Raw genomic sequence first — 55,879 nt, forward strand, 5'->3', positions numbered from 1 at the left:
CCTAGATGACGGTTCTTCGTGGGCGATACTGGGATCGAACCAGTGACCTCTTCCGTGTCAGGGAAGCGCGCTACCGCTGCGCCAATCGCCCATGCTGCTGCATGTTTTACTACGAGGTGGGGACGGGATTCGAACCCGCGTAAACGGCTTTGCAGGCCGTTGCCTCGCCTCTCGGCCACCCCACCATAACCAAGTTGAATAAACCTCTTGGAATGATCGGCAAGCCGATCCGGTGAATCTAATGCGAGTGGACAACGAGGTTCGAACTCGCGACCTCGACCTTGGCAAGGTCGCGCTCTACCAGCTGAGCTATGTCCACATGTAAGAAGTGCAATCCGCCTGGAATGTTTCCGTTCCGTTTAGCTGCGTTCCAACGAGTAAAAACTCTATACGAACATTCACCAAAGTTCCAAATCGGCGGATTCTGGGAGTCGTTTTTGACAAATATCCGTGTGATCACGGGGTTTCCGGATTGCAGAGTAAAACCCGGAAACCACAAAACGTCGCCGGAACATGGAAAAATCGTTCTCATGACTTCTCCAGCGCTGGCCCAGCAGACAGATTTTGGGCGCATGTATGCCAGAAAAATAGGCGAACTTCCGGAGGTTCCGTCGATCACCACGGTGATCGGGCAAGAAAAGATGGACTTGGACGGTTGGATAGGTCACATGGCCGCCACAGCTGTCGTGCAGGATCCTCGGCTGGGGGAGGCAGTTGGGAACCCCGCCAAGCTCAAGGCCCTGGCTCGGCAAGCCTCCAGTGCTGCCGTCCAATACCGCGACAGCGCAGCTGCTCGAGGGGATCGCGTCCACCAATACTGCGAAGAAATTGCCCTTCGGGCGATGGGCAAACCGCACCAGGCGGCACAGGCCCGGGAGGCACTGGCAGCCAACGGCGAGGAAGCCTTCGCCGGCCACTTCGATGACTGGTGGGACACCTACCAGGTGCAGCCGCTCGCCGCCGAGGTCACGGTATGGAACGCCAGTGTTGGATACGCGGGAACCCTTGACCTGGTGGCGACCCTCGGTGGGCGCCTCTGCCTGATCGACTATAAGACCCGCGGAACCGGGCGTGACGGGCGGGTCAAGTCGCTGGATCCAAAGGTGATCATGCAGCTGGCGGCCGGTGCCAAAGCCGAGGAAATGGTCCTCGATGCCGCGGCCGGGACTTGGGAACCGTGGAAATACTCACAAGACCCCATGCTTCTGGGGGTGGCCATCGGTGAAACCGAAGTACAAACCGTGATGGCCAATCCGGACGTCCTGCCCGCGTACTGGTCGAAGTTTTGGTCGCTGCGCCAGCTCTGGGGAGCCACGCAGCGCGTCAATGGGGCTGGCCCGGCGCTGCGCGAGGTAGGCCCCCCGCCGCCCGCGACCGCCCAATCCGGTCGGTAGACTGTTCACTGGGACACTGCAGATAGGCGTCAGGTCGGAATTCACGGTGCTGCACCGGCGTCCCCGTCCATCCACAGCACATTGCCGGAAGCACTCCGGCCGAAGGGAGATGCGGACCGCATGGCCGTATTAGGCATTCGCATTGTTGGCGACCCGATCCTGCGAACACGCGCGGACGAAGTCACCGAGTTCGGGCCCGAACTACGCAAGCTCGTCTCCGACATGGACGAAACCATGGAGAACGTTGAGGGTGCTGGTCTGGCCGCACCTCAGGTCGGGGTGTCGCTTCGAGTCTTCACCTACCAGATCGCCGGCAAACGCGGACACCTGATCAATCCCGTGCTCGAGCTCGGCGACGAAGAACAGGACGACGTGACCGAAGGCTGCCTGTCCATCCCCGGTTTGGGATACCCGGTGCGCCGCCGCCAATGGACCCGCGCCTCGGGCATGGACGTGGATGGAAACCCTGTGGTCGTGGAGGGCGAAGGATTCCTGGCCCGCTGCCTGCAACACGAGACCGACCACCTCGATGGCATTCTCTACATCGACAGGCTCGAGGGCGAGATGAAAAAGGATGCCTTCCGCAAACTCCGTGATGCCAACTACAACCGCGTCGCTGCCAGCACCGTGACCCAGCGCAGCTCGGCCCTGGGTTCCAGTTTCGGTGCCGGCGCGAGCTTCGGGCACCAAGGATGAGGGTCCTGTTCGCTGGCACCCCGCAGGTCGCCGTGGCATCTCTTGACCAACTCGTCAACGATGGATTCGACGTCGTGGCAGTGCTCACCCGCGAAGACGCGCCGATCGGACGCAAACGGGTCATGACCCCCTCCCCGGTGGCGGCCCGCGCCGCGGAGCTGGGCATCGAGATCATCCATGCCAACCGCATTGACGAGGTCACCCAAGAACGAATCGCCGCGCTGTCGGCAGATATCGCTGCGATTGTCGCCTACGGCGGTCTGGTCCCCGAAAAAGCGCTGGGCATCCCGCGGCTCGGTTGGGTCAATTTACACTTCTCGCTGCTTCCGGCCTGGCGTGGTGCCGCGCCGGTACAGCACTCGATCATGTCCGGGGACGATGTCACCGGGGCAGTGACTTTCCAACTGGAAAAGGGTCTGGACACCGGTCCGGTCTTCGGTACCTTGACCGAGGCCATCGACCCTGCCGACACCGCAGGGGAGCTGTTAGGCCGGCTGGCCGTCTCCGGTTCGGTGCTGTTGTCCCAGACACTTTCGGGTCTGGACACCGGCGCCCTGAGGGGCATCCCGCAGCAGGGGGAGGGCAGCTACGCGCACAAGCTGACGCTGGTCGACGGCAAGATCGATTGGAACGCTCCGGCGCTGGCCATCCGTCGGAAAATCAATGGAACCACCCCTGACCCAGGGGCCTGGACCGAACTTGAGGGGCAACGGTTCAAGATTGGTCCGCTGCTCCCCGCCACAGATGTCGATGGTTTGGCCCCCGGCCAGGTGGAAATCACCGCGGGCAAGCAGCCACGCGTCGTCGTGGGCACCGGCTCGCACGGTGTGGAACTTGTCCAGGTGCAGCCACCGGGCAAAAAAATGATGAACGCAGCAGATTGGGCGCGAGGGATTCTCGCCTCCGGAACCGTGGAAAAGGTGAAATTCGCATGAGCGAATTCGGACAGGGACGCTCAGATCGTCCGCGACGCAGCGAACCGAACCGCGGCGGAGGCCAGGAGCGACGCGACGACGCAGGGCGCACCCGCAACCGTGGGGGAGCCGGTCCACGCCAATTCAGCTCCTCGGCGCCTTCGGCCCGAAACCGTCGTGCCGACCAGGCGCGGTTGACGGCCTTCGAGGTGCTGCGCGCCGTCGCCGAAAACGACGCCTACGCCAACCTGGTGCTTCCTGCTCGGATCCGCGAACATCACTTGGACCGCCGCGACGCGGGCTTCGCCACCGAGCTCACCTATGGTGCGCTGCGTGGACAGGGGCTCTACGACGCGATCCTAGCCCGCTGTGTGGACCGCCCGCTGGATCAGTTGGACCCGGCCGTGCTGGACGCCTTGCGTCTGGGCGCCCACCAGCTGTTGGCCATGCGCGTACCCAACCACGCGGCATTGGACGAGATGGTGTCGCTGGCCCGCATGGTCATCGGCGCCGGGGCCTCGGGCCTGATCAACGCGGTGCTGCGCAAGGTCTCGCTGAAAGATCTTGAGACCTGGAGCGAGGAACTTGTCGCTGGGATCACCGATGAGAACGCCGCTGCGGCGCTGGTCCATTCGCACCCCGAGTGGATTGTCCGTGCGCTGCGTCAGGCGCTGGTGGCCCACGGCCGCGACGCCTCCGAAATCACTGAGCTGCTCATCGCCGACAACGTTGCCCCCGTGGTGAACCTCGTGGCGCTGCCCGGCATCGGGTCACTGGATGAGGCCCTTGATCAAGGAGCCGAGCCAGGTACCTTGGTCGCCGACTCGGCTTACTACCAGGGCGGGGACATCGCCCGGTTGGCCTCGGTGCGCGAAGGCAGCACCCGAGTCCAAGACGCAGGTTCCCAGCTGGTGGCTCGGGCATTGGCACAGGTGCCGCTGCCTGACGGCGGAGAAGACACCTACTGGTTGGATCTGTGCGCAGGCCCCGGCGGTAAGGCAGCACTGCTCGCAGCCCTTGCTGATCAGCACGGCGCCAAGCTCACTGCCAATGAACCGACCCAGCACCGGGCCGAACTTGTGTCCAAAGCCCTGATGGCGGTTGACCCGGAAACGTGGATGATTTCGGTGCGTGACGGACGCGAGTACGGAGAATCCGAGTACTCCGGTGGCTACGACCGTGTCATGGTCGATGCCCCCTGCTCGGGCTTGGGCGCGCTGCGTCGTCGCCCGGAATCTCGCTGGCGCAAGACACCACGCGATGTAGCGGAGCTGACCATCCTGCAGGGTGAATTGCTTGACGCGGCACTTTCCGCGGTGCGCGTGGGCGGCGTGGTCGCCTACATGACCTGCTCGCCGCACCCTGCCGAAACCGTGGCGGTAGTCGATGACCTGTTGGCCAGAAACAAAAATGTCCGCTTGATGGACACCGGGGCCGCCCTTGAGGCTGCAGCGTTGCCGGGCCTGGCCTCCGCTGCCCGTCCCTTGGGTGAGGGCAGCACCATCCAGCTGTGGCCGCACATCCACAGCACCGATGCCATGTTCATGGCGTTGTTCACCCGTACCGCATAAGACCGCCGTTCCCCAGCCAGGAGCCAGAAAAACACCATGCGCACTTGCCAGATCAACCCGTCGATCCTTTCTGCGGATTTCACCAACCTCGAGCGTGAACTCAGCCGCATCCACACGGCCGATGCGGTCCACGTCGATGTCATGGACAATCACTTCGTGCCCAACCTGACCCTCGGGTTGCCGGTGGTGAAACGGCTCGGCGAGGTCAGTGCGCTGCCGCTGGATGTACACCTAATGATCAGTGACGTCGACCGCTGGGGTCCCGGGTATGCCGAGGCGGGAGCCGCATCGGTGAGTTTCCATGCGGAGGCCTCGGCCGCTCCGATCAAGTTGGCGCGGGACCTGCGGGCTGCAGGAGCCCGGGCCTCCATGGCCTTGCGCCCGGCTACGCCTATTGAGCCGTACCTGGACATGCTCCCGGAGCTGGACATGGTGCTGTTAATGACGGTGGAGCCGGGATTTGGGGGACAAGCATTCCTCGATGTGGTTCTGCCCAAGATCCGTCGGGCTCGGGCGGCCATCGATGGTTCGGGGCTGCCGATCGCGCTGCAGGTCGATGGCGGGGTCACCCGCGAGACGATCCTGCGTGCGGCTGAGGCCGGGGCCGATGTCTTTGTGGCGGGCTCCTCGGTGTACGGAACCGAAGATCCAGCTGAGGCCGTGGTCACATTAAGAAATCTTGCCGCCGCCACCCCGGTTTCCATGTAATACTGTTAGCTACAACTACACAACGTGCTCCGGGGTCGGTGTAAGTCCGAACCGGCGGTTATAGTCCGCGACCCAAGCGTCAGGGAATTCCTTGGAATTTCCGAAACTTGGTTGAACTGGTGAAATTCCGGTACCGACAGTTAAAGTCTGGATGGGAGAAGCACGTACACGCAACACCAGCGCTCTCGCTAGTGTGCATGGATAGGATTACGAAGAATCCGTAAGGATCTCCTTCGAAAACCGTAAATCCTGCCACACCTGCAGGCCCATACGGTGGAACCGTCGTATCGAACCCCCGGAGTCATCGCGGCTTGACAGGAGGACGATGGATTTTCTGCGGTGGCTCATTGAAGCTTTCAATTCTTACATTACGGTGGGCAGCAGCGCGCTGCTTGTTCGCGAAGTGGTGGGCAACGTCTTTGGACTTGCCTCTGCCCTAGGCGGCATTCGCCGCAAGGTCTGGGCCTGGCCCGTCGGCATCGTGGGGAACATTCTGCTGCTGACGGTATTCCTGGGCAGCATTTTCGGCCACGACCAGACGGCAAACCTGCTGGGCCAGGCCGGGCGCCAAATCATGTTCATTGCCGTGTCCTTCTGGGGTTGGCAACGCTGGAAGGCCAGCCGAGAATCCGGCGGAAGCGCGGTCACCCCGCGCTGGGCCACCGGCACCGAACGCCTTTCATTGGCCGTGGTTATGGTCGTCGGCACCGTTGTCCTGACCCCCATTTTTGGGGCTTTGGGCTCCTACGAACCGGTGTGGGCCGATGCCTGGACGTTCGTCGGGTCGTTGTTGGCCACCTACGGCATGGCCAAGGGCCTGGTCGAATTCTGGTTGATCTGGGTTCTTGTCGACGTGGTCGGGGTGCCGCTGCTCTTCAGTGCCGGCTACTACGCCAGCGCCTTCATGTATCTCTTCTACGGCTGCTTCACTCTGGCCGGGTTCTTCATCTGGTGGAAAGCCAAGAACGACTCCAAGCCCAGCGTTGAAACCGAGATGCCCGATCCCACGGTGAAGGCGAGGACCTGATGGACACCTCACGCACCACCGCCGCCATGCGCCTTGCCCTTGAACTGGCGCGCCGTGGAACCCGCGGCGTCAACCCCCTGGTCGGCGCGGTCATCATGGACGCCGAAGGCACGATTCTTGCCACCGGTTACCATCGCGGCGCAGGAACCCCGCATGCCGAGGCCGATGCTCTGAGCCGTCTCGGCACCCTCGACCCTGCCGCTGCCCAAGCAGCCACCATGGTCGTCTCGCTGGAGCCGTGCAACCACAGCGGCCGGACCGGCCCGTGCTCACGCGCCATCATCGATGCTGGCATCGGAAACGTTGTCTTCGCGGTCTCGGACGGAGGAAAAACCTCGGGTGGGGGAGGCGAAGCCTTGCGGTCGGCAGGCCTCAACGTTGACCACGGCTTGCTCGAGGCAGAAGCTCGAGACCTGAACCACCGGTGGTTCACCGCCCGAGCCCATCACCGCCCATTCACCACCTTGCACCTGGCCCAAACCCTTGACGGCCGTATTGCCGCCAAGGATGGCACCAGCCAATGGATTACCTCCCCGAGATCGTTGCTGCATGCCCATCAGGTGCGCGCATCGGTCGGGGCGATCGTGGTGGGCACCGGTACCGTGTTCGCCGATGACCCGCGGCTGAACGCCCGCAACGAACACGGGGAACCCTTCTCCACCCAACCGCGCCGCATCGTCATGGGTCTGCGCGACATCCCAGCCGACGCGGCGCTGAAAGCCGACAGTAACTGGGAGCAGGTTCGCACCCGCGACCCGTACGAGGTGCTGGCGCTTATTTCCGCACGGGACATCGGACACGTGCTGATTGAGGGCGGGGCCTCCATTGCCACCGCATTCCTCGCCGCGGACCTGGTCGATGAGATCTTCCTCTACCAGGCACCCCTACTGCTGGGTGCCGGCCGCAACAGCGTGGGCGACCTCGGCGTGGAGACCCTTGCTGCGGCCCGCCGTTTCCGGCTCGATCCCATCGACGGCGAAGCGGTGCGACTGCTGGGCCCCGACATCCTCACTCATCTTGAACCTCTGCCGGCCGAGACCGGCACACCCTAAGGACACAACACATGTTCACCGGAATCATTAGCGGCATGGGCCGCATCGAGGCCATCGACGCCACCCCGGAGACCGACTCGGTCATCCTGCGCATCCTGGCCCCGAACCATACCGAGAATCTTGACCTGGGCGGGTCCATCGCCATCAACGGCGTCTGCCTGACCGCCACCTCCATCGCCGGGGACACCCTGTCCCTGGACGTCATGGGCGAAACCTTGCGCCACACCACCATCGGTGCGCTGGAAGTGGGCGAAGCCATCAACCTTGAACGCTGTGTGAAGGCCGGCGGCCGACTCGACGGACATGTGGTCCAGGGGCACGTCGACGGCGTCGGAGAGCTCATCGAGCACGAATCATTAGGCGCCTGGGACCGCTTCCGCTTTGCGATCCCCTTCGAACTGGCCAAATATGTGGCCAAGAAGGGGTCCATAGCCATCGATGGGATCTCCCTGACCGTCACCGAGGTCTCACCGGCCAGCACAAAAGACCAATGGTTCGAGGTCGGGATCATCCCCACCACGCTGCGCGAAACGACCCTAGGCCAGCGCGTACTAGGATCCGCGGTCAACCTCGAAGTCGACGTCATGGCCAAGTACGCCGAACGTCTGGTCTCCTTCACCTCCACCGAAAGCAGCGCATCATGAGCCACGATCCCATTCGCCTTGATTCCATCGAGGCTGCGATCAGTGCCATCGCCGCCGGGCAGGCCGTCGTGGTGGTTGACGACGCCGACCGCGAGAACGAGGGCGACATCATCTTCGCCGCAGAATTCGCCACCCCGGAACTGATGGGCTGGACCATCCGGCACTCCTCGGGCGTGGTCTGCACCCCGATGACTGGTGAGCGTGCCGACGCGATGGGCTTGCCACCGATGGTGGAGAACAACCAAGACGCCAAGGGCACCGCTTACACGGTCTCCTGCGACGCGGCCCACGGCACCTCCACCGGCATCAGCGCCGCGGACCGCGCCCTGACCTCACGTATCCTGGCAGACCCTGCCTCCGGCCCCGAGCTGATCAACCGCCCCGGGCACATCTTCCCGCTGCGTGCCGTCGACGGCGGGGTGCTGGTGCGCCGCGGCCACACCGAGGCCAGCGTCGATTTGTGCCAGGCCGCAGGGCTGGAACCCGTGGGCGTCATCGCCGAGCTGGTGCATGACGACGGATCGATGATGCGCCTTCCGGCACTGCGCGAGTTCGCCGATCTGTGGAACATCCCGTTGGTGAGCATCGAGGACCTGGCCGCCTGGCGCGCCACCTCCGATGCCGAGCCTGCTGTAGGCACCAGCGCCGCCGCGGTGCAGGGTGGTCCGGAGGTCAAGGTCCCCACCCCGCACGGGGAATTCATGGTCCGCGCCTGGCGCGAACGCGGCAATGGCACCGAGCACCTCTCCCTCAGCGCCGCTGGCCCCGACGGCACGATGCCCCGTGAGCCGCTGGTGCGCGTGCACTCCGAGTGCCTCACCGGCGACGTCTTCGGGTCCTACCGCTGCGACTGCGGCGAGCAGCTCGAAGCTGGACTGGCTGCCATCAACGAATACGGCGGGGTGCTGGTCTACCTACGCGGCCACGAGGGCCGCGGCATCGGGCTGGCCAACAAGATCCGCGCCTACGCGCTACAGGACGGCGGAGCCAACACCGTCGCGGCCAACGAACAGCTGGGACTTCCTGTGGACGCCCGGAACTACGACGCGGCGGCAGCGATCCTCAACGCCATGGAGATTCGCCGGATCCGGTTGATCACCAACAACCCGTTGAAGGAAGAATGGCTGGAGAACGCAGGGATCGCGGTCTCCGAGCGCGTCCCCACCCTGGTCGCAGCCCGTCCCGAGAACCTTGAATACCTACGCACCAAGCAAGAGCTGCTGCATCACACGCTGCAATTGCCATCCACCGAAAACACCAACCCAGGAGCAAAATCATGAGCGGACACGGAGCCCCCCTCGTCGGGGCCAACGAACTTGCGGCAGCCGGCGAGGCAGGTGTCAGGGCTGTCATCGTCGCGGCCAGCTGGCACACCCAGATCATGGACGGGCTGGTGGACGGCGCGCTGAGGGCCGCAGCAGACGCAGGGATCAAGACCCCCGAAGTCATCCGGGTGCCTGGGACCTTCGAGCTCCCGGTTGCCGCGTCGCGTCTGGCGCACTCCTTCGACACCGTCATCGCTCTGGGCGTGGTCATCCGTGGCGGCACCCCGCACTTCGACTTCGTCTGCCAGGGTGCCACCATGGGCCTGACCGACGTTTCCGTGCGCACCGGGGTCCCGGTCGGGTTCGGGGTGCTGACCTGCGACACCGAGGAGCAGGCCATCGCCCGCGCGGGCCTCGAAGGCTCCGTCGAGGACAAAGGCTATGAGGCCATGAGTGCCGGGCTGCAGACCGCCTTGGTGTTGGCCCGCCGCTAAAACAGATTGTTTGGCGCCGCCGCCTGCTCCACCGGTACCCGCACGACGGGATCACTATCGCCGGGGGAGCGGGCGGCGGCGTGTCGGGGGTCGGTGGCATCCCGGAAAGGTTCAGTCTTCGCCGAGCCAGCGGCGCAGGCGCGATACCCCATAGTCAGTCTTCTCGTTCGCGATTGTTTCGCTTGCCGCATCGTAGCTGCCGTGGGGACGGACCCCGGCGGCAAAGGTGATATTCAGACGGGCCGCACGATGCGGGCCGAAGGCTACGTAGCAAACTCCGACGCCGTCGTAGCTCAGCGTGCCGGCGGAGCCATGGATGCGTGCGGCAATCGCATCCACCACCACGGCGCCTTGCCCCTCGGCGAAGATCCCGGCCTTGGGGGTTCCGACACTGGTGACATCCCCGATGGCAAAGACATCCGGGTAGGACGTTTCTAAGGTCAGCGGGTCCACGGGGATCCAGCCTTCGAGTGTCATTCCCGATGCGGCAACCACCTTCGGCACCACATGCTGAGGCACCCCGAGGAATAGGTCAAAGGGCATGGTCGTTCCGTCGTCCATCACTAGCTCCTTGCTCGCCGGTTCTAGACGTTGGATCACCTTCTGCGGATGCCAGTCGATGCCATGCTCGGCAAAAGCAGCAAGTATCGCCTCGGAGGCCGCCGGCACCGGCGGCACTGGAGTGCGTAGCGGCATAACCAAGGAAATTTCCGAACGCTCCCGAAGTCCCCGGGAGACCAGAAGGTCATGCACCAGCAGTGCCGCCTCGCTGGGCGCTGGCGGGCACTTGAACGGCGTCGAGGCGACGCCGATGACCACCCGGCCGCCATCGAATTCGTTTAGCGCCTCGCGCGCTGCCAAGGCGCCCGGGATGCTGTAAAACTCATGGCCGCATTCCACTAGCCCGGGCGTCGCCGACGGGTCGAGGTCCGCGCCTAGGGCCACCACCAAATAATCCGCGGCGAAGGAACCTGCATCCGTCTCCACGCGCTTGGCCACCGGGTCGATCGATAAAATAGTGGCGCGCACATGGTTCACCCCGGGTTTGTCGAGCTGGCTGTAGGGGTGACTGGCTTCGGCCTCCGTGAGCCTGCCGAACAGGACGTCAAGCTTCGAGAAACCGAACATGAAATGCTCGTTGCGGTCGATGAGAGTGACGTCGATGTCGGTACCTAGGCGTTCCGAAAGTCCCGCCGCAACCTCAAGTCCGCCGAAGCCAGCACCCAGAACCAAGACCTGCGTAGACATGCGACCAACTCCATTTGTGTGGTGACGAGCTATGTCTGACGGTATGGCGGGCTGATGCCGTGGTCAAGGAGTCGAACTACGCGGAGGTGTCTTTCTGACGCATCGTATCGACCTTCCCGAAGGTATTGACCTGACGCGACAGGGGAGCGTCGGGTAGCGAGCCGAGGGAAGACCTGCACCGGCGCTCAGACAGCTGGGCAGCAGGACTGCGGAGTCGCGCGTGCTGAAATTTGTGGTGTGTGATTCTGCTATAGAGCGGGAAACGACAATTCAAGTTGTCATGAGGGATCCCAAATGTCCTCAACAACGTTCACTTCACCGTACGGACATCCAGCCGTTCGTCGATCAGGGGTGGATGTCGGTGCGGCGCGATCTACCGGTGTTCGACAGCAGGCCGTTGGAAAACGAGCAAGGCGTCGGCGATCAGATCGTGGGGGTACTTATCCCAGAGGATCTCGGTTTCCCCCACGAGGGTGAGGTGACGTCCAAGCGCGCGCTTGCAATCGCGAATCAAGTAAGTGGTGAGGTCCATGTGGTGGATGTCTGCAAGATTCCACACCACGAAGCCATCTGGCGCAATGACCCGCGCGCATTGGGCCGCGATGAGACTGAGCTCTGAGAGGTAGCGGTCGTAGTCTCCGTCATTCTTCTCGTAGGCCGTCAGCGGGTCGGGTTCATGGTTTTCCGCCGTCATGAAGGGCGGAGAGGCGACGATGAGTTTAATAGCTGCGTCGGGCAGGGGAGCCTCGGGGCCGCGGACCAGCTTCAGCAGTTCTCTTGAGTCACCCTCGATAATGTGGGCGTTGGGCACCCGTTCATGGAGGTAGTCCACTCGCTCAGGTAATAGCTCGATGCCGAGGGCTTCCCGCCCCAGCGCGATCGCACGTATGAGGGTGGTGCCGAAACCCGCAAACGGGTCGAAGACCAGGTCGCCTGGTTTGCTGCACCGTTCAATGATGTGGTCCACGATCGATACGACCATGTGCACATCTTCATCCGCTCCCGATGGCCGCTCGGCCACAAACGTGTCGTGCGTTGCGGACAGCTGCGAATCCAGCGGGGATACCTGGGGCATGCTCTCGATCAATTCTTTTCCGAATCCTTCATGATGCGAAGTTTACCCGCCAGGGAGAGGGCTTCATGTACATCTCATGATTCGGGTTGTACACTAATTTCATGACGAGTGTAAGTGTTGCAGATGCGCGTAACAACTTTTCAGACGTGATCGCTCGTTCCCAGACCGAGGCGGTGTTCATCGAGCGTCGCGGTCAACGTGCCGCGGTAGTTATCAGTCCCTCGTACTACGAGCGGATGCTCGAAGCGCTGGAAGACGCTGAAGATGTGGCCGCGTTCGATGATGCGATGTCAGAGGAAGGCCCCAACGTTCCCTGGGCTCAAGTGAAGGCCGATCTGGGCTGGACGTGACCTACCTAATCGAGCTGCGTCCTGCCGCAGCTCGTGCGTTGAAGCGAATCGACCATCAGGATCGCGACCGCATTCGTGGTGCGATCGCACTCCTGGGTGAGGAGCCGCGGCCGCCTAGTGCCAAAGCACTCCAAGGGCGGCCCGGTCTCCGTGTTCGCATTGGAGACTATCGCATCATTTACACGGTCGATGACAACTTTCTCGTTGTCGCGGTGATCACGCTCGGTCACCGCCGTAATGTCTACGAACGTTAGGTTCCCGCAGGTTGGTCCGCGTTTCAAGCACTTCTGTTGGCCCGGTGTGGGTTTCCCCCCGCGCGGACGAATACTTTCAGTACAAGCGCCTTGGAAGAAAGTGATGAGGCTGCCTGCCGCCGTTGTGGCCCGTCACCGAAAGGCTCAGGAGGTTCGGCGCGGCCGCGTCCACCAGAACTCCAGCTGGATGTTATCAGGGTCGCGGAATACCAAGGCCGCGCCATTGGCAGAATCCTGAACGGGTGAGTGGACCACGCCCAGCGCGGTGAGCTGTTCTTCCCACGCATCCAGATCGGTCCGTTCGGCCACGCTGAACCCGATGTGGTCCAGCCCGACGTTTCGGTCGTCGAACCTGGCAACGGGCACCGTGGTGTGCTGGTTCAGCCCGACCACCAGCCCGGTTGCCCGGTGCACCAGCACGATCATGATGCGGTTTTCGAAGTCCGCGCGGCGCACGCGCCGCAGTCCAAGCACCTCGCAATACCATCGGGCACTGGGCTCGGCATCGGATACCGACAAGTCGATGTGCGATGGCGCGCCAAAATCGGGCATGGCCTCCTCCTCTTTCTAGTTCGAGCATAGCCCCACAATATTGCTCAGGGGAGGGGTAATCTCAGCCTCTGTCGGATAGTGATGCCTCGTACGCTTGGCATCCATTGTGTGCGGTCGTCGACGGGCGCATGCTGGAGTTATGGGACTGTTCAAGGCGTCACCGAACCTGCCAAAGCCAATGGCCTACGCCCTTCTGGCCGGCATGTGGTGCGGGCTGCTGGGAGGTGTAGTCGGGTTGCTCATCGGACTCAGTGTCTATCCACCCACGGCTTGGGCTGCGGTGCTTGAGGTGGGCATCCCGGCGGCACTGTTGGGATTTGTCGGCGGGTTGCTCGCAGGCGCCGCGAGGCTCTTCATGGACAGTGGGCGCGGCGCCAAGCCACGTCACTGAACTGGATCGCTGACGTAGTATCTCGCCGGGGTGTTTACCCGCCGGGTCGCAACAACCTCGCGGTGGCGGCCAGCTCGTCCGCGGTGGGCCCGGTTTTGGCTGCCTCGACGAATCCGAACCCGTCGTTCTCCACGCGAGGTACGACATGCAGGTGTGCGTGGAACACCGACTGCGCGGCGATCTTTCCATTGGACATCAACAGGTTGATGCCGTCGCACGGCAGCGGGGATTCGCGCAGGGAATTAGCCACGCGGCGGGCGAGATCGAACATCGCTGCGGAGGTCACTTCATCTAGACCGTGGATGTCACGCACATGCTCCCGGGGGACCACCAGGGTATGACCGGCATTGATGGGCGCCGCGTCAAGGAAGGCCACGCAATGAGCATTCGAGGCCACCACATGCCCTGCAGCGCCGCCTGAAACAATCTCGCAAAAAACACATTGGTCATCCATGAACGAGAGCATAACCCGTGCTCAGGGGCCGGTTGGAGGATCGAATTCATATCCCAGGTCACGGCCGCGTCATGTTGGGCCGACCAGGAGAGTCCTTCGTCACATAAGGGGTGCGGTTGTGAATGCTTTCAACAGGCCAAGATATCCTGACGATGTGAAAACTTTTGACACCCTCTTCGCCGAACTCTCTGAGAAGGCCAAGACCCGCCCCGAAGGTTCGCGAACCATCGCCGAACTGGATTCCGGCGTGCATGGCATCGGAAAGAAAATCGTGGAGGAAGCCGCCGAAGTGTGGATGGCTGCCGAATACGAGTCCGACGAGGCCACCGCCGAAGAGATCTCCCAGCTGTTTTATCACCTGCAGGTGATGATGATCGCCAAGGGCCTGACTCTGCAGGACGTTTACAAGCATCTCTAGCCGCCGCTTTCGGGATAGCTTCTTTTCCCGTGCCGCGGCGGCCAACAAACGCCCATTTGTTGTCCTCATGCCGTAATACCCCCAGAGCCTGAAACGAGAAACGCATCATGTTGCGAGTAGCACTTCCCAACAAGGGAGCCCTTTCCGAAATCGCCTCGACCATGTTGTTGGAGGCCGGATACGTCCAGCGCCGCGACAACCGCGAATTGGTCATGGTCGACCCGGACAATGACGTGGAATTCTTCTATCTCCGTCCCCGTGACATCGCCGTGTACGTCGGCGGCGGGATCCTTGACGTCGGAATCACCGGACGCGACCTGTACCTCGACGCCGAGGTCGACGATCATGTAGACGAGGTGCTGCCGCTGGGCATCGGCAACGCATCCTTCCGCTTCGCCGGCCCCGCCGGTTCCTTCACCCACCAGAACGAGCTCAACGGCAAGCGCATTGCCACCAGCTACGACGCCCTGCTGCGTGCATACCTGAAGACCAACAACATCGTGGCCGACGTGGTCCGCCTCGATGGTGCCGTGGAGTCCTCGGTCCGCCTGGGTGTGGCCGACGCCATCGCCGACGTCGTGGAAACAGGGAACACGCTCAAGGCCGCCGGCATGGAAATCTTCGGGGACCCCATTCTGAAGTCCGAGGCCGTGCTCATCGGCCGCGCTGGCACCAACCCGGCCGGGCTCGAGGTCCTCAAGCGCCGGCTGATGGGCGTGCTAGTGGCCCGCCGCTACGTCATGCTCGACTACGACGTGCGTCGCGACCTGGTCGACGAGGCCACCCGACTCACCCCGGGGCTGGAATCACCCACGGTTTCCCCGTTGCAGGACTCGGACTGGGTTGCGGTGCGTTCCATGGTCAAGAAAAACCAGACCAACAACATCATGGATGAGCTGTACAACATCGGTGCCCGCGCCATTCTTGTCACCAACATCCACGCCTGCCGTATCTAGCCCGGCCGCAGTACCCCTCGAAGAACCGCTTCTTTACTAACTTTCCAGGAGTTGATCGTTCATGACTGTTGCGATCCGTGTGATCCCATGCCTCGACGTGGACAACGGCCGAGTCGTTAAGGGAGTGAACTTTGAGGGGCTGCGCGATGCCGGGGACCCGGTGGAACTGGCCAAGCGCTACAACGCCGCAGGTGCCGACGAAATCACCTTCCTCGACGTCACCGCGTCCTCGGGTAACCGGGAGACCACCTATGACGTGGTTGCCAAGACCGCCGAGGAAATCTTCATCCCGCTGACCGTTGGTGGTGGCGTGCGCGCCGTCGAGGACGTAGACCGCCTGCTGCGGGCCGGGGCCGACAAGGCCTCGATCAACACCGCAGCCGTCGACCGTCCCGAGGTCATCAACGAAATTACCCAGCGCTTTGGTTCCCAGGTGCTAGTGCTTTCCCTGGATGCCCGCCGCACTGACAACCCCGAGGTCGCCTCGGGCTTCGAGGTGACTACCCACGGTGGTCGCACCGGCACCGGCCGGTGCGCCGTGGCTTGGGCCAAGGAAGCTGCACAGCGTGGCGTGGGGGAGATCCTGTTGAACTCGATCGACGCCGATGGCACCAAGGACGGGTTCGACCTGGAAATGATCCGTGCTGTGCGTGCGGAGGTCACCGTTCCGCTGATCGCTTCCGGCGGTGCCGGCGGACCGGAGCACTTCCCGCCGGCCATTGCTGCAGGCGCCGACGCGGTCCTAGCGGCTTCGATCTTCCACTTCGGACCGGACGACATGATCAAGCAGGTCAAGGACGCCATCCGTGAAGCCGGTTTCCCGGTCCGCTGACCCATTGTCCCTGGACGAAACCATGTCCAGGGGCTGGCAGGCACTCGAAGAAAAACTTGTCGACGGCTGGACCGCCCGGTTTTCCGGTGGCGTGACCAAGCGTGCGAACTCGGTGCTGCCGCTGGAAGAACCGCGCGAGGTTGCAACGGCAATCTCCGCGATCGAGGAGCGTTATGCAGGGCGCGGGCTGCCGGCGGTGTTCCAGATCAGCCCAGGCTCCTTGCCCACGGATCTGGATGCACTGTTGGCCGAGCGCGGCTACCTGCTGGATTCGCCCACTCTGGTCCAATATCTAGCACTTGGTGACGGCGAAAAGAGAGCAATCGCAGCTCACGATCCGAGAATCATGATGTCGGATGAGCCAAGCTACGGGTGGCTTGAAACCTTCTGGGACGTCGAAGGCCCGCATACACCGGAGCAGCAAGCCCTCAGCCAAAGGATCCTGACCCGCACACCATCCATCTATGCTTCCTTGGTGGTCGACGGAAAAAACGAAGCCGTTGCCCGACTTTCGCTGGTTGGGAAATTGGGTGGGATCTACGCGGTCGCCACCCGGGAGAACTCCCGTTCGCGCGGACATGGCCGTGCAGTTCTCCGGGCCCTGCTTGCCGAATCCGTGCAAAGGGGCCTCGAGGGGCTTTGGCTTCAGGTCGTCGAATCGAACGAGATGGCCCGAAGGCTCTACGAATCCCTGGGCTTCGAAACAGTCTCCCGCTACCACTACCGTGTGCAGCCGAAGACAGCGTCCTGACCCGGTGTTTCTTCGGCCGACAAGAGATAGGAAAACGGTGCGTTCTTATCCCATGGCAACGGCCTGGTGGGGCACTTCGGGATTCCCTCCATCACCGTGCCCAGGGGCACCAGGGAAGATCTAGACCGACAGCAGGGCGACGGCCTTGGGTTCGCCCTCAAAGGTCACCAGGGCCTCGGCCCGACGGCCCGAGGCGTGGAGCATCAGCTCTCCGGGCCGCCCGGTGATGGCCACCGAGATGGCGGCATTGCGCACCACATGACGCTGCCCGTCGGGACGGACCAAAATGATGCCCACATCCACGCCCCGGTAATAGAGCCCGGCTCGACGCACCAAGTCCTTCCAGAGCAGCTCCTCGTACTTTGCGTCCAAGGCTCGCGGGACCCAACGGTCGGTCGCTCGGCGGACATCCTCGGTATGGATGAAAAATTCCGAGAGGTTCGCCGAATGGTCCATGCGCGGCAGTGATAACGGCGAAATTCTGGGTGCGCCACGGCGGAACTCGTTGATGAGGGCTCTGAACGCGGTGCGGTTACTGGCGGCTTCGGCACGGCGATTCAATTCGGTTTCCATACGCTGTGCCAGGGGCTTGAACAACAAACCTGCCGCCAGCAGTGATTGCTCGCGCAACACTAGGTGCGCGGCCAAATGCCGCGCCTCCCATCCTGCGCACAACGTGGGGGCCGTTGGCCCTGCCGCCAGCAGGACTTCGGCCATTACTTCACGCGAGGCTGGTACGAAATGCATCACTTCGAAACTAACACGTTCGGGGGCGCTTAGCGCCCCTATGTCGCGACGCCGCCACGGGGTATGTGACCAAAACGTCACCGGGACTCCCACACAGGTGTTTTAGGCCCTGATCTGCCCACCGGGGCACTAGACTGGTGGGGATGTCACAGAACCCTGCCTTCGCCGCTCCCGCCACCGTCGGGGGCAAGCTTTCCCCGCAGATTGCCGCCGCCCTGAAAAAGGACGACGCCGGACTGGTGGCCGCCATCATCCAGCAGCACGGATCCGGAGAGGTCCTGATGCTTGGTTGGATGGATGATGAAGCGCTGCGCCGCACCCTCACCACCGGGCGGGTCACCTTCTGGTCCCGCTCGCGCAACGAATACTGGCGCAAGGGTGACACCTCCGGGCACTCCCAGCTGGTCCGTTCCGTGGCCTTGGACTGCGACGGCGACGCACTGCTGGTGATCGTCGACCAGATCGGTGCGGCCTGCCACACCGGGGCACACACCTGCTTTGACGGACGCGAACTGCCGGCAACCGTCGGCCGCCGCGTTTCCTAACGCAGACCACTTTTCTTTATCCGCAACACGCAAGGATCCTTTCCCCCATGCAACCTCTCGGCGCACTTTCGCCCACCCGCGAGCAGTTCCGCGCCTTGGCCGCCGAACGCCGCGTCATCCCCGTCACCATGAGGGTGCTGGCCGATGAGCTGACACCCATCTCGGTCTACCGCAGGCTAGCCAACGGGCGGCCCGGAACATTTCTGCTGGAATCGGCTGCGGCCGGGGGAGTCTGGTCACGCTACTCCTTTATCGGCGTGAACTCGCCTGCGACGCTGACCACCCTCGACGGCAAGGCCCACTGGCTGGGCACCCCACCGGACGGGATGCCCTGCGATGGCAACCCTGTCGAGGTGCTGCGCGACACGGTCCGTGCGCTGCGTACCGAACCGTTGGAAGGACTGCCGCCGCTGACCAGCGGCATGGTCGGCTTCATCGGCTGGGAAGCGGTGAGGCACTGGGAGAAGCTGCCCAACCCGCCGGTGGACGATCTGCACCTGCCGGAGCTCGCCATGAACCTGGTCGGCGATATGGCCGTGCATGACAACACCGATGGCACCCTGACGCTGATCGCTAACGCCATCAACTTCAACGGCACCACCGAGGGCGTCGACGGGGCCTACGACCACGCGGTCTCCCGCCTCAAAACCATGCTTGACACGCTCGGCGAAGCTGCCGAAAACCCCGTCTCGGTGCTCTCGGGCACCAACGTCCCGGCCGACGAACTGATGAACGCCGTCACCCACTCCTGGGACGAAGACTCCTACCGCCAAGCAGTACTGCGCGGCAAGGAAGCCATCGTGGAGGGCGAAGTCTTCCAGGTGGTCGTCTCGCGCCGCTTCGAACTGGAAACCCATGCCGACCCGCTGGATGTCTACCGAATCCTGCGCGGCACCAACCCCAGCCCGTACATGTACCTGTACAGCCTGCAAGACGCGCACGGCAAGGACTACTCGATCGTCGGGTCCTCACCCGAGGCCCTGGTCACCGTCAACGACGACCACGTAGTCACCCACCCGATCGCCGGCTCACGCCCGCGCGGGGTCACCTACGAGGACGACGTGCAGCACGAGAAGAACCTGCTGAACGATGAAAAGGAACGCGCCGAGCACCTGATGCTGGTCGATCTCTCGCGCAACGACCTCTCCAAGGTCTGCGTCCCGGGCTCGGTCGAGGTCACCCAGTTCATGGAGGTCGAACGCTTCAGCCACATCATGCACCTGGTCTCCAACGTGGTCGGCAAGCTGGCGCCCGGACATGACGGCTACGACGTGCTGGCAGCAACCTTCCCGGCCGGAACCCTCTCCGGGGCACCCAAGCCGCGCGCGCTGCAACTGCTGGACGAATACGAGCCCTACCGCCGCGGCATCTATGGCGGGGTGGTCGGTTACCTGGACTTCACCGGGGACATGGACATGGCCATCGCGATCCGCTCGGCACTGATCAAGAACAACCGCGCCTACGTGCAGGCCGGTGGAGGCATCGTCGCCGACTCGGACCTGGACGCCGAGGCGTTAGAAACCATCAACAAGTCGGCTGCACCGCTGCGCGCCGTCTGGGCCGCCGGGACCATGGCCGGGGCACGAGTGGAGCAAGACCAATCATGAGCACAGTGAAGAAGCCGCGCAGTAACTACAAGCGCCGGGTGATGCTGCTGGGCCTGCTCGGAGCGCTCGTAGCGCTGGGCATCAGCACCCGCACCTGGATCACCGTCCAGCCCGCGGTGGGCACCGTGAAGATCCCGCTGATCGAAGTCGCCGGATCGGATGCGGCAACGGCGGTGGCGGCCTTGGCCGTGGTCGCGCTGGCCGGATCGTTGGCCGCCATGATCGCCGGGAAGATCGCACGCTGGATCATTGCGGTGATCTTGTTGCTGGCCGGCGGCGGCATCGCCGGGTCCGGCATCGTGGTGCTGTCCGACCCGGTGGCCGCGGCCGCCACGAAGGTCGGCGAGGCCACCGGGTTGAATGCTTCAGATGGCGTCTACCACGTGGGCATCTGGCCCTGGTTCTCGATCTTGGCCGGGTTGCTGCTCGTGGCCGCGGCACTGCTGCTGGCCATCACCGGTCGGCATTGGAAGAGTTCGCGCAAGTACACCAGGGACGCCGCAGCCGGTGCCCCGGCGTCCGGCGGCCAGGCCTCCGAGGGGCGAATCGATGAAATCACCGGTTGGGACTCGCTCTCCCGGGGAGATGATCCCACCGGCTGAACCGCACACACAACGCAACATGGCATGCCATCGTCTTAAAGAATGGCAGAATAGAAGCGAGAATCTTCTCGGGAGGAATCCCGATTCGCACGAGGTGAGAAGGAGTATCCCACCATGGCTAACGCCAACCCCCAGATCGATCCCATGCACTCCGAAGAAATCGGACACGGCAATTCGCGTGCCGCATGGTCCATGTACGGCATCATGATGGTCGGTTTCGTCATTGGCGGCATCGCCTTCGCCGCGCACAACCACGTTGTGGTCTACGCGTCGGTCGGGATCGTCATCCTCGGCCTGATCGTCGGCTGGATCATGAAGAAGGCCGGTTTCGGCGTCGGTGGCCCCAAGTCTGGTTTCACACACTAGTCGTGAGCGTACTAACTGAAATCATCGCGGGCGTTCGGATTGATCTGGACGCCCGTCGGTCCATCCTCGGCCAAGCGGAAATCGAGGCTGCTGCCGCTGCCGCGGTCCCGGCACTCGATGCCTATGCCGCTCTGGGCGGTCACACCGACCCCGCCCAGCGGGATCACACGCTTCATGTGATCTCCGAAGTGAAACGCAAGTCTCCGTCCAAGGGTGCGTTGGCCGAGATCGGCCGACCCGAGGATCTTGCCGTGGCCTACGAGGCCGGTGGTGCCTCGGTGATCTCCGTGCTGACCGAGGAACGCCGCTTCGGCGGTTCCTTGGCCGATTTCGATGCGGTCCGCGCCGCGGTGAAAATCCCGCTGCTGCGCAAGGACTTCACCGTCGAGGAGTACCAGATCTATGAGGCCCGCGCCCACGGTGCGGACCTGGTGCTGTTGATTGTCGCAGCACTCGACGATGCGCAGCTGCGCGGGTTCCTGGACCTCACACACGCACTGGGCATGAACGCCTTGGTCGAGACGCATACCGCCGAAGAGATCGCCCGCGCGGTCGCCGTGGGTGCCAAGATCATCGGCGTGAACGTACGCAACCTCAAGACCCTTGACGTGGACCGCGGCAACTTCGCCCGGCTTGCGTCGGGGATCCCCTCGGATGTGGTGATCATCGCCGAATCCGGCGTCCGTGGCGTCGCCGATGTCGAGCACTATGCACAGCACGGTGCCGACGCTATCTTGGTCGGCGAGGCCTTGGTCAAAGACAACGACCCGCGCACCGCCGTCAAAAACTTTGGTGCCGCCGGAACCGCGGCCAAACCGCAACGCGCCGGCTAAGCCACCACCTGCAACACCCCTCGAAGAATTCCTGAGCTAGAAAAGGATGCGCCAGATGACCCCGAAGACCGGTGACCCAGATATGGGCGGAAACCAGCCAACCCCCGCTGAAGCCTCTTCGCTGCGGCACGCCGCGGGCCCCTACTTCGGGGACTACGGCGGACGCTGGATGCCTGAGTCGCTCATCGCGGCCATGGACGAGCTCACCGAGACCTTCGAGGCGGCCAAGGCCGACCCGTCGTTCATCGCCGAGGTCAAGGAACTGAACAAGAACTACTCGGGCCGTCCCTCGCTGCTCACCGAGGCCAAGCGCTTTGGTGCGGCGGCAGGTGGGGTGCGCGTCTTCCTCAAGCGCGAGGACCTCAACCACACGGGCAGCCACAAGATCAACAACGTGCTGGGCCAGGCACTGCTGGCCAAGCGCATGGGCAAGACCCGGATCATCGCCGAAACCGGGGCCGGCCAGCACGGGGTCGCCTCGGCCACCGCAGCGGCACTGATGGGCCTGGAATGCGTGGTCTACATGGGCGCCGAAGACACTCGGCGGCAGTCGCTGAACGTGGCACGCATGCAGCTGCTTGGTGCCACCGTGATCCCGGTGACCGCCGGATCACAGACACTCAAGGACGCCATCAACGAGGCCCTGCGAGACTGGGTAGCCAACGTGGGCAACACCCACTACCTGCTGGGCACTGCCGCCGGCGGACACCCGTTCCCGGCCATGGTGCGCTACTTCCACGAAGTCATCGGCGAGGAAGCCCGCGAACAGATCATCGCCCAGACCGGAAGGCTGCCCGACGCCGTGGCAGCCTGCATCGGCGGCGGCTCCAACGCCATCGGCATCTTCCACGGCTTCCTCGACGACGCCGAGGTCGAGCTCTATGGCTTCGAGGCCGGGGGAGACGGCGTGGGCACCGACCGCCACGCCGCCACCATCACCCTGGGCAAACCCGGAGTACTGCATGGGGCCAAGAGCTACCTGATGCAGGACGACGACGGGCAGACCATCGAGTCGCACTCGATCTCCGCCGGCCTGGACTACCCGGGCGTCGGACCCGAGCACGCCTACCTGGCCGACATCGGCCGGGTGAACTACGAGCCGATCACCGACACCGAGGCCATGGACGCCTTCTCGCTGCTCTGCCGCACCGAAGGCATCATTCCGGCCATCGAATCCTCGCACGCGCTGGCCGGTGTCCTGAAGATCGCCGAACGCAAGATCGCCGCCGGAGTCGTTCCGGAAGAGACCATCATTGTCGCGAACCTCTCGGGCCGCGGCGACAAGGACGTCGGCACCGCCGCCGAGTGGTTCAACCTCATCGACAACGCACAGAAGGACGCCAAGTGAGCCCCGTATCGAAAAGCGGCGCAGCAATTGCCGCAGCCCGTGCCGAAGGCCGCCCGGCGCTGATCTGTTACCTGCCCGCCGGATTCCCCGACGTGCAGGGCACCATCGATGCAGCCGTGGCGATGGCAGAGAACGGCGCAGACATCATCGAAGTCGGCATCCCGTACTCGGACCCGGTCATGGACGGATCGGTCATCCAGGCCGCCACCGTGCAGTCGCTGGTCCAGGGCTTCAAGGTCGCCCAGGTCTTCGACATCGTCAAGGGCATCACGGAGCGCTGCAGCGCCACGGTGATGATCATGACCTACTGGAACCCGGTATTGCGCATGGGCGTGGACGAGTTCGCCCGCCGCCTGGCCGAGGCCGGCGGCGCCGGACTGATCACCCCGGACCTGGTCCCCGATGAAGCCGCCGAATGGTTTGAGGCCTCCGACAAGTACGGGCTCGACCGCGTCTTCCTGGTCGCACCCTCCTCCACCGAGGCCCGCATGAAGGCCACCGTGGCCGCCAGCCGCGGCTTCGTGTACTGCGTCTCGATCATGGGCGTCACCGGCGCCCGAGACACCGTCTCCGACGCCGCCGCCGCAGTGGTTGCCGCGGCACACGCCGCCGGCGCCGAGAACGCCTGCGTCGGATTGGGTGTCTCGGCGCGCAAGCACGTAGAAGAAATCGGCGCCTACTCCGACGGCGTGATCGTGGGCACCGCACTGGTGGCCGCATTGCGCGACGGGGGAGTCGAAGCCGTTGGTCGGCTGACGGCCGAACTCAGCGGGCGGGCAGCGAAAGTATGATGCAGCTGGCCGTTGCCGGAACCCACGTCCTGGCCTCGATTCCGAGCCCACCACCAGAATTCTCGAAGTTCTCCATCGGCCCGCTGACCATCCACGCCTACGCCATCTGCATCATGATCGGCATCGTCTCCGCGATGTGGATGACCGCGCGCCGCTGGCGTGCCAAGGGCGGCCCCGAGGACGTGGTCTGGGACATCTGCATCTGGGCGATCCCCTTCGGCATCATCGGTGGGCGCCTCTACCATGTGCTGGTCACCGACCCCGAGTACTACTTCGGGCTCGGCGGTCAGTCGGCCCATTGGGCCGAGATCCCCCAGATCTGGGCCGGCGGACTGGGCATCATGGGCGCCATTTCGCTCGGCTCCCTGGGTGCCTGGATAGCCTGTCGTCGCGCCGGAGTGCGCCTCTCGGCCTTCCTTGATGCAGCGGTCCCGGGCGTACTACTGGCCCAGGCCTTCGGCCGCTGGGGCAACTGGTTCAACCAGGAACTCTTCGGGGCGCCCACCACCTTGCCGTGGGGCCTGGAAATCGATGCGAACAGCTACAACTTCCCTCCGGGGCTTCCGGCCGGAACCCTGTTCCAGCCCACCTTCCTCTACGAATCACTGTGGAACGTCGCCGGGGTGTTCTTGCTGCTGGCCCTGGACCGCAAGTTCAAACTGCGCCGCGGTGCGATGTTCTGGGCCTACATCACCTGGTACGGCATCGGGCGGACCATCATGGAAACCATGCGCATCGATGCGGCCGACACCATCACCATCTTGGGCATCGGGTTGCGCGTGCACATGTGGCTGGCCATTGCCATGATCATCATGGGCATCATTGGCATGGTCTTTGTGCTCACCCGCTTGCGACCGCTTCCGGACCCCGGGGTGTACCTCAAGGGCCGCGAACCCCAGCCCGAGGTCGCCGCAGCAACCACTGCGGGCGATGCCGGCGCAGCCGAGACCAAGCTCGAGAACAAACCGGAGGACGCTAAGCCGGAAAACGGCACACCGACCGACGGCAAGGCCCCGCCGGCCAGCTGATCTGAGCCCACCTGCAGCCATTACGACCCCCGTCATGACCCCTCCGTTGAGGGGAATCATGACGGGGGTCGTGTCGTTATGCGACGAAACTTTCAGGAAACTCAAAAGTACCTAGTCAGCAACGCATCTGAGATAGTCGCGAAAACTGTTGGAAACATGGGGGCGTATAAAACCGAAACATCTCGGTGCTAATCTTTTTTCACCACGGCAGCACCACGGAAAACGCGTCGAAACCCGCCATGCGTACCGCCAGCTGCCGGCAACCACAATGACGTGGAAGCACGGCTTCTTGCGCACCGCACACGCCGCGGACCCGCACGGCGGCCACGCACGGATCGATGCCGCCGCACTCGCACCACCCCCACGACAGGCCTCTTTGATACACCAGGGAGGCCGTTTCGTGAAGCCCAAAATCTCTCGGCCAACGTCGCCCGAAGAACAACCACCACCCGATAACACACCGAGAAGGGACAACTCATGAGCATGACCGGAGTTCAGTTCAATGCCTCACCGCATTGTGGCGAGGACGTTTCCTCGCCCTTCACCAAGTTTGCCGAGATCCCCACCGCCCAGGGGCTCTACGACCCGGCCAACGAAAAAGACGCATGCGGCCTGGCGCTCATCGCCACGCTGAAACAAGTTGCCACCCACGAGATCGTGGAACAAGCCCTCGAGGCGCTGCGCCGCCTCGAACACCGTGGCGCGGTCGGTGCAGACGCCGGCACCGGTGACGGGGCAGGGATCCTCACCCAGATCCCCGACGCATTCTTCCGCGCCGTCACCGGCTTCACCCTTCCGGCCCCCGGTCGCTACGTGGCCGGCACCGCCTTCCTCCCACAGGATGCGGCCGAACGCGCCGCCGTCGTCACCGCCCTGGCGGAACTGGCAGCCGAGGAATCCTTGATCGTGCTCGGCTGGCGCGACGTCCCGGTAAACACCGAAGTCATCGGCGCCACCGCCCTAGGCTGCATGCCGCACTTCTCCCAACTCTTCCTGGGCGCCGGCACCGACGACGAGACAGCGATGGACGCCCGCGCCTTCCGCATCCGTAAGCGCGCGCAGAACAAATTCGGGGTCTACTTCCCCTCATTCTCGACCACCACCATGGTCTATAAGGGCATGCTCTCCACCGAGCAACTCACCGGGTTCTACCCGGATTTGAGCGACGAACGCTTCGCCTCGCGCTTCGGCATCGTGCACTCGCGCTTCTCCACCAACACTTTCCCCTCCTGGCCGCTGGCCCAGCCCTTCCGCACCATCGCCCACAACGGTGAGATCAACACGGTGAAGGGCAACCGAAACTGGATGCGAGCCCGGCAATCACAGCTGGCCTCCGCGCTGCTCGGCGAGGTACCCGAGGAACTCTTTCCGATCTGCAGCCCCGGCGCCTCCGATTCGGCATCGTTCGACGAGGTCGCCGAACTGCTGATGCTCTCCGGGCGCCCCATCTCCCAAGCGATCATGATGATGATCCCCGAGGCCTGGGAAAACCACGCCACCATGGACGCGGACCGCCGGGCCTTCTACGAATACAACTCCATGCTCATGGAACCCTGGGACGGGCCCGCGGCGGTCTCCTTCACCGACGGCACCCAGGTCGGTGCCGTGTTGGACCGCAACGGGCTGCGCCCGGCCCGCTACTGGATCACCACCGAGGGACTGGTCGTGCTGGCCTCCGAGGTCGGGGTCATCGACCTGCCCGCCGAGCAGATCGCTTCCAAGGGCCGGGTGGCCCCGGGCAAGATGTTTCTGGTGGACACCGCCGCCGGACGGATCATCAGCGACGATGAAGTCAAGGCGCAGGTTGCTGCCTCGGCCCCCTGGGCGGACTGGGTCGCCGCCAACAAGATCCGCCTGACCGAGCTGCCGGACCTGGAACACGTTAAGCACAATTCCGCCTCCGTGCAGATCCGCCAGCGCACCTTCGGCTACACCACCGAGGAGCTGCGCATCCTGCTGGCCCCGATGGCCGCCCACGGTGCTGAGCCACTCGGGGCTATGGGCTCCGACACCCCGGTCGCGGTGCTCTCCGAGCGCCCCCGGCTGCTCTTCGACTACTTCACCCAGTCCTTCGCCCAGGTGACTAACCCGCCGCTGGATTCCATCCGCGAGGAACTGGTCACCTCCCTGGGGATCAGCATTGGCCCGGACGGGAACCTTTTGGCCACCGGCAAGGTCGACGTGGCGCAGGTGTCCCTCGACTACCCGGTGATCACCAACGACGACACTGCCAAGATCGCCAACCTGCGTGATGACAACGGCGCCAAGGTCACCTTGAAGGTCCGCGGACTCTACCGCCCGGAGGGCGGAGAAACGGAGCTGCGCGCCCGACTCCAAGAGATCTGCGAAAAGGTCTCCGCCGCGGTGAACCGCGGCGTGAAGTTCATTGTGCTCTCGGACCGGGATTCCAATGCCCAGTGGGCGCCGATCCCGTCGCTGCTGCTCACCAGTGCGGTGCACCACCACCTGCTCAAGAGCGCCAACCGCACCAAGACCTCCCTAGTCATCGAGGCCGGGGACGTGCGCGAAGTGCATCATGTGGCGGTGCTCGTGGGATACGGCGCCTCGGCCATCAACCCCTACCTGGCCCTGGAATCTGTCGAAGAAATGGCCGTGCAGGGCGAACTGGGCGCGGTCACCCCCGCCCAAGCCCAGACCAACCTGATCAAGGCGCTGGGCAAGGGACTGCTGAAGATCATGTCCAAGATGGGCATCTCCACCGTGGCCTCCTATTGCGGGGCGCAGACCTTCGAGGCCCTGGGCCTGTCCCAGCGCGTGGTCGACCAGTACTTCACCGGCACCTCTTCCCAGCTCGGCGGGGTGGGCCTGGACATTGTCGCGAGTGAAACCGCGATGCGTCATGCCGGCGCCTACCCCTCGGACCTGAACCCCGACGCGCACCGCGTGCTGGAAACTGGTGGCGAATACCAGTGGCGCCGCGAGGGTCCACCGCACCTGTTCAACCCGGAAACGGTCTTCAGGCTGCAACATGCCACCCGTGAACGTCGTTATGACATCTTCAAGAAATACACTCAGGGCGTGGATGACCAGGCCAAGGGCCTGATGACGTTGCGTGGCCTGCTGGACTTCAAGTTCGCGGAGCGCACACCCATTGATATCGAGCGTGTCGAACCGGTCTCGGAAATCGTGAAGCGATTCGCCACCGGCGCCATGAGCTACGGCTCGATCTCCGCCGAGGCCCACGAGACCCTGGCCAGGGCCATGAATCGGCTGGGCGGCAAATCCAACACCGGCGAGGGCGGCGAGGACGTGGAGCGCCTGCTGGATCCCGAGCGCCGCTCCGCGGTCAAGCAGATCGCCTCGGGCCGTTTCGGGGTCACCAGCATGTACCTCACCCACGCCGACGACATCCAGATCAAGATGGCCCAGGGTGCCAAGCCCGGCGAGGGCGGCCAGCTGATGGCCAACAAGGTCTACCCGTGGGTGGCCCGCACCCGGCACTCGACCCCAGGGGTCGGGCTGATCTCCCCGCCGCCGCACCACGACATCTACTCGATTGAAGACCTGGCCCAGCTGATCCACGACGCCAAATGCTCCAACCCTTCCGCCCGCGTCCACGTGAAGCTGGTCTCCGAGGTCGGCATCGGCACCGTCGCGGCAGGAGTCACCAAGGCCAAGGCCGACGTGGTGCTGGTATCCGGGCACGACGGCGGCACCGGAGCCTCCCCACTGAACTCGCTCAAGCACGCAGGGGTGCCCTGGGAGCTCGGCCTGGCCGAGACCCAGCAGACGCTGATGCTCAACGGGCTGCGCGATCGCGTCACCGTGCAGGTCGACGGGCAGTTGAAGACCGGCCGCGACGTGCTCATCGCCGCGCTGCTCGGTGCCGAGGAATTCGGCTTCGCCACCGCACCGTTGGTGGTCGCCGGCTGCATCATGATGCGCGTCTGCCACCTGGATACCTGCCCGGTGGGTGTGGCCACGCAGAACCCGGAATTGCGCGCCCGCTTCACCGGCCAGGTGGACCACGTGGTGAACTTCTTCGAGTTCCTGGCCCAAGAGGTCCGCGAACTGCTGGCCCAACTCGGTTTCGCCACCCTGGAGGAAGCCATCGGCCAGGCCGAACTGCTGGACATCCGCGCGGCAGTAGGCCACTGGAAAACCCAAGGCCTGCACCTGGAAAGGATTTTCAACACCGCAGGATCCACACCCGGCGCGGCGCGCTCGCGCACCCGGGCCCAGGACCACGGGCTGGGCACCCACTTCGATATGGCGCTGATCACCGCCGCGGCACCCGCCCTGGAACGCCGCGAAAAGGTCGTGCTTGACCTCCCCATCAAGAACACCGACCGCTCGGTGGGCACCATGCTCGGCCACCACGTCACCCGCACCTTCGGGGTGCAGGAACTGGAGACCGGGACCATCTCCATCACGTTGCGCGGCCATGCCGGCCAATCCCTGGGCGCCTTCCTGCCCGCCGGCATCACCCTGGACCTCATCGGGGACGCCAACGACTACATCGGCAAGGGGCTGTCCGGCGGACGGATCAGTGTGCGGGCCGATCCGCGCAGCGGATTCGACCCGGCCGCCGAGGTCATCGCCGGAAATGTCATCGGCTACGGCGCCACCGGCGGGGAACTATTCATCGCCGGATTAGTCGGCGAACGCTTCGCGGTGCGCAACTCCGGGGCAAGTGCGGTGGTCGAGGGCATCGGCGATCACGGCTGCGAGTACATGACCGGGGGAACGGTCCTGGTCTTGGGCGCCACCGGACGCAACTTTGCCGCCGGCATGTCCGGGGGCACCGCCTACGTCCTGGACCTTGACGCAGCGGTCCTGAACCCGCTGGCCGTGGCCAACGAGGACCTGTTACTCACCGGCCCGGACGCGGCAGATTGCACGCTCATCTTGGAGCTGCTGACCCGGCACCTGGAACACACCGGCTCGGCGCTTGCCGCCAGCCTGCTCGCCGATTGGCCGGTTGCAGCGGCACGCATCACCAAGGTGTTGCCGCGCGACTTCGCAGCAGTATCCCAGGCACGCAACAGTGCCACCCAAGAAGGATTCGACCCCGATTCAGCAACTGTCTGGAACCGGATTTTGGAGGTGACCCGTGGCTGATCCACGTGGATTCCTGGAGGTGCGCGAACGCGTCACCGTCCCCAAGCGCCCCGTCTCGGTGCGCATCATGGACTACAAGGAGGTCGCCCAGAGGCAAGACGCCGGCGTGCTGAAAAAGCAGGCCGGACGCTGTATGGACTGTGGCGTACCTTTCTGCCACAACGGCTGCCCGCTGGGCAACCTCATCCCGGAATGGAACTCGCTGGTCCACCAGGGGAGGATGGAGGAGGCCGCCGAACGCCTGCATGCAACGAACAACTTCCCGGAATTCACCGGGCGGCTCTGCCCGGCGCCCTGCGAGTCCTCCTGCGTGCTGGGCATCAACCAGCCGGCCGTCACAATCAAACAGGTCGAGGTGGAAATCGCCGACACCCTGATTGCCTCCGGCGGGCTCGAACCGGTGTTGGCGGTGCGCCACACCGACAAGCGCATCGCGGTGATCGGCTCGGGCCCCGCGGGACTGGCAGCCGCCCAGCAGCTGACCCGTGCCGGGCACACCGTTGCGGTTTACGAACGCGACGCGAAACCCGGTGGGCTGCTGCGCTACGGCATCCCGGACTTCAAAATGGGCAAGGACGTGTTGGACACCCGGCTGGCGCAGATGGAGGCCGAGGGCACGGTGTTCCGCACCGGTGTATCGGTGGGCACCGACATCGAGTTCGCGGCGTTGAACCGGCTCTATGATGCGGTGATCGTGGCCACTGGAGCCACCGTGCCGCGCGATTTGCCGGTCCCCGGCCGCGACCTTTCCGGGGTGCATTTCGCCATGGAGTACCTGGTGGAATCCAACCAGGTCATCGCCGGTGAACGCGAGGCGCTGCGCATCGATGCGGCAGGAAAGCACGTGGTGATCCTCGGTGGCGGCGATACCGGTGCCGATTGCCTGGGCACCGCGATCCGTCAGGGCGCGGCCAGTGTCACCACCTTGGCCATCGGTGCCCAGCCGCCCACCGAGCGTCCGGGGCACCAACCCTGGCCCATGTCGCCCACCCTTTTTGAGGTGCAATCCGCACATGAGGAGGGCGGGGAGCGCACCTATTTGGCCGCCACGGTCAACTTCACAGGTACGCACGAAAGGGTGATGGGTGTTACGGTTGCAGAGACCGAATTCACAAACGGTCAGCGCCTTCCGAAGCCGGGCACCGAACGGGTCATTCCCGCGGACCTCGTCTTCCTGGCCCTGGGGTTCACTGGACCCGAGCGGGCCGGTCTCATGGAACAGGCCAACACCGAGTTTGATGACCGGGGCAGCGTCGCCCGCGATGGTTACTACAAAACCAACACCCCTGGGGTGTACGCTGCCGGCGATGCCGGACGCGGACAATCCCTGATCGTGTGGGCCATTGCCGAGGGACGATCCTGTGCCGCGGCGGTGGACAAATACCTGATGGGCGAAACCCGCCTTCCGGCCCCCGTTGCACCGACGGATAGGGCCATCAGCATGTTGTGAGACGGATGCACCTTTACGGTGTTTCCCGACCTGAGAAATGGAAAGGCAGATAAGCTGACCGTTATGAGACGCGCAAAAATCGTGGCCACCTGGGGCCCTGCGATCGGAACCTACGACAAGACGCTGGCAGTGATCAAGGCGGGCGTCGACGTCGCCCGGCTGAACATGAGCCACGGCGACCACTCGACGCATGCCGAGAACCTCGGCAACGTGCGGGCTGCCGCACTAGAACTGGGTCGCCCGGTCGGCATCTTCGCCGACCTGCAGGGACCCAAGATCCGTTTGGGTCGCTTCACTGACGACGCCAAGCACATGTTGAAGGTGGGGGATACCTTCACCATCGTGATCGCCGATGTGCTGGGCGATGCCACCTTCTGCTCGACCACTTTCAAGGGTCTTCCACAGGACGTCAACCCGGGAGATGTGCTACTGATCAACGACGGTAAGGTCGCCCTGCGCGCCACCGCGGTGGACGATGAAAAGGTCGTCACCGAGGTCATCGTGGGCGGGGAGGTGTCCAACAACAAGGGCATCAACCTTCCCGGTGTGGCAGTCAACGTCCCGGCACTGAGCATCAAGGACGAGGAAGACCTGCGTTGGGCCATCCGCGCCGGCGTCGACATGGTCGCCCTGTCCTTCGTGCGTAACGCCGCCGACATCGGTCGTGTGCACGAGATCATGGACGAGGAAGGTCGCCGCCTGCCGGTGATCGCGAAGGTCGAGAAGCCGCAGGCTGTCGACGCCCTCGAGGAAATCATCGACGCGTTCGACTCCATCATGGTCGCCCGTGGCGATCTGGGTGTTGAATTGCCGCTCGAAGAGGTCCCGTTGGTGCAGAAGCGCGCCATCGAATTGGCCCGTCGCTGGGCGAAGCCGGTCATCGTCGCCACCCAAGTGCTCGAATCCATGATCGAATCCCCGACGCCGACCCGCGCCGAGGCCTCGGACTGCGCCAACGCCGTCCTAGACGGTGCCGATGCAGTCATGCTTTCCGGCGAAACCTCGGTGGGCGCATACCCCATCGAGACCGTCGAGACCATGGCACGGATCATTTCCTCCACGGAAAAGCACGGACTGGATCGTATCCCGCGTTTGGGCTCCAAGCCCAAGACCCGTGGTGGGGCGATCACCCGCGCGGCGGTGGAGATCGCGGATCAGCTGGATGCCAAGTACATTGTGGCCTTCACCCAGTCCGGCGATTCGGCCCGACGCCTGTCGCGTCTGCGCCCGAAGCGCCCGGTGCTGGCATTCACCCCGTTGCCGCAGACCTACAACATCATGACCCTGATGTGGGGCATCCAGCCCCGCCTGGTCGAGTACGCGGACCACACGGACAAGATGACCGCCCAGGTCGACCGCGCATTGCTTCAGGAGGGACTGGCCGAGCTCAACGACATCGTCTGCATCGCCGCCGGTTCACCTCCAGGCCAGGCCGGTTCCACCAACTCGCTGCGCATTCACAAGGTCGGCGACCTTGCGGATGCCGGCCAGCTCACGGACGGCAAGCCGATGCCTGCCCGCGAAAAGGTTGGCCCGTGGGATTCGGACAAGGTTGCGGGCGAAGGCACGCACACCATCTAGGACGCACCACGCACGCTGAAGACCGGTTTTCCTCACCTCATCCCCTTTCGGGAATGTGGGAGGAAGACCGGTCTTGGTGTTTGTCTGACGCTTAGTCCAGCACTGCGGCGACCGCCTCGATCTCCACGAGCTGGCCGGCGTAACCAAGCACGCTCACGCCGAGCAGGGTGCTGGGGACCTCGTGGTCGCCAAACGCGGCCCGAACCACGTTCCACGCCGAGACCAGGTCCTCCCTCGCGGTGGACGCGACCAGTACGCGGGTGGAAATGACATCGTTCAGGTTCGCGCCCGCGGCCTCCAAGGCGATCTGCAGGTTCTGGAGGCACTTCTGGGCCTGTGCCGCATGGTTTCCGAGGCCTGAGACGCTCCCGTCGAGTTCGAGCGGACAGGACCCGGCTAGGAAGATCAGCCGTGCATGGGCAGGAGCCGTGGCGGCATACGCATATTGCGCCGTGGAACTGAGCTTGGGGGAGCGGATAAGTGAGACTGCCGAGGGCATGGTGGTCCTTCGTGAGCCGGGGATGAGTTGCCTCACACGATACAAGGGTGTGGCCATCCGGGAGGCTATTGAGGTCGCTGCAGCGTCGTCTTGCACAGGCCAGGGCCGGAAGCCCGGGGGAGGAGAGCCCGTGGTCGGTGTGCGGAGTCGCGTCGTGCTCAGCACCGGAAATTGTCGCCTTCCGCACACGTCCGTTTCCGCATCGGACCCAGGGTTGACCACGAGGTAATTGGCTGGCCGCTGGAATGCCGGCAGCGAAGCCCAAGAACGGCTATTAATGAAATGAAAAAGGCCCCGATCCCTTGTAAAACAGGGGATCGGGGCCGATTTGTGCCCGAGGTGGGACTCGAACCCACACATCTCTCGATACTGCATTTTGAGTGCAGCGCGTCTACCATTCCGCCACTCGGGCGGGCACAATTCAATGCAGCGAGAATAAGCATAACTCATGATTGTTGAGCGCTGAAATCCTCGCGTCCTTGCGGTAAACAACTGTACATGCAGATAGGCTTAAGCGTGAAACCGAGTATTGATGACGCCCCCGGTCACCCCGGGAATGAAGGAGTGCCCATGAGCGAGCTGCCCGAAATAACACGAATCGAGGCCGAGCCAGCCACCGGTGAGCCACGCCGCGTTATTGTTGCCGAGGACGAAACCCTGATCCGCCTGGACATCGTCGAGATCCTTCGCGGTGAGGGATACGACGTGGTCGGCGAGGCGGACAACGGTGAAAAAGCCATCGAGCTGGCCCGCGAGCTCAAACCGGACCTGGTGCTGATGGACGTGAAAATGCCCGTCATGGACGGGATCACTGCCGCCGAGTCCATCGTCAAGGAACGTATCGCCCCGGTGGTGCTGCTCACTGCCTTCAGCCAAAAGGAACTGGTGGAGCGCGCTCGCGAGGCCGGTGCCATGGCCTATGTCGTGAAGCCCTTCACCCCCGCGGACCTCGTCCCCGCCATCGAGATCGCGATTTCCCGGTACGAGGAGATTCGGGCCCTGGAAAAGGAAGTCGGGGACCTCACCGAGCAGTTCGCCACGCGCAAGCTTGTCGAGCGCGCCAAGAGCCTGCTGACCACCAAGATGGGGCTGACCGAGCCCGAAGCCTTCCGCTGGATCCAGAAGACGTCAATGGACCGCCGACTGTCCATGCGCGAAGTGGCCGAGACCGTGATCGACCAGGTTAAGTAACCACGCTTCACCAACACCCTCGAGGGGGCCGCAGGAAACCACCCCCCCCCTGGTGGCTTCCGGCGGCCCCCTCTGCGTGTTATGAACAGTGCGTAGCGGGCGGTGGCTCGATAAGATTCGCGTAGCAGAAGAACCCGCGCAGGCAACAGCAACGAAAGGCCCACCGTGCCCAGCCCCGAATCGCCCATGGGTGAGTTATTTGAACTCAACGCGAGCATTGGCGGCCACAGCCAACATGCGGTGGTCAACCAGGTCGGTGCCGCGCTGCGGAGATTGGTCGTGGACGGGACGGAACTGGTCCAGGATTACCCGCAACAAATGCCGGCACCCTCATGTGCCGGAGTGGTGCTGGTGCCCTGGCCCAACAGGGTGGCCGGCGGCAACTGGACCCACCAAGGGCAGCCGGAACAACTCGTCCTCACCGAACCTGACCGCGGCAACGCCATCCACGGGCTGCTGCGCCACAGCAGTTACACCCAAGTTCAGCGCAGCGAGGGGAGTGTGGTCCTCGCGGCCACCGTCGACCCTGCCCCGGGCTACCCCTTCGAGCTGGGCACCAGCGTGCACTATGAGCTGGTCGCCGACGGGCTACGCGTCATCCACCGGATCCGAAACCGTGGGGGCAACGCGGCACCGGTGGCCATCGGCGCGCACCCCTATTTGCGCCTCGGGCAGACCCCGGTCGGCGAGCTGAGCCTGGTCATCAATGCCCGAAGGCATCTGGTTCTCGACGCGGCGATGATCCCGACCGGAACCGGGTGCGACGTATCCGGGTCGGCGTACGACTATCGGGACGGCAAGCTGCTCAACGACGAGGTGCTTGACGACGCGTGGACGGAGATTGACCGGGATCCCGAGGGCGGTTCACGGCACTGGCTCCAGGGGCCGGACGGGAGCCGGGTGGTACTGCACATGGACGAGAACTACGGCTTTATCCAGGCGTACACCACACAGAAGTTCAAGGGTCCGTCGGGGCCGGTGCACGCCGTGGCCTTAGAGCCGATGACCGCCGCCGCGAACGCCTTCAACAATGGGTGGGGGCTGCGGTGGCTGGCTCCGGGCGAAACATGGGAAACTTCGTGGGGGATCACCCATGAGCCAGGCCCGGCCGCTGACCGGTAAAAAACTTCCAACCCACCCATAGATCGAAAGCGGGACCCGATGAAAACCCAAGGTGTTGTGCTCAGCCTGGCCGTCACGGACGCCGAGCGCTCGCTGGAATTCTACCGAGACGTCGTGGGCATCGAGCGGGCCACGATGAATCTGGGCACGGTATGCCTGGAACTGCAGGGGATGACGGTGTTCCTGGCCGATGTCGAGGCGTTTACCAAATACTCGCGCGAAGCCAAGCGAGCCCCGTTGCTACCGGTACCTGCCACCGATGCGATCCTCAGCTGTGCCATCGCCAGCATCGAGGAGATCGACCGGATCCTTGCCGCAGTGGCGGAATCGGCGGGTAGGAGCTTCCCCGCCCACCGCATCGTCCACGTCAGCGGCAGGGCGCAATACATCGGCACGTTCGCCGATCCCGACGGCCATCTCTGGCAACTGGTCTACAACCTCACCGAGACCGAGGCAACGCCGGAAGAAGGCCCCCGCGCCAGCTGAGGTTAATCCTCGAAGCGTGACGGGTCGCCCAGGCCTACCCGGGTAATCACTGCTTCGCCGGAGGAATAGTCAATGACGGTGGTCGGTTCGGTGCCGCATTCCCCGGAATCGATAACTCCCTCGATCACGTTGTCCAGGGCTTCCTTGATCTCCCAGCCCATGGTCATCGGATCTTCCTCTCCAGGCAGTAACAGGGTGCTGGAGAGGATCGGTTCGCCCAGTTCCTCCAGCAGGGCTCGAACTACCGCGTTCTCGGGGATCCGCACGCCAATGGTTTTCTTCTTGGCCTGCATCAGGCGCCGTGGGACTTCCTTGGTCGCCGGCAGGATGAACGTGTAGCTGCCAGGGGTTACCGCCTTGATGTTGCGGAAGATCTTGTTGTTGACCTCCACGTACTGGCCCAACTGGGCAAAGTCCTTGCAGACCAGCGTGAAGTGGTGCTTGTCATCGACCTGGCGGATGGAACGGATCCGATCCAACGCCTCGCGGTTTCCTATCTGTGCGCCCAGGGCGTAGCAAGAATCGGTGGGGTAGGCGATGAGCCCGCCATTTCGGATCATCTCCACGGCTTGGGCGATCGCGCGCGGCTGTGGGTTATCGGGGTGTACATCAAAGAATCTAGCCATTTCACGAGCTTACGGCTCCGCGGCGTTTCGTGCACCCAATTTTCGCTAAAGGGCCTGCGGACTGACTGCCTCTGTGTGCTCTGGTCGCAGGCCGCTTTGGCTGCGTAGACTCCAAGCCATGGGGACTACAGGGGACGGTGTGCTTCCGCGCAGGGTCATTGGTACCTATGCGCTGGGATCCATGGGCACCGGTGGGTTCGCCACGCTTCCGGGCCTCGTGCTGATCTACTACCTGACCGATACCTTGGGTATCGCGGCGCTCTGGGCCGGCCTGCTGCTGGCCTTAGCGAAGATCTGGGACGTGCTCATCGACCCGGTCATCGGTATTCGCAGCGACAGGGACCTTGCCGTGACGGGATCGCGGAAGCGCTTCATGGTGGCAGGCAGCCTCCTGCTCCCGCTCTTTTTCATCCTGACCTTCGCCGTTCCGCTCCAGCTGGGACAGGTAGCCGGGGGTCTGTGGGTGCTCGTTGCCTTTACCGCCACCGCCACGGCTTTCAGCCTCTTCCAGGTTCCTTATATGGCGTTGCCTGCCGAACTCACCACCAGCTACGACCAGCGCACCAGGTTGCTCTCGATCCGCGTGCTCGTCCTCTCCGTGGCCATCTTGCTCTTCGGTGCGGGAGGACCTGCGCTGCGCTCCCTGGGTGGGGAGAACCAGTGGCTCGGCTACTTTCTCATGGCGGTGGTTGCCGGGTTACTCATCGGCGCAAGCATGCTGGCCAGCGCGCGAGTCGCACCACGAGGTGTCAGGCGCACTATGCCGCAGGCAGGGCTGCGGCAAGGCTACAAACAAGGGCTTGACGTGCTGCGGCGCAGCCACCCGTTCCGAGTACTATTGCTGGCCTTCGCCCTGCAGGGGCTGGCCACCGGTGCCATGTTGGCAGGCGCCCAATATGTTGCGACCTGGGTGTTGCACGACGAGGCCGCAGTGACGTTCTTGTTCATCGCGCTGATCGGACCGGCACTACTCTTTGCACCGGTCTGGAGGGCCGTGGCCCAACGCGTGGGCAAGGAACGCGGTTTTGTCTACTCCAGTGTGCTCTTCGGCATTGCGGCACTGGGCCTGACGGGGATGCTCATCAACCCGGGCCCCTGGGTATATCTGCCGGTGGCCCTGGCCGGGGCAGGGTATGCGGGGATGCAGGCCTTACCGATGTCGATGCTTCCCGACGTCATCACCCACGACGGGCTCACTCATGGGCCAGGGAACGCCGGGATCTTCGGCGGGGTATGGACTGCCGGGGAGACCACCGGGATGGCCGCCGGCGCTGCCATTCTGACCGTGGTGCTGGCGGCAAGCGGGTATGCCGAATCTGTGGCGGGTGCCGCCGTCACCCAGCAGCCAAGCGCGATCACCGGCATCATCCTGGCCTTCAGCGTGCTCCCTGCCGTGGTCATCGCGGCCAGCCTATGGGTCTTCAAAAGATACCCACTGCGCGAATCGAACTTCAACCAACCGCACGAAGCCTCCACAGGCCACGAGGAATGAGCGGGCATGGACCACGACGCACAACACATCCTGGAGACGCTCAAGGCCCTGCGGGCGCAGGACGCGCCCACACACGGCGGACACGTGATGTCCTACGTCTACGACTCCGGACGCACGGACCTCGATTCCCTGGCCGCACGTGCGATGGAGCTGGTGCAACCGGTCAACGGGCTGGATCCCACTATGTTCGGCTCGGTCGCCCACATGGAACGCGAACTGCTCACCTTCGCCCGCGAGCTGCTCGGCGGAGACCACACCGTCACGGGAACTGCGACCAGCGGGGGCACGGAAAGCTGTCTGTTGGCCGTCAAGACAGCCCGGGCCAACCACCGGGGTGCAGGTCCGGCGCGGATCCTGGCCCCGACCAGCATCCACGCCGCCTTCCACAAGGCCGCCGACTACTTCGGCTTGGCCCTTGACCTGGTCCCGGTGGGGCACGACGGAGAACTTGATCCCGAGCGCCTCATCGAGCGGATGGGCCCCGACACCGCACTGGTCGTCCTCTCCGCACCCTCCTACCCGCACGGGGCACTCGACCCGATCCAGCAGGTTGCCGCCGCCGCGTTGGAGCGGGGCATAGACTGCCACGTCGATGCCTGCTTCGGCGGGTGGATCCTTCCGTTCTGGGAGGGATTGCCACCCTGGGACCTGGCGGTCCCCGGAGTCACCAGCCTCTCCGCTGACCTGCACAAGTACGGCTACGCACCCAAGGGCATCTCCGTGCTGCTGACGAAGAACAAGCAGCGGCAACGCGGCCAATTCTTCGCCACCACCAACTGGCCCGGCTATCCCGTGGTGAACCCCACGCTGTTAGGTTCCAAGTCGGCCGCTCCACTGGCCGCAGCCTGGGCGATCACCAAATACTTGGGCACCGAGGGTTATGCCGCGCTCGCCGAACCCTGCAAGCGTGCCACGTCCGTCTTGATTGAGCAGATCAATGGGATCGAGGGGCTGCGGGTGCTCGGTCGCCCGATCGGACCGTTGCTGGCAGTGGTCAGGGACCCCGAAGTCGACGCTGATTCCGGGGTCGATCCGCACCTTTGGGCCGATGCCTTGGCTGCTGCCGGGTGGCATGTGCAGATGCAGCCCGGTTACAGGCAACCGGATGGAAGCTGGTTGGAAAGAACCACTCACCTGACCATCACCCCGGTCACCGAATCGGTGCTCCCTGAGTTGTGCACGGCGCTGGAACGATGCGCCGATTCGGTGCGCGGAAGTCATACACCGGACTCAGAGCAAGTCCTATCCGCACTGGGCATCGACTTCGCCGGGGTACCGGAGCCAGGTGCCTTGCAGCAGGTGCTCGGCGCCCTGGGTGTATCGGGCGAGCGCGGTGCTTTACCTCGGGAAATGGCGCCGCTGCTGGGCTTGGTTGAGGCGCTGCCCCGGGACATTTCGGCGCAACTGCTGATTGATCTACTCGCGTCGTTGGTGGCCCCAGAACCCGGGTGAAGTCGCTCACGTTGGTCAAGCGTGTGCTCCCATACGTGTGCGGGGAACGCCTAGAAAGGAGCTGGGACAGAATTGACTAGCGCGGAGCAGGCCATATGATGAATCTGCGACTTAGGTGAACACACCCCAAACATTAGGTAAACAATGGGGGTGGAACAGTCTCACCGAACGCGAATCGGCCCTCGCCCGTAACCCCACGATTGGTTTTTACATGGATCTGACGCTTATCGTCGTCCTGGTCATTGCACTTGCCCTGTTCTTTGATTTCACCAATGGCTTCCATGACACCGCCAATGCGATGGCCACGCCCATCGCCACCGGTGCCATCAAGCCGAAGACGGCAGTCGCGCTAGCCGCGGTCCTGAACCTCGTCGGTGCATTCCTCTCAACAGAAGTCGCCAAGACCATTTCCGGCGGCATCATCAAGGAGGGCGGGGACACCGGCGTGCAAATCATGCCGGCGATGATCTTCGCCGGTCTGATGGGTGCCGTGATCTGGAATATGCTCACCTGGCTGCTCGGGTTGCCCTCGAGTTCCTCGCACGCACTCTTCGGTGGACTGATCGGTGCGGCGATCGTCGGAGCCGGGTTCGGCGCCATCGACTACAACGTGTTGATGTCAAAGGTCCTGCTCCCGGCGTTGGTGGCCCCGGTGATAGCCGGCACCTCAGCGTATCTATGCACCAAACTCGCCTACACGGTGACCAAGCGCCAATCCGGTCTGGCCTCCCCGAAGCGCGGCGGATTCCGTTACGGACAGATCTTCTCCTCCTCGCTCGTCGCCCTGGCGCATGGCACCAACGATGCCCAGAAGACCATGGGCGTCATCACCCTGACCCTGGTCGCCTCGGGCCTGCAGGATGTAGGCACCGGACCGCACTTCTGGGTTATTGCCGCCTGTGCCCTGGCCATTGCGCTGGGCACCTACATGGGTGGATGGCGCATCATCCGCACCATGGGATCGGGTCTCACCGACGTCAAACCCGCACAGGGCTTCGCCGCGGAAACCTCCACTGCCGCAGCCATCCTCGCCTCCTCGCACCTGGGCTTCGCCCTGTCGACCACGCAGGTCGCCTCCGGTTCGGTGATCGGATCGGGGCTCGGCCGCAAGGGCGCCGTGGTTCGATGGGGGACTGCCGGCAAGATCGCCGTCGGCTGGCTCTTCACCCTCCCGGCAGCCGGACTCATCGGCGCCGCAGCCGCAGGCCTGGCACACTACGGCAACGGCGGACTGGCGATTGTCAGCATCCTGGGCATCGGCGCCCTGCTGGTCATCTGGGTCCTCTCGCGCCGCGAAATCGTCGGCCACAGCAACGCCATCAGCGACGTTGATGTCTCGGGTGCAGCCGTCAACATCCCGACCAAGAAGCAGCGCCGCAAGTCGGCACGCGCCAAGGCAGAGCAGGAGACCAAAAAATGACTATCGAGTGGGATGCATTCCTGATCGTCGCGGTCGTCACGTGGGTCGCGGCACTGTTCATCGTGGGAGCCTATTCGTTGGGCGTGCGTATGCTCGCCGTCGGTGAGGACGCCAAGAGCTCGGCGCTGCCGTCCAGGCTTGCCGCTTACGGCTGCTTCGCGATGTGCGGGATCGTGGTGCTCTTCGGCATCGTGCTGATTGTGCCGGCGCTCAGCGAAAGAATCCTCGGCAGCTAATAGCCGCAGCGACACTGTGCTTTCGCCCGTCGTTCTCCCTCCCGGATCACGACGGGCGAAAGCTGCTTAACGACGCTGACTGGTTCCTTTCGGGAAGGATAACTTTCGACTCAAACCTGCTTTGGGGCGCAGCTCGTGGATAAGATGGGCTCCATGACGCAATTCAGGTATTTCGTGGCGGCCTCGGCCGACGGCTACATTGCCGACGAAAACGATCGACTCGACTGGCTCATGGACTTTGACGGGTTCGAAGGCCAAGCGGAAAGCTACGCGGAATTCGTGGCGCAGATCGGTGCGGTGGCGATGGGGGCAGACACCTACTCGTGGCTGCTGAACAACATGCCCGAGGTCTGGCCCTACGGGGACCTACCCGTTTGGGTATTCACTCACCGGGAACTCGCTGCGATCCCTGGGGTGGACGTCACTTATGTGCGCGGGGACGTCAACGAGTGGGCCGGGGACGTTGCGCGCAGCGCCAACGGCAAGGATGTCTGGGTGCTCGGCGGCGGGTCGCTGGCCGGGCAATTCGTTGACGAGGGCTTGCTGGATGAGCTCCTGCTCTACACGATGCCGGTGCTACTGGGTGGTGGACGTCCGCTCTTCGCCATGCGTGGCCGGGCCTCACTGACCCCGACGTATTCGCGTGACTACGTCAAGGGCGTGCGTGAAACCCGCTACACCGTGAACAAAGCGCCGGGCCAGGACCACGAATACTAGGAATTCGAGCCCAGCCGGTTGGCCTCGAGGGAAGCAAGCCACCTGCGTGTTTCCCTCGGCGAGGCGAACCGCCTAACCCGGTCGGAGCCCAGCGTTTGTTCAAAGTCGCGCATCAGCCGTCGCCTGGACGCGAAAGTGCTGAAATGCCAACGGATGATCGAATCCTTGCCCAGCACCCTGGCCCACGTCTCCCGGTTCCCGTTGCAGCTCTCTTGCCCCGTCGAGACACGGCGCACCGTGCGCAACAGCAACCGTCCCAGTGAGACGAACCGCGGGTAGTCCAGACAGAGGATCAGCTCGGCACGCTCGAGAACGTCGTGCCGATAATACCCATACACCGAATCAAAGACCCACGCAGGTTCGTCCGCGATCCGTAGCGCCAGCTCCCGTTGTTCTCCGGCGGGGCGGCTTCTCCAGCCCGGAAGCCAACCGATCTCCTCGTCGACGTAGTGCACGGGAAGTCCCAGGATTCTCCCGAGCTCACCGGCCAGTGTCGACTTCCCGCTACCGGTCACGCCCAGGCACAAGACCTTCCGGATATCTTGCCCCGGCTCCACCTATCCCTCGAGCAACATGTTGGTGATCCTCGAGGTGCATACACGCCGGCCCGACTCATCGCTGATGACGATCTCGTGGGTGGTCAAGGTCCGTCCCAAGTGGATCGGGGTGCAGACCCCGGTCACCAGGCCTGAGACCCCAGCGCGGTGGTGGGTCGCCGAGATGTCCACGCCCACCGGCTTCTTCGCCCCGGCACCGTGCACCGCAGCGGCAAAGGAACCCAAGGTTTCGGCCAGCGCGACCGAGGCCCCGCCGTGCAAGATTCCTGCCACCTGCCCGTTGCCTTCCACCGGCATGGTCGCCACCACGCGGTCGCGGGTGATCTCCAGGAACTTGATGCCCAATTTCTCCACCAGGGTCCCGACTCCGTGCGCGGCCAGCATCGGCCACATCGTCTCGGGTACCCCGTGCGCCGCCAGCTGGGAAGCATAGGGGTTGGCTTTCATTGCCCCATTGGAGGCAAAGGTGCCAGAGGTCTCGACGGTCGGTGTGTTGTCTACAGTGAAATTATTGCCCATGCCAACTAGGCTGGCACCTGTGAGCGAATCAACCAAACTTGTGGCAACCGATCCCCAGCGTCTACTCGTCATTGACGGGCATTCCATGGCCTTCCGCGCCTTCTATGCATTGCCGGCGGAAAACTTTGCAACCGATACCGGGCAGCACACCAACGCCGTGCACGGATTCGTGTCGATGTTGTTGACCATGATCCGGCAGCAGAAGCCCACCCACGTGGCGGTGGCCTTTGACTTGGACACCCCCACCTTCCGCTCACTGGAGTACACCGAATACAAGGCCGGGCGCAACAAGACGCCCGAGGAATTTCACGGCCAGATCGACTTGATCCGCAAGGTCATGGAAGCCATGAACATCCCCTCCATCTCCATGGACGGGTTCGAGGCCGACGACATCCTGGCCACCCTGGCAGCCAAGGGCGAAGCCGCGGGCTTCGAGGTGCTGGTGGTTTCCGGGGACCGCGACGCCTTCCAGATGATCACCGAAAAGACCCTGGTGCTTTACCCCAAGAAGGGCATCTCCGACATCCCGCCGATGGACGGCGATGCCGTGGAGGCCAAGTACTTCGTGCGCCCCGAGCAGTACTCGGACCTTGCCGCACTGGTCGGCGAGACCGCCGATAATCTCCCGGGAGTCCCCGGCGTCGGCCCGAAGACCGCCGCGAAGTGGATCAACCTCTACGGGGGCCTGCCCGGGATCCTGGAGAACATCGACAACATCAAGGGCAAGGTCGGCGAATCGCTGCGCGAACACGTGGATAACGTGACACGCAACCGCCGCCTGAACCACCTGCTGACCGATCTGGAACTTCCCGTCGGATTCGAGGCCATGGTGCTGGACCGGCCAGACCGCGAAGCAGTCGAAGAACTCTTTGACGCCTTGCAGTTCAACACGCTGCGCAAACGCCTCTTCGACCTCTTCGGGGACGACCCCGTGGAAGCCGCCGAGGAAGAACCGATCCCCGCCCACGAACTGCTCCAGGACGCAGCCGGCCTGGAAACCTGGATCGGTGCGCACGGTGCCCAATTGTTGGGCCTGCACGCGGCCACCGTCACCTCGGCCGGCGCCACCGACGTGGTGGGCCTGGCCTTCGCCTCGAACGATGCCACCGCGTTCATCTCGCTTGAAGAAATCGACGAGGAGACCGAAAAGGCACTGGCACAGGTGCTGTCCTCGGAGAGCCACACCAAGACCGTGCACGACTTCAAGCGCACCTACAAGCTGCTGAAGAACCGTGGGTTTGAGCTGGCGGGGGTCCACGACGACACCATGATCTCCGCATACCTGATCCAGCCGGATCGCCGCAGCCACGAACTGCCGGACATCGCCCAGCAACACCTGCGGATCTCCCTGGATGAAACCAAGGCCGCGGCCAATGGCCAGCTGGCCCTGGATTTGGAAGGCCCCGACCTGGCCACCCCGGCGGTCCGCGCAGCCCACGTGGTCCGCGCCCTGAGCCTGCACCTGGCCCCGATGCTGCTCGAACGCGGCGGCACCGACCTGCTCAAGAACCTGGAGATGCCGCTGTCGCTGATCCTGGCGCACATGGAAATGTCGGGCATCGCCATCGACACCGCACGCCTCGACGAGCTCTACGACGACTTCACCACCACCATCAACCGCGCCACCGAAGAGGCCTTCGCGGCCATCGACGGGCAGGAAGTGAACCTCTCCAGCCCCAAGCAGCTGCAGGTGGTGCTGTTCGAAACCCTTGACCTGCCCAAGACCAAGAAGATCAAAACCGGTTTCACCACCGACGCCGAGTCGCTGGCGGACCTCCTGGTCAAGACCGGGCACCCGTTCCTGGTCGCGCTGATGGCCTACCGCGACGCGACCAAGCTGCGCCAGACCGTCGAGGGCCTGCGCAAGGCCGTCGCCTCCGACGGGCGCATCCACACCACCTACGCGCAAACCGTCGCGGCCACCGGCCGGCTTTCGAGCCTGAACCCGAACCTGCAGAACATCCCGGTCCGCTCCGAGGAAGGCCGACGCATCCGCGAAGTCTTCGTCGTGGGCGACGGCTTTCAAACCCTGCTGACCGCCGACTACTCGCAGATCGAAATGCGCATCATGGCGCACCTCTCCGGCGACGAGGGACTGATCCAGGCATACGAAGAGGGCGAGGACCTGCACCGCTTTGTCGGCTCGCACGTCTTCGGCGTCGAACCGGCCGAGGTCACCAACGAGATGCGTTCCAAGGTCAAGGCCATGAGCTACGGCCTGGCCTACGGGCTGAGCTCCTTCGGGCTCTCCAAGCAGCTGAAGATCTCCGTCGACGAGGCCCGCACGCTGATGAAGGACTACTTCGCCCGCTTCGGCGCGGTGCGCGACTACTTGCGCGCCGTCGTGGACCAGGCCCGCAAGGACGGCTACACCGAGACCATCTTCGGCCGCCGCCGCTACCTGCCCGAGCTGGCCAGCGACAACCGCCAACTGCGCGACATCGCCGAACGTGCGGCGCTGAATGCCCCCATCCAAGGATCGGCCGCCGACATCATCAAGCGCGCCATGCTCGGGGTGGAGAAGGGCTTGGCCGACGCCGGGCTGAAGTCCCGCATGCTGCTGCAGGTCCATGACGAACTCGTCCTAGAAGTTGCCACCGGGGAACTGGAAACGGTGGAGCAGATCGTGCGCGAGAAAATGGGTGCGGCGGCCGAGCTGTCGGTCCCGTTGGACGTGCACGTGGGCGCCGGTACCTCCTGGCAGGACGCGGCGCACTAATGCCGGTGCAGCAGCTGCGCTTTGCCGAGGTTCCCCTGGAGCGCAACCCCGCCACCGGGGCGCCTTCGGCTGCCTATGCCGCCTGGGTCGACACCGCGTGGGAAGGCTTCCACGAGAAACCTGCCACCGCGGAACAGCTCGAGCAGCTGTTGCAAGCCGAGGTATGCGACGGGCGGGTGCTGACCGGAGTCTTCGACGATTCGCGGCCCACGGACCTCGTGGACGCGCTCACGCCCGTGGCCACCTACGCCAGCTTCACCCGGACGATGAACCTCGGCGCGAAGCTGCTGCCGGCGCACCTGATCACCATGGTCACGGTGCGCCCCACGCACCGGCGCCGTGGGATCCTGCGCAAACTGCTGAGCACCGATCTCTCCGAAGCGAAGGATGCAGGCTTCGCTCTGGCGGTGCTGACCGCCACCGAGGCGACCATCTACGGGCGTTTTGGCTTCGGCCGGGCCACCGAGCAGCAGGTGCTGGAGCTCGATGTGCGTGGGGCAGTGGACTTCCACGCCGCCGCGACGGGCTCGGTCGTGCAGCTGGTGCCGGCCAAACTGGCCGACATTGCCCCGGAACTCTTTGCCCGCTTCCACGAATCCCAGCGCGGCTCCATCGGCCGGCAGGAATCCTATACACGCATGGCCACCGGGGCGTGGGGCGATGAGCAGCCGGAACCGGATCCGAAGTTGCGCGCCGCGGTGTACCTGGATGCCCACGGCGTGATCCAGGGCTACGTGACCCATGCGTTCGCCGGCTGGGAGAGCACCCCGCCCACCCTCAAGGTCCGCGACCTGGTGGCAGCCACCGCCCAGGCGCGCCGGGAACTGCTCCGCTTCCTGGCCAACCTGGACCTGGTTGAACGAGTCACGGTGCCCATGGTCGCGGCCAACGATCCGCTCACCTGGGCCTTGGTAGACCCGTCACGGATCTCCTACACCCAGCGCCAACACGGACTCTGGGTGCGGGTCCTCGATGTTGTAGCGGCCTTCGAGGCCAGGGAATACCGTGGCAGCGGAACCTTCACCCTGCAGGTTCAGGACCCGCTGTCGCTGGTCGCCGGGACCTACCGATTCACCCTCACCGAGGGCACCGCCTCCATCGGTCTGCTGGAGAATCCGGAACCTGCCGATGCCAGCTGCGAGGTCACGGCGCTGGGGCCGCTGTTGCTGGGTGCCTGCACCGTGAGGGACTTGGTCGTGGCCGGATTGCTGAAACCGGCCAGCCCGGCAGCGTCCGCCACCCTGGGTTCCTTGCTGGATCTTCCGGGTCTGCCGCACGCCATCAACGGCTTCTAGGCCTAGACTTTCACCAGCTGCTTTTTGCCTTCCGCCCTATCGCCGTCAAGAAAGTGCACCCGCTGCTCATGAGTGAAGACACCACGATTCGCATTGAACGGTTTGAACCAGAACTCATCGACGGTGTCCCCAACGACCGCACCGTCGCATTCCTGAAGGCCATCAGTCGCGGTTTCCATGAGGGCTCACTGGATGCGGGGGACGTGGCCACGCTGGCACGCTTGGACCTGGAGGACAACAGCACCTATACGGCCGTCCATGACGAATCCTCCGTGCAGCCCTCGCTGCACACCGAATCCCCGGTGGCCACCTATGCGGCGTTCGGCGGGACGTTGAACATCGGGGGAGGGAATCTGATGCCCGTCCACCAGATCACCTCGGTCACCGTCAGCCCCACGCACCGCCGCCGCGGGCTGCTGCGCCGGATGATCACCGAAGACCTGACCGGTGCCCGCGAGACAGGGATGGTGTTCGCCGCGCTGACCGCCTCGGAAGCCACCATTTACGGACGCTTCGGCTTCGGTAAGGCCACCGGACGTGTCCGCTTTACCCTCGACACCCGGCACGGGGCACCGATGCGCGGCGCCAGCGGAGGCACGGTCCTGGCCGTCGCCCCGGCAGAGTTGATGAAATACGCCCCGGCGATCTTCGCCGCCGCCCATGCCCGCACCCCCGGATCCGTCAGCGCCACGGGGTTCGATGTGGGGCAGGCAGCGGGTCGGTGGGAAGACTACGACTCGCTCAAGCCGGTGGAGAACCTGCGTTCGGCCCTGCACCTGGATGCCGAGGGCAAACCCGACGGGTTCGTGAGCTACCTGTTCGCCGGGGGGAAGGGCTCTGCCCCCACCCTGAACATCGGGCAGATGTGCACCGTGGACGGGGCGGCCCGCCGCGAGCTAATCGCCTACCTGGCCGACCACGACCTCATCGAAGTGGTCACCGGCCGCGGACCGCTGGACGACGTGCTGCCCAGTGCGCTGGAAAACGCCCGTGCCTACAAGGTCACCGGCGCCGGGGATCACCTGTGGCTGCGCATCCTGGATGTGCGCACCGCTCTGGCCGCCCGCAGCTACCGCGGGGAGGGGATCGTGCGCCTGCGGGTGCTTGATGCCCTGGGACTGGCCGACGGGCATTGGGAGCTGGAGGTCCACGACGGTACGGCGCAGGTGCGCCGGGCCCCGGAAGACAGCGAACCCGATGCCACACTCGATGTCCGCGACCTCGGATCCCTCTACTTGGGCGGCTTCAGCGCGGAGCATCTGGCCCAGGCCGGCGTGTTGCAGGCCCATACGCCCAGGGCCGTCGCCACCCTTGACGCCCTGTTCGCCACCGACTTCGTCCCTTACTGCCAAGCGGATTTCTAGGACCATGCCCCAGCACACTGAACGATTCCCCCTGGCCGCACGCCGCACCGTCTTAGGTGCCCTGCTCGGGACCGGGGCGGCACTGCTGAGCTCCTGTGTCGCTGACCCTGCCTCGCCGCGGGTTCCTCCGAGCACAGCAGCTGCGAGCGCGTCCACGGCCACACCCTCGAATACTCCGGCACCGAGCCCGAGCGCCGCTGTGGTCCCGACACGTGCACAGCTGCTCGCCGAGATGGCAGGGAGGCCCGCAGGATCCTTCGGGCTCGAGGTCAAGGGCGTGTCACTGCGTCTTCCTGCCTCGGCGCACGGAGCGGCCCTGACCTTCGACGCCTGTGGAGGCCCGAACGGCGAAGGCTACGACGCGGTGCTGATCGAGGCGCTGCGCACGCACCGGGCCCCGGCCACGCTGTTCATCAACCGCCGCTGGGCCCAGGTAAACACCGCCTTGGTGCGGGAGCTGGCCGCGGATCCGCTCTTCGAAATCGCTAACCACGGCACCACCCACGCACCGTTGGCTAGCCGCGGGCAGGTGGCCTACGGTATCCCCGGCACCGCAGACTTGGGTGCCGCCTACGACGAGGTCATGGGAAACCAGCATTATCTGGCCGATACCTTTGGGATCCAGGCCCGGTTCTTCCGTTCGGGCACCGCTCACCTAGACGAACTTGGGGCCGCAATGTGCAGACAGGTGGGGCTGGTGCCGATGAACTTCAGTGTCAACCTGGATGCCGGTGCCACATTCGGCGCCTCCACCGTCTCGGCACAGACCGCCAGGCTGGGGGTCCGGGATGTGGGGATTGGGCACTTCAACCGTCCGGCCGCCGGGACTGCTGCCGGGGTGGCCGCGGCGCTGCCCGGGCTCTTGGAGGCCCTTGAGGCCAATGACCAGCGCCTGTACACGCTCTCTGAGGCCTTCGGGTTGGATTCGAAGTCCATCCCGTCGGCTTGACAAGAAGCAGGTTTGTCGTTTTGACCCGGCGGGGTGCGGGGGATTAGACTAGGTGAGCGTGTTCCGGCTATAGCCGTGCCCGCACCCAAGCTAAATTCGGAAAATGCCGGGGCTTCCGGCTGCCCGACTCAATCAGACTATCCACATCGGAGTCCCTACTACATGACCATCACCTCCAACGAGAAGACCAGCGCTCCTGTCGTTGCAATTAACGACATTGGCTCCGCTGAGGACTTCCTCGCTGCCGTCGACGCCACCATCAAGTACTTCAACGATGGAGACCTCGTCGAGGGCGTCGTCGTTAAGGTCGACCGCGACGAAGTTCTGCTCGACATCGGTTACAAGACCGAAGGTGTCATCCCTTCCCGCGAACTTTCCATCAAGCACGATGTTGACCCGGGCGACGTAGTCGCCGTCGGTGACAACGTCGAGGCTCTGGTCCTCACCAAGGAGGACAAGGAAGGTCGTTTGATCCTGTCCAAGAAGCGTGCTCAGTACGAGCGTGCCTGGGGCGACATCGAAAAGATCAAGGAAGAAGACGGAGTCGTTACCGGCACCGTCATCGAGGTGGTCAAGGGCGGCCTCATCCTGGATATCGGCCTGCGCGGCTTCTTGCCCGCATCGCTTGTCGAAATGCGCCGTGTGCGCGATCTGGCTCCGTACATCGGCCAGGAAATCGAAGCCAAGATCATCGAGCTGGACAAGAACCGCAACAACGTGGTGCTTTCCCGCCGTGCATGGCTCGAGCAGACTCAGTCCGAGGTTCGTTCCACGTTCCTCAACAAGCTGGAAAAGGGCCAGGTTCGTCCGGGCGTCGTTTCCTCCATCGTCAACTTCGGTGCATTCGTGGACCTTGGCGGCGTAGACGGCCTCGTCCACGTTTCCGAGCTGTCCTGGAAGCACATCGACCACCCGTCCGAGGTTGTCGAGGTTGGCCAGGAAGTCACCGTCGAGGTTCTCGAAGTGGATCTGGACCGCGAGCGTGTTTCGCTTTCGCTCAAGGCCACCCAGGAAGATCCGTGGCAGACCTTCGCCCGCACCCACGCCCTCGGGCAGGTTGTGCCGGGTAAGGTCACCAAGCTGGTTCCGTTCGGTGCATTCGTGCGCGTCGAAGACGGAATCGAAGGCCTCGTGCACATCTCCGAGCTGGCCGTGCGCCACGTGGAGCTGGCCGAGCAGGTTGTCTCCGTGGGAGACGAGCTGTTCGTCAAGGTCATCGACATCGACCTCGAGCGTCGCCGCATCTCGCTGTCCCTCAAGCAGGCCAACGAGGGCGTCGATCCGGAAGGCGCCGAATTCGATCCGGCACTCTACGGCATGACCGCAGAGTACGACGAAGAAGGCAACTACAAGTACCCGGAGGGCTTCGATCCGGAGACCAACGAGTGGCTCGAAGGCTTCGAGTCCCAGCGCGCAGTGTGGGAGCAGCAGTACGCTGACGCCCAGACTCGCTGGGAAGCTCACAAGAAGCAGGTTGCTCAGCACTACGCCGATGACGTGGCAGCAGAGTCGGCTCCGGCCGAGTCCGCTTCTTCGTCCTACTCCTCGGATGCTCCGGTAAACGAGGCAGGCACCCTGGCTTCCGACGAGGCTCTCGCAGCACTGCGCGAGAAGCTTGCCGGCTCCTAGTCAGCACACTTTTGATGGATCTCTGATCCACCCGAAGTAACCCTAAGAAGGGCCCCCGTTCCAGCAATGGAACGGGGGCCCTTCTTACGTGGGGCGATCAACCGGTGTTTTGGCTCGACTCCAGTCGTGAACGCGGCTTACGGCGCTCGGCGCGGCTGCTCTGGGGTCAGCGGCTACTGGATACCGGAGTCCGGGGGAGCGATCCCGAAGCGGCGCTCGGCCACCACGGATTCCACGCCCAGCACCCCGGCCATGCGGGCGCGTCCGGAATCATCGCCGTGCCCCACCACCTGGCCGAGGGTTCCGAGCACCTTATCGATGGTTAGGCCTGCTGCCTCCAGGCCCTCGGTGACCTCCTGAACGCGGCCCAGATAGTGTTCCTGGAGAGTGACGATGAAGGTGACGCTCTGCGCTGGGGTCGTGCCCCGGGTCTCATCCATGGCCGTAGTAGCTTTCCGGTGATTCATCATCCGGCATGGGTTCCTCGGGCCCCGGAGCCGGTGGTGGTGTCTCGGGGCGCGCCTCGGCCGGCGGTGGGGACTGGGCCAGACCCGCAGCAACATCGACCGAGGGCCGCTCGAGGCGTTGGGCCTCCTGGGCAAGTTCGGCCCAGAGCTCCCGGCCACGCAATCCCGTGGCCTCGGATAATAGGGCCGCGACCCCTGCGACGTGCGGGGTGGCCATCGAGGTGCCGCTGATGGTGTTGTAGCGCTGAGGCATCGGCCAGGAGGAATAGACCGCCACGCCGGGTCCGGCGATATCGACCTGCCCGCCGCGTCCCGGCAGGGTGCGTGCAGAGAAGTCGGCGACAGCCAGGCTCGAATCCAGGGCTCCGACCGAGAAGATGTACGGGCTGTTGGCCGGAGCCCCGACAAAGCCGGGGTCCCCGGCCGAACGCCGCGCATTGTTTCCCGCCGCTGCGATGATCAGCGTGCCGCGCTCCAGCGCCCGACGGCCGGCCGCGACATAGGGCGGGTGGACCTCGCGCACGTCGGCTCCGAGCGACATCGAGATGATGTGGCAGTCGTTTTGCAGGGCCCAATCGATCCCGGCCAGGATGCCGGTGTCGGAACCCGACCCCGCGTTGCTCAGGACCTTTCCGGCAAAGATGGAGGCGCCCGGGGCGACCCCGTAGCCGCGGGAACCCTCGAGAGCGCGCGGACCGCACGAGGTGCCGATGCAGTGCGTGCCGTGGCCGTGCCCGTCGTGCGAATCCTCGCCGTCGATGAAGGAGGCGGTGGTGACATCGCGCCCGATGAAATCCGGGTGTGTGGCGTCGAAGCCGGTGTCCAGTACCGCGACCCTGATCCCTGCCCCGGTGTACCCGGATTCAGCCGCGAGCACCGCCTGCACGCCCCAGGTCAGCTCCCCGGTGTCGGCGAAGGCCGGTGTGACTGCGGGCTTGTCCGCGTCGGGTGTGCCGCGGGTGAAGTCGTGCATGGCCGGCAGGATCCGGTAGATCATCTCCGGGACGATGTGCATGGGCATGCCCTCGGCGTTGCAGCGGGCACGTAATTCGCCCAGCTGCGGGGAATCCCCGTCCACGACCGCCACGCCGAGCCGGGGGAAGTAGTTTTCCAGCCCAAAGCCTTGTTCCTCTAGCACGTCCGGAACAGTATCTTGCAGGGCCCTGGTGCCGAGCCGGCCGGGTTCGGCGGGTCCGGTGGAGTCGAAGACCACCACGAAGCGGCCGGGGACAGGTGTTGCCTCGGTTATCGAGAACGGCTGGGTTGGATCGAACATCGCTGGCTCCTGAGTCGGGACGTTGCCGTGGCGGAAAACCGGGCTCCCTGGGGCAACGATGGCTGGCTGTCGAGTATCTTGCATGCTACCCCCACGGTGCCGGGCGGGGTAAGGGGCAAGGCTTTTCTGCCCGCAGGCAGATCTCTGGTCTCCTGGAAGTAGGACACTCTAAGCTCGATCCTCAGGCGGATGAGCACACCGGACAAACGAATGAGCTGGTGGAGCCAGATGAAGCAGGCACTGGGCGCAGGTGCCCACGTGGACATTGCGCAGTGGGTGGCAGTCACCCGAGAGGACGGAGAAACCGTCGGTTGGATCCAGCCGCTGGATTCGGGATTCGACACGGTGCAGGCACGTTCGGTGCTGGGTCACGCGCTCGGCGGCCCCGTCGACTACATGGCGGCCGAAGAGGCCCTGCTGGAGCGCGGCATCGGCGAGCTGGCAGGACCCTGGCAGCTGGATCGGGGCACAGCGGCCGTGCACGGAGACCTCTCGATCGGGGAGGTCTCCGCACACGGGATCGTGCTGGCCGATGCCATGTTGGTCAAGGCTTTGGTGCCCTGCCCGCGTTTCACCGTTCCCTGGCCCTACATAGGCCGGTGACTGGAACCGGTCTCGCGCCTCTAGTCGTGTACCGACACCGGCTGGAAAACGACCTCGTGGGTGTGCTTGAGCAAGAAGTCCTGGTTGGGGTAGTCAAGGGTGGCGAAATACGCGTTGGTGTGCGCGATGATCTGATCCCCGGTCAGGGTTTGCCCTTCGAAGGTCTCGGCGCCGGTGGTGTGGGCGTCGCGCACCACCGTGACGTCGTAGCCCATCGATGCGGCACGTCCGGCGGCGGTGCGCAACGCGTAGTCCGATTGCGCGCCACAGACCACCAGATGCCCCACGTCCTCGGCGATCAGCGAGGCGTGCAGGCCGGTGCCGGTGAAGGCATCCCGGTATGACTTGAAGATCCGGTGTTCATCGTCCTGTGCTTCGAGCCCCGCGGCAAGCCGCCAGCCGGCCGAATGCCGCTCGAACTCGCGATCGTCCTGCACCCAGTAGATGGGCGTCCCGGTATCCCGGGCCCTGGAGACGAGGTCGGCGATGCGGGTGAGTACCTTCTTGGGATGTACGCAATGATCCAGCACGCCCTGTTGCATATTGACGATGATCAATGCGGTTTTTGAGCCTTCGAGATGTTCGTCCATGTCAGCAGTATGGCACTCTTGCACGGTCGCGGGGTCCGAACGCGCCCGTGGCGGGATGCCGCGTCCTGTTTTGTTGCCGAAGCACACCGCAGGATCCGCCCCCACGGGTGAGCCGCACACCGTTGCTGCGCTCCTGGGGGCGCCCCGGGAAAGAATCATCCTCACGGGCACCGGCAATCATCCCCAATGATGATGGCCGGGCCGCAAGGTTCCCCCTACGCTGGTAAAAACACCAGTCAAGGAGGAAAACGTGGGAGCCAAGGCCCTGGAAGCAGAAGCCATCACGCTGCCGCGGCGCACCGTCTCGGCCGAGGATTGGGCGGCGGTGGCCCGCACCGTGCCCGACCGCCTGCTGCGCTGGGGATCGATCCTGCCCTACTACGTGCTGCTGGCTGTGTGGATCATCATCGACTCACCGCCGGCGTTGATCGTCGTACTCATCTTCTGGGGTTTCTTCACGGTCTTCTCCGCTAGGCTAACCCCCTGGCTGGCGGCAACCGGGACCCTGGCACTGCTAGTGGTCGCGGATCCCGAGGGGTGGTTCTTAGCGGTGCTGTGGCTGGGTGCGGCATGGTTCCTGGGACTCGGACTGGTCGCCGGGGCCAGTGGGATCCGGCTGGCGCTGGCCGTGCGCCGGTGGCGGCTTCATCCCGATGGCCCGAGGGAGGTTCGGCGGGTCATGCTCAAAAAAACCGGGGCGTTGGGCAAGGCCGGCGGCCGCGTCCGGGCCTTCGCTGTGGCGGCACTCGTTTTTGCCGTGCTGCAGATGGCGGTGGTGCTGGTGCGCGAACCGGCAACCGAGCTGCGCGAGCTGCCAGGAGCGATCACCCCGGGGGACTCCAGTGTGATGGTTCCCGTGCTGGGGCTGTCCTTCTGGCTGATGTCCTTCCTGGCGGCCTGGATCGTGGAACGGGTGGCGGGGGACGTGGTCCTGGATGTCCCGGTGGCCCCTGCTGCAGGGCCGCTGCGTCTGGCTCGGGTGGCGAATTCGGTGCCACAGGCCGAGGCACGGCGTGCCGGCTGCAGCTGTGGGGCCAAGGATCGGGCAACGAACGGCGAGCTGCCGCAGGTCCTCGAATTAGACGACGAATGCCCGCTGCACGGCATCGAGGCCGTCAACGCCCTGGAACCCGGTCAGTTCCTCCGGGTCGCCCGTGAACCCTGGGTATGGGGCCAGAATGCCGCGCTGCTGCCGGTGGCTGAGCACGAACGCATGGTGATCATCGGGCTGCATGGTTGGGGGAGCCGGCCCCTGGTGGCCGAGGCCCCACTGCCGGGGAAAAGCCCCGCGGCACCGACACACACCGGCTACCGCCCGTGGCGCACCGCCGAGGTCTTCAACCGCTCCAAGCGCACCATCCGGTGGCGCGACACCAAGGACTCCGAAGTAATCCCGGTGGACCCACTGCCCGGCGTCGAGGCGGTCCGGGACAGCATCCAACTCGACGCGGCCGGGATACGCGGGTTCGCGGTGCGCCGTAACGGTGTGCGACCGCGCTTCGAAACCCAGCCGGCGCCGCTGATGCCCAGGCACCTCCCGCGGCCGGAGCCTAGGACTTCGTCGACACCGTCACGGTGAACTTCGGGTTCCGGGCGACCTGGCGGGTGGGGCCAACCAACTTCTCCAACTGCGCCCGGTAGCCC

At 64.3% G+C, this 55,879-nt stretch carries 56 protein-coding genes, 4 tRNA genes and 1 riboswitch (1 of these 61 cut by a window edge); of the genes, 43 read left to right on the forward strand and 17 right to left on the reverse strand.

Features of this window, described 5'->3' with window-relative positions; translation table 11 throughout:
- Positions 1-19: 19 nt before the first annotated feature.
- The 3 genes from ADIAG_RS16970 to ADIAG_RS16980 form a co-directional block, all read right to left on the reverse strand.
- A tRNA-Val gene (locus ADIAG_RS16970) sits at positions 20-91 on the reverse strand.
- A 23-nt stretch (positions 92-114) separates the two neighbouring features.
- Positions 115-185 (reverse strand) — tRNA-Cys (locus ADIAG_RS16975).
- A 61-nt stretch (positions 186-246) separates the two neighbouring features.
- A tRNA-Gly gene (locus ADIAG_RS16980) sits at positions 247-319 on the reverse strand.
- 211 nt (positions 320-530) lie between these two features.
- Here ADIAG_RS16980 and ADIAG_RS16985 point away from each other — a divergent pair.
- The 10 genes from ADIAG_RS16985 to ribH all read left to right on the forward strand — a co-directional run bounded on the left by ADIAG_RS16985 (position 531) and on the right by ribH (position 9,765).
- Entirely contained in the window at positions 531-1,394 is an 864-nt protein-coding gene (locus ADIAG_RS16985) for a hypothetical protein (RefSeq protein ID WP_007272661.1), read from the forward strand.
- Positions 1,395-1,514: 120 nt separating this feature from the next.
- Positions 1,515-2,090: a peptide deformylase gene (gene def, locus ADIAG_RS16990; RefSeq protein WP_007272662.1), complete on the forward strand. Its 576-nt coding sequence runs from the start codon at positions 1,515-1,517 to the stop codon at positions 2,088-2,090.
- Complete coding sequence (gene fmt, locus ADIAG_RS16995; protein ID WP_007272663.1) at positions 2,087-3,025, forward strand: methionyl-tRNA formyltransferase; 939 nt, start codon at positions 2,087-2,089, stop codon at positions 3,023-3,025. Before def ends, fmt begins: the two co-directional genes overlap by 4 nt.
- Positions 3,022-4,575 (forward strand): RsmB/NOP family class I SAM-dependent RNA methyltransferase, encoded by a 1,554-nt coding sequence (locus ADIAG_RS17000; protein WP_007272664.1) that lies wholly within the window; start codon positions 3,022-3,024, stop codon positions 4,573-4,575. Before fmt ends, ADIAG_RS17000 begins: the two co-directional genes overlap by 4 nt.
- Before the next feature lie 36 nt (positions 4,576-4,611).
- Positions 4,612-5,283, forward strand: coding sequence for a ribulose-phosphate 3-epimerase (gene rpe, locus ADIAG_RS17005; RefSeq protein ID WP_007272665.1), 672 nt, complete (start codon positions 4,612-4,614; stop codon positions 5,281-5,283).
- 21 nt (positions 5,284-5,304) lie between these two features.
- Positions 5,305-5,450, forward strand: a riboswitch (FMN riboswitch).
- A gap of 158 nt (positions 5,451-5,608) precedes the next feature.
- A complete protein-coding gene (pnuC, locus tag ADIAG_RS17010; RefSeq protein WP_007272666.1) occupies positions 5,609-6,310 on the forward strand; it encodes a nicotinamide riboside transporter PnuC in 702 nt (233 codons plus the stop codon).
- Positions 6,310-7,362, forward strand: coding sequence for a bifunctional diaminohydroxyphosphoribosylaminopyrimidine deaminase/5-amino-6-(5-phosphoribosylamino)uracil reductase RibD (gene ribD / locus ADIAG_RS17015; protein WP_007272667.1), 1,053 nt, complete (start codon positions 6,310-6,312; stop codon positions 7,360-7,362). Before pnuC ends, ribD begins: the two co-directional genes overlap by 1 nt.
- 11 nt (positions 7,363-7,373) lie before the next feature.
- Positions 7,374-8,006, forward strand: coding sequence for a riboflavin synthase (locus tag ADIAG_RS17020; RefSeq protein WP_007272668.1), 633 nt, complete (start codon positions 7,374-7,376; stop codon positions 8,004-8,006).
- Positions 8,003-9,286, forward strand: coding sequence for a bifunctional 3,4-dihydroxy-2-butanone-4-phosphate synthase/GTP cyclohydrolase II (locus ADIAG_RS17025; protein WP_007272669.1), 1,284 nt, complete (start codon positions 8,003-8,005; stop codon positions 9,284-9,286). Before ADIAG_RS17020 ends, ADIAG_RS17025 begins: the two co-directional genes overlap by 4 nt.
- On the forward strand, positions 9,283-9,765 hold the full coding sequence (gene ribH, locus ADIAG_RS17030) for a 6,7-dimethyl-8-ribityllumazine synthase (RefSeq protein ID WP_007272670.1): 483 nt from the start codon (positions 9,283-9,285) through the stop codon (positions 9,763-9,765). Before ADIAG_RS17025 ends, ribH begins: the two co-directional genes overlap by 4 nt.
- A 111-nt stretch (positions 9,766-9,876) precedes the next feature.
- On the opposite strand, the gene ADIAG_RS17035 is transcribed toward ribH, so the two are convergent.
- Positions 9,877-11,013 carry an NAD(P)/FAD-dependent oxidoreductase gene (locus ADIAG_RS17035; protein ID WP_007272672.1) on the reverse strand — a complete coding sequence of 379 codons (1,137 nt, stop codon included), beginning with the start codon at positions 11,011-11,013 and terminating at the stop codon, positions 9,877-9,879.
- Positions 11,014-11,386: 373 nt separating this feature from the next.
- Entirely contained in the window at positions 11,387-12,100 is a 714-nt protein-coding gene (locus ADIAG_RS17040; protein ID WP_235045951.1) for a DNA methyltransferase, read from the reverse strand.
- Positions 12,101-12,189: 89 nt separating this feature from the next.
- Between ADIAG_RS17040 and ADIAG_RS17045 the strand changes: the two genes are divergently transcribed.
- Positions 12,190-12,438, forward strand: a complete 249-nt coding sequence (locus tag ADIAG_RS17045) for a type II toxin-antitoxin system Phd/YefM family antitoxin (RefSeq protein WP_007272674.1) — start codon at positions 12,190-12,192, stop codon at positions 12,436-12,438.
- Complete coding sequence (locus tag ADIAG_RS21060; RefSeq protein WP_083874236.1) at positions 12,435-12,692, forward strand: type II toxin-antitoxin system RelE family toxin; 258 nt, start codon at positions 12,435-12,437, stop codon at positions 12,690-12,692. The genes ADIAG_RS17045 and ADIAG_RS21060 overlap by 4 nt, the downstream gene beginning before the upstream one ends.
- Before the next feature lie 144 nt (positions 12,693-12,836).
- Here the strand turns inward: ADIAG_RS21060 and ADIAG_RS17055 are convergent, their stop codons facing one another.
- The gene (locus tag ADIAG_RS17055) at positions 12,837-13,244 is read right to left on the reverse strand and encodes a VOC family protein (protein ID WP_007272675.1); all 408 of its coding nucleotides are present in this window, start codon (positions 13,242-13,244) and stop codon (positions 12,837-12,839) included.
- 139 nt (positions 13,245-13,383) lie between these two features.
- Between ADIAG_RS17055 and ADIAG_RS17060 the strand changes: the two genes are divergently transcribed.
- Positions 13,384-13,635 (forward strand): hypothetical protein, encoded by a 252-nt coding sequence (locus ADIAG_RS17060; RefSeq protein ID WP_007272676.1) that lies wholly within the window; start codon positions 13,384-13,386, stop codon positions 13,633-13,635.
- A 34-nt stretch (positions 13,636-13,669) separates the two neighbouring features.
- Here the strand turns inward: ADIAG_RS17060 and ADIAG_RS17065 are convergent, their stop codons facing one another.
- Complete coding sequence (locus ADIAG_RS17065) at positions 13,670-14,101, reverse strand: HIT family protein (protein WP_007272677.1); 432 nt, start codon at positions 14,099-14,101, stop codon at positions 13,670-13,672.
- 142 nt (positions 14,102-14,243) lie between these two features.
- Here ADIAG_RS17065 and ADIAG_RS17070 point away from each other — a divergent pair, with 142 nt between their 5' ends.
- From ADIAG_RS17070 to ADIAG_RS17085, 4 genes are all read left to right on the forward strand, one after another.
- On the forward strand, positions 14,244-14,507 hold the full coding sequence (locus ADIAG_RS17070; protein ID WP_043475721.1) for a phosphoribosyl-ATP diphosphatase: 264 nt from the start codon (positions 14,244-14,246) through the stop codon (positions 14,505-14,507).
- A gap of 107 nt (positions 14,508-14,614) precedes the next feature.
- Positions 14,615-15,463 carry an ATP phosphoribosyltransferase gene (hisG, locus tag ADIAG_RS17075; RefSeq protein ID WP_007272679.1) on the forward strand — a complete coding sequence of 283 codons (849 nt, stop codon included), beginning with the start codon at positions 14,615-14,617 and terminating at the stop codon, positions 15,461-15,463.
- Positions 15,464-15,524: 61 nt separating this feature from the next.
- Positions 15,525-16,295 carry an imidazole glycerol phosphate synthase subunit HisF gene (gene hisF, locus ADIAG_RS17080; RefSeq protein ID WP_007272680.1) on the forward strand — a complete coding sequence of 257 codons (771 nt, stop codon included), beginning with the start codon at positions 15,525-15,527 and terminating at the stop codon, positions 16,293-16,295.
- Entirely contained in the window at positions 16,270-17,046 is a 777-nt protein-coding gene (locus tag ADIAG_RS17085) for a GNAT family N-acetyltransferase (protein ID WP_007272681.1), read from the forward strand. Before hisF ends, ADIAG_RS17085 begins: the two co-directional genes overlap by 26 nt.
- Positions 17,047-17,166: 120 nt before the next feature.
- Here the strand turns inward: ADIAG_RS17085 and ADIAG_RS17090 are convergent, their stop codons facing one another.
- Complete coding sequence (locus ADIAG_RS17090) at positions 17,167-17,793, reverse strand: TIGR03085 family metal-binding protein (protein ID WP_043475724.1); 627 nt, start codon at positions 17,791-17,793, stop codon at positions 17,167-17,169.
- A gap of 143 nt (positions 17,794-17,936) precedes the next feature.
- Between ADIAG_RS17090 and hisI the strand changes: the two genes are divergently transcribed.
- The 11 genes from hisI to pyk all read left to right on the forward strand — a co-directional run bounded on the left by hisI (position 17,937) and on the right by pyk (position 33,026).
- Positions 17,937-18,338 carry a phosphoribosyl-AMP cyclohydrolase gene (gene hisI / locus ADIAG_RS17095; RefSeq protein WP_007272683.1) on the forward strand — a complete coding sequence of 134 codons (402 nt, stop codon included), beginning with the start codon at positions 17,937-17,939 and terminating at the stop codon, positions 18,336-18,338.
- Positions 18,339-18,385: 47 nt separating this feature from the next.
- Positions 18,386-19,945: an anthranilate synthase component I gene (locus tag ADIAG_RS17100; protein ID WP_007272684.1), complete on the forward strand. Its 1,560-nt coding sequence runs from the start codon at positions 18,386-18,388 to the stop codon at positions 19,943-19,945.
- Positions 19,942-20,547, forward strand: coding sequence for a Trp biosynthesis-associated membrane protein (locus tag ADIAG_RS17105; protein ID WP_007272685.1), 606 nt, complete (start codon positions 19,942-19,944; stop codon positions 20,545-20,547). Before ADIAG_RS17100 ends, ADIAG_RS17105 begins: the two co-directional genes overlap by 4 nt.
- Before the next feature lie 114 nt (positions 20,548-20,661).
- Positions 20,662-20,913, forward strand: coding sequence for an HGxxPAAW family protein (locus tag ADIAG_RS17110; protein WP_007272686.1), 252 nt, complete (start codon positions 20,662-20,664; stop codon positions 20,911-20,913).
- Between the two features lie 2 nt (positions 20,914-20,915).
- A complete protein-coding gene (gene trpC, locus ADIAG_RS17115; RefSeq protein ID WP_007272687.1) occupies positions 20,916-21,746 on the forward strand; it encodes an indole-3-glycerol phosphate synthase TrpC in 831 nt (276 codons plus the stop codon).
- A gap of 55 nt (positions 21,747-21,801) precedes the next feature.
- The gene (trpB, locus tag ADIAG_RS22270; protein WP_007272688.1) at positions 21,802-23,094 is read left to right on the forward strand and encodes a tryptophan synthase subunit beta; all 1,293 of its coding nucleotides are present in this window, start codon (positions 21,802-21,804) and stop codon (positions 23,092-23,094) included.
- Positions 23,091-23,885 carry a tryptophan synthase subunit alpha gene (gene trpA / locus ADIAG_RS22275; RefSeq protein ID WP_007272689.1) on the forward strand — a complete coding sequence of 265 codons (795 nt, stop codon included), beginning with the start codon at positions 23,091-23,093 and terminating at the stop codon, positions 23,883-23,885. Before trpB ends, trpA begins: the two co-directional genes overlap by 4 nt.
- Positions 23,882-24,913 (forward strand): prolipoprotein diacylglyceryl transferase, encoded by a 1,032-nt coding sequence (gene lgt, locus ADIAG_RS17130; RefSeq protein WP_007272690.1) that lies wholly within the window; start codon positions 23,882-23,884, stop codon positions 24,911-24,913. The genes trpA and lgt overlap by 4 nt, the downstream gene beginning before the upstream one ends.
- Positions 24,914-25,390: 477 nt before the next feature.
- Positions 25,391-29,995, forward strand: a complete 4,605-nt coding sequence (gene gltB / locus ADIAG_RS17135; protein WP_007272691.1) for a glutamate synthase large subunit — start codon at positions 25,391-25,393, stop codon at positions 29,993-29,995.
- The gene (locus ADIAG_RS17140; RefSeq protein WP_007272692.1) at positions 29,988-31,445 is read left to right on the forward strand and encodes a glutamate synthase subunit beta; all 1,458 of its coding nucleotides are present in this window, start codon (positions 29,988-29,990) and stop codon (positions 31,443-31,445) included. Before gltB ends, ADIAG_RS17140 begins: the two co-directional genes overlap by 8 nt.
- Positions 31,446-31,508: 63 nt before the next feature.
- On the forward strand, positions 31,509-33,026 hold the full coding sequence (gene pyk / locus ADIAG_RS17145) for a pyruvate kinase (RefSeq protein ID WP_043475727.1): 1,518 nt from the start codon (positions 31,509-31,511) through the stop codon (positions 33,024-33,026).
- A 91-nt stretch (positions 33,027-33,117) separates the two neighbouring features.
- Here pyk and ADIAG_RS17150 read toward each other — a convergent pair whose 3' ends face one another.
- A complete protein-coding gene (locus ADIAG_RS17150; RefSeq protein ID WP_007272694.1) occupies positions 33,118-33,525 on the reverse strand; it encodes a RidA family protein in 408 nt (135 codons plus the stop codon).
- Between the two features lie 331 nt (positions 33,526-33,856).
- Positions 33,857-33,937: transfer RNA gene (locus tag ADIAG_RS17155), tRNA-Leu, on the reverse strand.
- Positions 33,938-34,095: 158 nt separating this feature from the next.
- Between ADIAG_RS17155 and ADIAG_RS17160 the strand changes: the two genes are divergently transcribed.
- The 3 genes from ADIAG_RS17160 to ADIAG_RS17170 all read left to right on the forward strand — a co-directional run bounded on the left by ADIAG_RS17160 (position 34,096) and on the right by ADIAG_RS17170 (position 36,324).
- Positions 34,096-34,716, forward strand: a complete 621-nt coding sequence (locus ADIAG_RS17160) for an ANTAR domain-containing response regulator (RefSeq protein WP_007272695.1) — start codon at positions 34,096-34,098, stop codon at positions 34,714-34,716.
- Positions 34,717-34,902: 186 nt separating this feature from the next.
- A complete protein-coding gene (locus ADIAG_RS17165; protein WP_043475730.1) occupies positions 34,903-35,838 on the forward strand; it encodes an aldose 1-epimerase family protein in 936 nt (311 codons plus the stop codon).
- A gap of 39 nt (positions 35,839-35,877) precedes the next feature.
- On the forward strand, positions 35,878-36,324 hold the full coding sequence (locus tag ADIAG_RS17170; RefSeq protein ID WP_007272697.1) for a VOC family protein: 447 nt from the start codon (positions 35,878-35,880) through the stop codon (positions 36,322-36,324).
- Between the two features lie 2 nt (positions 36,325-36,326).
- On the opposite strand, the gene ADIAG_RS17175 is transcribed toward ADIAG_RS17170, so the two are convergent.
- Positions 36,327-36,950: an L-threonylcarbamoyladenylate synthase gene (locus ADIAG_RS17175; protein ID WP_007272698.1), complete on the reverse strand. Its 624-nt coding sequence runs from the start codon at positions 36,948-36,950 to the stop codon at positions 36,327-36,329.
- A gap of 118 nt (positions 36,951-37,068) precedes the next feature.
- Between ADIAG_RS17175 and ADIAG_RS17180 the strand changes: the two genes are divergently transcribed.
- The 5 genes from ADIAG_RS17180 (at position 37,069) to ADIAG_RS17200 (ending at position 42,267) form a co-directional block, all read left to right on the forward strand.
- Entirely contained in the window at positions 37,069-38,442 is a 1,374-nt protein-coding gene (locus tag ADIAG_RS17180; RefSeq protein ID WP_007272699.1) for an MFS transporter, read from the forward strand.
- A gap of 6 nt (positions 38,443-38,448) precedes the next feature.
- Positions 38,449-39,894 (forward strand): pyridoxal phosphate-dependent decarboxylase family protein, encoded by a 1,446-nt coding sequence (locus tag ADIAG_RS17185; protein WP_007272700.1) that lies wholly within the window; start codon positions 38,449-38,451, stop codon positions 39,892-39,894.
- Between the two features lie 211 nt (positions 39,895-40,105).
- The gene (locus ADIAG_RS17190; protein WP_043475733.1) at positions 40,106-41,314 is read left to right on the forward strand and encodes an inorganic phosphate transporter; all 1,209 of its coding nucleotides are present in this window, start codon (positions 40,106-40,108) and stop codon (positions 41,312-41,314) included.
- Positions 41,311-41,550: a hypothetical protein gene (locus ADIAG_RS17195; protein ID WP_007272702.1), complete on the forward strand. Its 240-nt coding sequence runs from the start codon at positions 41,311-41,313 to the stop codon at positions 41,548-41,550. The genes ADIAG_RS17190 and ADIAG_RS17195 overlap by 4 nt, the downstream gene beginning before the upstream one ends.
- Positions 41,551-41,703: 153 nt before the next feature.
- Positions 41,704-42,267, forward strand: coding sequence for a dihydrofolate reductase family protein (locus tag ADIAG_RS17200; protein WP_007272703.1), 564 nt, complete (start codon positions 41,704-41,706; stop codon positions 42,265-42,267).
- Here the strand turns inward: ADIAG_RS17200 and ADIAG_RS17205 are convergent.
- Complete coding sequence (locus tag ADIAG_RS17205) at positions 42,264-42,782, reverse strand: P-loop NTPase family protein (RefSeq protein ID WP_235045952.1); 519 nt, start codon at positions 42,780-42,782, stop codon at positions 42,264-42,266. The two genes, ADIAG_RS17200 and ADIAG_RS17205, sit on opposite strands and share 4 nt — an antisense overlap.
- A gap of 42 nt (positions 42,783-42,824) precedes the next feature.
- Entirely contained in the window at positions 42,825-43,343 is a 519-nt protein-coding gene (locus ADIAG_RS17210) for a hotdog fold thioesterase (RefSeq protein ID WP_316502380.1), read from the reverse strand.
- 85 nt (positions 43,344-43,428) lie between these two features.
- On the opposite strand from ADIAG_RS17210, the gene polA reads away from it, so the two are divergent.
- The 5 genes from polA (at position 43,429) to rpsA (ending at position 51,299) form a co-directional block, all read left to right on the forward strand.
- Positions 43,429-46,062, forward strand: a complete 2,634-nt coding sequence (gene polA / locus ADIAG_RS17215; protein ID WP_007272706.1) for a DNA polymerase I — start codon at positions 43,429-43,431, stop codon at positions 46,060-46,062.
- Entirely contained in the window at positions 46,062-47,357 is a 1,296-nt protein-coding gene (locus ADIAG_RS17220) for a GNAT family N-acetyltransferase (protein WP_007272707.1), read from the forward strand. The genes polA and ADIAG_RS17220 overlap by 1 nt, the downstream gene beginning before the upstream one ends.
- 68 nt (positions 47,358-47,425) lie before the next feature.
- Entirely contained in the window at positions 47,426-48,721 is a 1,296-nt protein-coding gene (locus ADIAG_RS17225) for a GNAT family N-acetyltransferase (RefSeq protein WP_007272708.1), read from the forward strand.
- A gap of 4 nt (positions 48,722-48,725) precedes the next feature.
- Positions 48,726-49,670, forward strand: a complete 945-nt coding sequence (locus tag ADIAG_RS17230; protein ID WP_007272709.1) for a polysaccharide deacetylase family protein — start codon at positions 48,726-48,728, stop codon at positions 49,668-49,670.
- A gap of 162 nt (positions 49,671-49,832) precedes the next feature.
- Positions 49,833-51,299 (forward strand): 30S ribosomal protein S1, encoded by a 1,467-nt coding sequence (gene rpsA / locus ADIAG_RS17235; RefSeq protein WP_007272710.1) that lies wholly within the window; start codon positions 49,833-49,835, stop codon positions 51,297-51,299.
- A gap of 173 nt (positions 51,300-51,472) precedes the next feature.
- On the opposite strand, the gene ADIAG_RS17240 is transcribed toward rpsA, so the two are convergent.
- Together ADIAG_RS17240 and ADIAG_RS17245 are read right to left on the reverse strand one after the other, a co-directional pair.
- The gene (locus ADIAG_RS17240) at positions 51,473-51,739 is read right to left on the reverse strand and encodes a hypothetical protein (protein ID WP_007272711.1); all 267 of its coding nucleotides are present in this window, start codon (positions 51,737-51,739) and stop codon (positions 51,473-51,475) included.
- Entirely contained in the window at positions 51,732-53,042 is a 1,311-nt protein-coding gene (locus tag ADIAG_RS17245) for a S8 family serine peptidase (protein ID WP_007272712.1), read from the reverse strand. Before ADIAG_RS17245 ends, ADIAG_RS17240 begins: the two co-directional genes overlap by 8 nt.
- Before the next feature lie 228 nt (positions 53,043-53,270).
- Here ADIAG_RS17245 and ADIAG_RS20515 point away from each other — a divergent pair, with 228 nt between their 5' ends.
- Positions 53,271-53,645 carry a hypothetical protein gene (locus tag ADIAG_RS20515; RefSeq protein ID WP_007272713.1) on the forward strand — a complete coding sequence of 125 codons (375 nt, stop codon included), beginning with the start codon at positions 53,271-53,273 and terminating at the stop codon, positions 53,643-53,645.
- A gap of 20 nt (positions 53,646-53,665) precedes the next feature.
- Here ADIAG_RS20515 and ADIAG_RS17255 read toward each other — a convergent pair whose 3' ends face one another.
- Positions 53,666-54,235 carry an isochorismatase family protein gene (locus ADIAG_RS17255; protein ID WP_051059995.1) on the reverse strand — a complete coding sequence of 190 codons (570 nt, stop codon included), beginning with the start codon at positions 54,233-54,235 and terminating at the stop codon, positions 53,666-53,668.
- A gap of 250 nt (positions 54,236-54,485) precedes the next feature.
- Between ADIAG_RS17255 and ADIAG_RS17260 the strand changes: the two genes are divergently transcribed.
- Positions 54,486-55,814, forward strand: a complete 1,329-nt coding sequence (locus ADIAG_RS17260; RefSeq protein WP_007272715.1) for a hypothetical protein — start codon at positions 54,486-54,488, stop codon at positions 55,812-55,814.
- Here the strand turns inward: ADIAG_RS17260 and ADIAG_RS17265 are convergent.
- On the reverse strand, positions 55,786-55,879 hold the 3' portion of the coding sequence (locus ADIAG_RS17265; RefSeq protein ID WP_007272716.1) for a class I SAM-dependent methyltransferase. Its footprint extends 1,046 nt past the window's final position; only the last 94 of its 1,140 coding nucleotides appear in the window; the start codon falls outside the window, past its right edge; it ends in the stop codon at positions 55,786-55,788. The two genes, ADIAG_RS17260 and ADIAG_RS17265, sit on opposite strands and share 29 nt — an antisense overlap.

Origin of the sequence: Paeniglutamicibacter gangotriensis Lz1y, from assembly GCF_000348945.1 — a bacterium.
Taxonomy (GTDB): Bacteria; Actinomycetota; Actinomycetes; order Actinomycetales; family Micrococcaceae; genus Paeniglutamicibacter; species Paeniglutamicibacter gangotriensis.

Coding starts and splice junctions, on each gene's coding strand:
- ADIAG_RS16985 (WP_007272661.1), top strand. CDS start 531: ATGACTTCTCCAGCGCTGGCCCAGCAGACAGATTTTGGGCGCATGTAT.
- def (WP_007272662.1), top strand. CDS start 1,515: ATGGCCGTATTAGGCATTCGCATTGTTGGCGACCCGATCCTGCGAACA.
- fmt (WP_007272663.1), top strand. CDS start 2,087: ATGAGGGTCCTGTTCGCTGGCACCCCGCAGGTCGCCGTGGCATCTCTT.
- ADIAG_RS17000 (WP_007272664.1), top strand. CDS start 3,022: ATGAGCGAATTCGGACAGGGACGCTCAGATCGTCCGCGACGCAGCGAA.
- rpe (WP_007272665.1), top strand. CDS start 4,612: ATGCGCACTTGCCAGATCAACCCGTCGATCCTTTCTGCGGATTTCACC.
- pnuC (WP_007272666.1), top strand. CDS start 5,609: ATGGATTTTCTGCGGTGGCTCATTGAAGCTTTCAATTCTTACATTACG.
- ribD (WP_007272667.1), top strand. CDS start 6,310: ATGGACACCTCACGCACCACCGCCGCCATGCGCCTTGCCCTTGAACTG.
- ADIAG_RS17020 (WP_007272668.1), top strand. CDS start 7,374: ATGTTCACCGGAATCATTAGCGGCATGGGCCGCATCGAGGCCATCGAC.
- ADIAG_RS17025 (WP_007272669.1), top strand. CDS start 8,003: ATGAGCCACGATCCCATTCGCCTTGATTCCATCGAGGCTGCGATCAGT.
- ribH (WP_007272670.1), top strand. CDS start 9,283: ATGAGCGGACACGGAGCCCCCCTCGTCGGGGCCAACGAACTTGCGGCA.
- ADIAG_RS17035 (WP_007272672.1), bottom strand. CDS start 11,013: ATGTCTACGCAGGTCTTGGTTCTGGGTGCTGGCTTCGGCGGACTTGAG.
- ADIAG_RS17045 (WP_007272674.1), top strand. CDS start 12,190: ATGACGAGTGTAAGTGTTGCAGATGCGCGTAACAACTTTTCAGACGTG.
- ADIAG_RS17055 (WP_007272675.1), bottom strand. CDS start 13,244: ATGCCCGATTTTGGCGCGCCATCGCACATCGACTTGTCGGTATCCGAT.
- ADIAG_RS17060 (WP_007272676.1), top strand. CDS start 13,384: ATGGGACTGTTCAAGGCGTCACCGAACCTGCCAAAGCCAATGGCCTAC.
- ADIAG_RS17065 (WP_007272677.1), bottom strand. CDS start 14,101: ATGCTCTCGTTCATGGATGACCAATGTGTTTTTTGCGAGATTGTTTCA.
- hisG (WP_007272679.1), top strand. CDS start 14,615: ATGTTGCGAGTAGCACTTCCCAACAAGGGAGCCCTTTCCGAAATCGCC.
- hisF (WP_007272680.1), top strand. CDS start 15,525: ATGACTGTTGCGATCCGTGTGATCCCATGCCTCGACGTGGACAACGGC.
- ADIAG_RS17090 (WP_043475724.1), bottom strand. CDS start 17,793: ATGCATTTCGTACCAGCCTCGCGTGAAGTAATGGCCGAAGTCCTGCTG.
- hisI (WP_007272683.1), top strand. CDS start 17,937: ATGTCACAGAACCCTGCCTTCGCCGCTCCCGCCACCGTCGGGGGCAAG.
- ADIAG_RS17100 (WP_007272684.1), top strand. CDS start 18,386: ATGCAACCTCTCGGCGCACTTTCGCCCACCCGCGAGCAGTTCCGCGCC.
- ADIAG_RS17105 (WP_007272685.1), top strand. CDS start 19,942: ATGAGCACAGTGAAGAAGCCGCGCAGTAACTACAAGCGCCGGGTGATG.
- ADIAG_RS17110 (WP_007272686.1), top strand. CDS start 20,662: ATGGCTAACGCCAACCCCCAGATCGATCCCATGCACTCCGAAGAAATC.
- trpB (WP_007272688.1), top strand. CDS start 21,802: ATGACCCCGAAGACCGGTGACCCAGATATGGGCGGAAACCAGCCAACC.
- lgt (WP_007272690.1), top strand. CDS start 23,882: ATGATGCAGCTGGCCGTTGCCGGAACCCACGTCCTGGCCTCGATTCCG.
- gltB (WP_007272691.1), top strand. CDS start 25,391: ATGAGCATGACCGGAGTTCAGTTCAATGCCTCACCGCATTGTGGCGAG.
- pyk (WP_043475727.1), top strand. CDS start 31,509: ATGAGACGCGCAAAAATCGTGGCCACCTGGGGCCCTGCGATCGGAACC.
- ADIAG_RS17150 (WP_007272694.1), bottom strand. CDS start 33,525: ATGCCCTCGGCAGTCTCACTTATCCGCTCCCCCAAGCTCAGTTCCACG.
- ADIAG_RS17160 (WP_007272695.1), top strand. CDS start 34,096: ATGAGCGAGCTGCCCGAAATAACACGAATCGAGGCCGAGCCAGCCACC.
- ADIAG_RS17165 (WP_043475730.1), top strand. CDS start 34,903: ATGGGTGAGTTATTTGAACTCAACGCGAGCATTGGCGGCCACAGCCAA.
- ADIAG_RS17170 (WP_007272697.1), top strand. CDS start 35,878: ATGAAAACCCAAGGTGTTGTGCTCAGCCTGGCCGTCACGGACGCCGAG.
- ADIAG_RS17175 (WP_007272698.1), bottom strand. CDS start 36,950: ATGGCTAGATTCTTTGATGTACACCCCGATAACCCACAGCCGCGCGCG.
- ADIAG_RS17180 (WP_007272699.1), top strand. CDS start 37,069: ATGGGGACTACAGGGGACGGTGTGCTTCCGCGCAGGGTCATTGGTACC.
- ADIAG_RS17185 (WP_007272700.1), top strand. CDS start 38,449: ATGGACCACGACGCACAACACATCCTGGAGACGCTCAAGGCCCTGCGG.
- ADIAG_RS17190 (WP_043475733.1), top strand. CDS start 40,106: ATGGATCTGACGCTTATCGTCGTCCTGGTCATTGCACTTGCCCTGTTC.
- ADIAG_RS17195 (WP_007272702.1), top strand. CDS start 41,311: ATGACTATCGAGTGGGATGCATTCCTGATCGTCGCGGTCGTCACGTGG.
- ADIAG_RS17200 (WP_007272703.1), top strand. CDS start 41,704: ATGACGCAATTCAGGTATTTCGTGGCGGCCTCGGCCGACGGCTACATT.
- ADIAG_RS17210 (WP_316502380.1), bottom strand. CDS start 43,343: ATGGGCAATAATTTCACTGTAGACAACACACCGACCGTCGAGACCTCT.
- polA (WP_007272706.1), top strand. CDS start 43,429: ATGGCCTTCCGCGCCTTCTATGCATTGCCGGCGGAAAACTTTGCAACC.
- ADIAG_RS17220 (WP_007272707.1), top strand. CDS start 46,062: ATGCCGGTGCAGCAGCTGCGCTTTGCCGAGGTTCCCCTGGAGCGCAAC.
- ADIAG_RS17225 (WP_007272708.1), top strand. CDS start 47,426: ATGAGTGAAGACACCACGATTCGCATTGAACGGTTTGAACCAGAACTC.
- ADIAG_RS17230 (WP_007272709.1), top strand. CDS start 48,726: ATGCCCCAGCACACTGAACGATTCCCCCTGGCCGCACGCCGCACCGTC.
- rpsA (WP_007272710.1), top strand. CDS start 49,833: ATGACCATCACCTCCAACGAGAAGACCAGCGCTCCTGTCGTTGCAATT.
- ADIAG_RS17240 (WP_007272711.1), bottom strand. CDS start 51,739: ATGGATGAGACCCGGGGCACGACCCCAGCGCAGAGCGTCACCTTCATC.
- ADIAG_RS17245 (WP_007272712.1), bottom strand. CDS start 53,042: ATGTTCGATCCAACCCAGCCGTTCTCGATAACCGAGGCAACACCTGTC.
- ADIAG_RS20515 (WP_007272713.1), top strand. CDS start 53,271: ATGAAGCAGGCACTGGGCGCAGGTGCCCACGTGGACATTGCGCAGTGG.
- ADIAG_RS17255 (WP_051059995.1), bottom strand. CDS start 54,235: ATGGACGAACATCTCGAAGGCTCAAAAACCGCATTGATCATCGTCAAT.